This is a genomic window from Maridesulfovibrio salinus, assembly GCF_055394525.1.
Genome location: NZ_AP042461.1, coordinates 3,326,524 through 3,379,232, shown reverse-complemented (window position 1 = coordinate 3,379,232; position 52,709 = coordinate 3,326,524). Strand labels below are relative to the sequence as shown.

The window sequence follows — 52,709 nt, the reverse complement described above, 5'->3', positions numbered from 1 at the left end:
GAGATTGTTTTTTACGACATCACCGCATCTTCCGAAGGCCGCGGCATCTTTCTGGATGTAGTGGAGCGAGTGGCTTCCGAGATATTCATCCCTTTTTCCGTCGGCGGAGGAATCAACTCCGTCAAGGATATGCGTGATGTGCTGCTGGCCGGGGCCGAGAAGGTTTCCGTGAATTCCGGCGCGGTCAAGAATCCTGATATCATCAGCGAAGGAGCGGCTGCTTTCGGCTCCCAGTGTATTGTTCTCGGCATGGATGTAAAACGGGTGGACAAGTCCGAAGATATCCCTTCCGGATTCGAAATCGTCATCAATGGCGGCCGTAAATACATGGGTATCGATGCACTCGAATGGGCCAAGACAGGCGAAGCGCTTGGGGCCGGAGAAATCTGCCTCAACTCAATTGACGCTGACGGCGTTAAGAACGGCTACGACCTTGAACTTACCCGTCTTGTGGCAGAAAGTGTCGGTATTCCGGTAATTGCGTCCGGCGGAGCAGGCCACCCTCAGCACATGGTGGAAGCGGTAACGGAAGGACGCGCCACAGCGGCCCTTATAGCCTCCATTGTCCACTATGGCGAGTACACTATCCCCGAGCTTAAAGAATACATGTCCTCCAAGGGCGTTCGCATGAGAAACAGCTGGTAGGTATCTCCTTCAGCCGTTTACGCCTTTTACATGACAAGTAAAAAAGCCATGATATTTTTAAATATCATGGCTTTATATTTTTATAAGCCGTTAAGAAAAAACTGGGCGGACGAAACTTTAAATCGACCTGATGCCTTCCCGGCAGATTTTCTTTAACGGATGAGAGCGTAATTTATTTTACGTCAATATTGAGTCCGTTCTCTCTTTTGGTGATGACCGGAGCCGGGGTCTGGCCTTTGAGGTCCATGACCATCCTGATCTTGTCATCGTAGATGCCGATGCGGAATCTTGAGAATATTGGGTTCTCAGGCCGTAGAGTGGTCGGCCCGTAGTATTCCCAGTTGCCGTGGATATCAACGACAAGACGTTCTGGGTCGCGCAGAAAGAATGAAGTGTAGGAAAGAGGCGCGCCGCCGAGGTCCAGTTCTATTCTGGTCCTGCCGTCCACGGCCTTGAAGTAGATGGACTTAAGCTTTCCGCCCTGCAGTCCGTGGCTTTCCTCTTCTTCAAGAGACTCATCCTTTTTACTCGCGGCAGTCTCATTCGTGGCGTTGGTCAGCTCTGTGCCGTTGAAAGCCATGATTGTCTGGACTGTTCCGTTTACGGTGGTCCCGTTGGTTGCATTGCTGCCATTGACGGATTTCGCACCGATAATGGAGATAGTGCCGTTATCCACGATAAAAGAACTGTTGGTCGCGTTGGCTATGGCCATGCTGAGCAGCGGCATGTCTTCGTCCGCTTCATGCTCATCGGTTTTGTTTTCAACGGGCAGCTGAATGGATTCAGCAGTCTTGTCTTCCTTGAGAAGCCAGCTTTCCGGGAGCAGCAGTCCGGGATTGATGAACGCGAGGAGGGCAAGAAGGCTGAAGACGTGAATGAGAGCCTGTCTGCTGGTGAAGTAGTTGCCGTATTTCCTGAAGCTGCGGCTGCAAGAGCCGCAGGTGTAGGACCTGACAGGGGTCAGTAAAGATATAAGCACATCAGCAACCAGCCCCCGTCTGAAATAAAGACGGTTGCTGTCACAAAAAGGGCATTGAACTATATTTTTGCTCTTTACTCCCATTAACTCCACCTGTCAGGATACTAAGCAAAACCATCAATTTTGCCAAGTTAGAATATTTTTTGTTCTAATCGGCAATTGCTTCGGAAATAATGCACTCAAGTTCTTCGTCAGTCATTTCCGCAGGTGTGCAATCAAAAAGCTTGCCCATGGTGGTTCTGGCTATTTTAACCAGTTCGGGAACATCTTCTTCCTTGGCACCGTAATCTTTCAGTGATTCCTCATTGAAACCGGCACGTTCAAGCAGTGCCCGCAGTCCTTCAAGGAATACAGTCGCGCGCATGTTTTCGTCAAAGGCCTGTGTGTCGTATCCCATCGCCATTGCCAGATCCTCGAATCTTTCCGGAGCAGCGGGGATAAGGCGTTTGAAATAAGGAACCGCAAGCTTGGCAAGTCCCAGACCGTGGGGAAGCTCGGGGTATTTCGCGCTCAGTGCGTGCTCGAGGGAATGCTGGGAGATGCAGCGGGAAAGGGTTTCACACATTCCGGCGGCAGTGCTGGACCATGCCATGACGGTGCGCGCTTCAATGTTGTCCCCTTCAGCAATGGCCATGGGCAGGTAGTTGCTGATGAGATGCACGGCTTCAAGGGCGAGCATGTCGCTTACCGGCTGGTGCTCGGTGGAAATGAAAGTCTCCACAGCGTGAAAAAAAGCGTCGATTCCGGTGTAGGCTGTCATGCGGGGCGGCACGGTCAGCATCAGTTCCGGGTCCACGATAGAGATTGCGGGGAAAGTTGAGTCGTTGCCGAGGCTGATCTTTTCATCTCCGCCGGACTTGTTGATTACCGCCCACTGGTCGGCTTCTGTTCCTGTCCCGGCTGTGGTGGGGATGGCGATCAGCGGAGCCGCGGGATTCTCCGGCTTGACTCCGCCGCCGGAGCCGGACTGCATGTAATCCCAGCAGCGGCCAACGTTTGTGGTCAGCAGGGCGATGGCTTTGGCCGCGTCAATGGTGGATCCGCCACCGAGTGCTACGATAAAGTCGATTCCCTTTTCTCTGGCGGTCTTTGCAGCTTCATCAACCTGATCCGACTTGGGATTGGGTGAAATATTATCGAAAACAACAGTGGAAACATCCTGTCTGGCGAGTCCGGCCTGCACTTTTTCTAGGTAGCCGTTTTTAATCATGGCACCGGATTCACCGATGATGACCATGGCTTTTTTACCGGCAGGAAGTGGTGCGGTGGCGAGTTCTGAAATTTTACCCGGTCCGAAAATGATGCGGGTGGGAATGAATATCTGGAAGTTGAGCATGTGCTGCCTCTGGATTTTATAGTTATTATTTACTGGTTGTGATTGCTGAATCAGTAGATAACGGACTGCGGGGCTGCCGTAAAGGGGCTTAGCCGCTTAAATGGAAAAAGGACGGCACCCGGCCTTTTTTATATTTGCTAATTAAAGTAAGTAATAAGATTCAGGTAGACTCCTTGTCTGTCTCGGATGACACAGAAGCGCCCTACATTGGTTATATCCGTTGGTGCCAGCATTACCTTGCCCCCCAGTTCTTCAACTTTGGCAGCCGTTTCATCCACATCGTTTACCGTGATATACGGGTCCCAGCATGGTTTTACACTTTCCGGAACATCGTCAGGTTTTATCAGCATGCCGCCAACCATGGTGTCATCTTTAAGGGCTATAAGGTATGTTTCTCCATAAATTGTCTGGGTTTCGTTAAATGTCCATCCGAGAAGTTCTCCATAAAACTCTTTTGCGGAATCCAGATTGGTGGTCAGCAGTTCATTCCAGCTGAAGTGTCCATGTTGCGGCTTTTTATTCTGCATATCTTATCTAAAAGTCTGTTCCAGAGCATCATTCATCTGCCCTGTGGTGTAAAGGTCACGGATTACAGTAGGCGTTCCGGCCCCGTCACCCGGTTTGAAGATGGCGGCCAGAGGTATGGACCTGCTGCCCAGTGATCTCAGGAAATCGTCAGCCGTTTTGTTGGGCGAGGTAATATCCACTTTAATGAAGGTCAGACCGTATTTTTCCTGCCAGCGGTTCAGGTTGGAAGGGGTAAGGACTGTTTGTTCCAGCACCTTGCATGACGGACACCAGTCGGCAGTGAATTCGACCAGCATCGGTTCTTCCCCGAATCTTTCGGAAAAGTCCTGCCTGTCGAAGTTTATCCAGTGGGCGGAGTGCACAGGAGGAATCGCGGCCCAGTATCCTATGCCGAGGCACAGCACCAGAGCCGTTGCGCGGAGCAGGTACATGATTCCTTTGCCGTCTGCACTTCCGGCTAGTCCCCACATCCATGCGCCCACAGCCGTGAACCACATGAAGATCATGGCGGGTATGAACATGTTTTCCGGAAGAATGCTCAGCAGGTAGATGCAGGTTCCTGCAAGGAAAAATCCGGCGATCTTTTCAATCCAGATGGTCCATGCGCCGGGTCTGGGGAATCGTGTTCCGAGTGCGGGAAATACAGCCATCAGTATGTAAGGCATTGCCATCCCCGCTCCGACACTCAGGAAGACGGAACCGATAACATAATGTTTCTGGACCATGGCCCAGCCGAGGACTCCGCCAAGGAAGGGGCCGCTGCACGGAGTGGCCAGAAGGGTGGCCAGAATTCCCGTAAAAAGGGCCTGTTTGCGAGGGCTTCCGTCTTCGGTTTCTATCTTAAGGTCAACAACCGGAAGATTGAAAAGGCCGAATAGGCTCAGACTGAGCGCGAAGACAATGCCTGTAAGGGCTATGATAACCGGAGGTTTCTGGAATATCTGCCCCCAGGCCATTCCTGTTGCCCCCAGTATCGCGCTGAGTATGCCGAAGTAGAGCAGAATCCCGAGGGCGAAGAAAACATTGTGTTCCCGGAAGCTGCGTTTCTGTTCGGCGCTGCTGTCATGTTTTGCGCCAGCCATGAGCGTTGAAAGCTTGAGGCTTATCACCGGAAGCACGCAGGGCATGAAATTCAGCAGAAAACCGGCCAGCAGTCCGAAAAGGATAGCGGTTGTCAGGTCGGTTACTTCAAGGCCCGGAGTGAATGATTTCGGGGTCAGTTTTTCAAAGTCGAAACCATTTTCCATTCCCATCTCAGCCGCATCAGGTTCCGGCAGTATTTCAGCAGGGTCGGAAGGGACATCCGTCTTCTTTTTGATGAAAGGCTTCTCAATCGAAGGAATTTTGCTGTCGGCATCAACAGCAGGCTTTTCGACTATTTCTTTGAGCGAAATCCGGCCCTTATCTGCATTCTCCCTAGACTTGACGAAAGTCTTCCACCATTTCTGGTCCTTTGCCTGCGGGAGTTTGTCCAGCACTATGCCCATGCCCGCGAAATTGAGTTCTTCCTTGTACGGCAAGCAGGCCGTAGGCGAGCACATGAGCAGGGACAGCTCGGTCTTGATGGTAAAGCTCTTGGTCTGGGTGGGGATAGGTATGAGTATTGGAGTCGGGTCCGAGTAGGTATCAATCATGCTCCCTTTATTAAAGGGGTCGGCTTTTGGCTTGCCGGGCAGGTAAAGGGGGTTGAGAAATACATTGCCGGGCATGATTCTGGCTTTGAGCTTGGTGGGCTGCCCCATTTTGCCCGGATTATGGGAGTATGTGTACCAGCCGTTTTTAGTTTCAAGGATCAATGCGGCCAGAACGTCACTCTGAATGCTGACTTTTTCCTGATCATCAGGATTCAGGCGGAATAATTTCCAGCTCGTGGATAGGTTGGGGTTGCTGTTCTGCGCACTGAGGGCGGTCTGCGGCTGAATAAGGCCGATTACAAAAAGAAAACTCAATAAAACTAAGAAAACTGACTTCAAGCGCATCAAAGGCCCTTTTGTATAAAAAAATTAAAAATGTTATTGACATCCAAGTGGAAGATATCTAAACCCATCTTCACACGACACGGGTCACTGGCTCAATTGGTAGAGCAGCGGACTCTTAATCCGTTGGTTCAAGGTTCAAGTCCTTGGTGGCCTACCACAGTAAATACAGGGGTTTACGGCAGAAATAAAGCTTTTTTTAAAGCTGGCCGAAACCCCTTTTTACGTTTTTGCTCACCTTTTTGTTCACCTCTTGTTTTTTCACCGGCCTATCAAAAGCCCCTTCTAAATCCAAATCTGTTAGTCCAAGCGAGTGCAAATATCTTGCTGTTGTAGTCACAGATTGGTGTCTCAGTAGCTTCTGAATATTTGGTAATGAATATCCTTTATCAGCGAGTATAGATGCTGACAAGTGCCTTATTGCATGGAAGTTAAAAGGAATAATTCCAGCCTTTTCACACCACTTGTTCATCACCTTTGTTAAATGGCTGTATGGCTTTTTAGTCTTGGGGCTGATGAAGACAAATTCCTTGAATCCTGTTTCCAATCTTTGGTCTTGCAGGATTTCAATAAGGTCTGAAATCATCGGGATTGCATCCCTGTGCATTCCGCCTCCGCGCCTCTTTCTGGTCTGAAGCCAGATCACCTTTTTTTTGAAATCAACGTCTGTCCATCTCAAAGACAGGACTTCTGTTCGTCTTCCTCCTGTGAACAGGAAGGTCATAAGCAGTCTGGCTTCATGAGGTTGGACATTGTCAACCAAGGTCCAAAAGTCCTCTACTGGGGGGACGTATTTAGGATTTCTGTCTACCCGGTAAGTTTCTACTGCGAATGGGTTTTCTTTGGGGAGATTGAAAGGACGAATTCCCCAGTTCCAAGCAGCCACCAAAAATTTCCGGTGAACGTTGGCCCTGTGAGGTGATACCTTTTTTGCTACATAATTCAGTGCCTTCTGAACCAAGTCATAGCTGATCTCATTCAAAGGGGTGAGCGCAGTGCCTGTTAATTCCATGAATGTCAGGTAGGCTCGTTCCTTATCTTTGATATGCTTCTCAGTCTGTCCCCGATTCTCGCAACTCTCTAGATAGTCGTCCAGTAGCACATGAAGCTTTATGCCATCTTCGCGAGGTGAAGAGGTAGCGTCTCGCATCATGACTTCCCAAGCTTTCGCATCCTTCTTCGTTGGAAATTGTTTCTCTTTCCTCAAGCCGTTCAAGGAGACTCTTCCGTACCATTTTCCTTTCCTTTTTACTGGCATAATTCTCTCTCTCTATTGTCAAAGAACGCGCTTACGGATCATCATAAGCGCGTCCCTTGCCAAAGTCTAACTCTAGTTGCTTAAAGTTTAAGTGTGGGGTTAGCTGGGGGTTTGTCGAGCATTGAGTCTTTCTTGAGCGCATAGTCTGCGTATGTGTCGGGCGGAGATTCCCAGCCTCTTTGCAATCTCGGCGGTCTTGTCCCCCCTTGCTTTCATTCTGGTAATGGTAGTCAGCAGCAACTCTTTTTTGCCGATCCTGCTAAGAGAGATATCACCAAGTTCTGGGAACAGATTGTAGAGTTCAATTATTGCCTGTTCCGGTTCCTTCTCGGCCTGTTGGACGGCTTTAAGTTCACGCCTAATGACTGAATAGAAGTCTAGGTGCATGGCTTAATTGACCTCCCTGTTACCGCATTGAACGGGGCCAGTCTGTAGTCCCTAGTTCCGTTCGGAAGCGTGCCTTTAAGCTCTGAATAAAATCTCTAAGTTCCTTTATTGTTTTGAACTCAGCGTCAATGTGGTGAATCTGCCCACCATTGAGCTTTGTATAGACAAGGATCATATGAGGAGATTTAAAGTGCACATCCACGCCGACATGGGCCAAGTCGTGAAGGTCCTCAGTGAACTTTTCAAGGGCAGAAAGCCGTTTGCAGGTGTCCTCAAGATGCTGGCGCGTATCCGTAATCCGCTTGTCTAAGCTCTGGGTTTGACTGTTGAGTTTTGTGATTCCAAGCCAGTTCTGGAGCTTTTTTTGGACGAAGTTAAGCACTTCCGTAGCCCTCCTTTTTCAGCCACTCCCACACAGCTCCCGCCATGCCCCGGAACACCTCTTCACCGTCCTTGTAGACTGCATGAATATAGTTATGGCCTAGCGGTTTGTGAGTGAGGCCGTGCAGTTTGAGTGCTTCGGTCAATGACATTTCGCCGTGATGCAGTCTTTTGATAAGCCTTTTCCAGCAATCAGCAGCGGGGTGGGTGCCTGTCTCGCTTTCCGAGCAAATGGTTGCCGTGTCATTGCAAAGGGGGTGATCCGGAGATTCGCACAGGAGGCTTGCAGGGCAACCGGCGTGTTCTTCCAGAAGCTGGCAGGCCAGATCGAGCGGTGTTCTATTTCTCATTGTGGCCACCATTCAAGAAGGCTACACGCTTTGCGGCATCTTCAGCGTCTGTGTGGTCGCTTTCCGGTTCCCACTCCCCTTCAGGCCGATAAAAACCAACAGTGTAGAGAATGGGGTTCTTTTCAGAAATTATGTATACGTACATGTTTATTCTCCTCTCAGCGTAACCAGCTTTTTGCACTTAGGGCATTTAATCTGCACTTCAATCACCTTACCTTTCATGAGCAGGCGTTTGCAGCAGGGGCAGCGATGTTCTGTCATTTGTTGATCCTCTTAGCCCGTTCAAAGTTGGCTTCCTGTAGGTAACCGGACTGCCAATCCAAGGGGCTGAATCTCGCGTCTGGTGGGTCTGCGTCATACAATGTTTGGATGTGACCAAGGGCGTATGGGCAGAACTCAAAGTTGTCAGCGTTTTTAAACCGAGTCCGTTCCTCTCCCGGTTCGGGCCATTCCGTTTGGAATAGTTCTCGATAAACTTTCAGGAGGGCCATTTCGTTCGGTTCGCCTGTTTGCTTTTTTCTGAATATGGGCAACAGGTTGACACTCAGTTTGGGGGTATAAGCAACGTCAAGATTGTCCTTTCTGCGCAGCAATCCTGTTTCGGATATTTCTACTTTGGGGAACTGGGGGTGGGTTTTCCATACCTGCCCACCGGGAGCCTCTATAATTGCGCCCCAGTACCCGCTATTTGCTAACTCTTTACGTCTTGCTTTGACCCGATCAGCCCTAGCTTTATCGATGGCCTTTCGTACCAAAACGTTTTCTTGAGTTGCTAGAAACCACTCGTCGTCTGCTTTGAATTTCTCTTCGGGCCATGCGGACTGCATCACGGTGTTGACGGACTTGCCGCCAACGGGTGGATAAATAAAGGCTGATCCGCTTTTGCTCGGCTTAATGTAGTTGCCAGTCATAACGTTTCGCAGTCGGCCTTTCTGGTCGATTACAAAGCGGTATCCTTTGACTTGCCTAGCTTCCAGCATTGTTGCCCCAGCAAATGATTGCACCGTTGGGAAGCTTTACGGATTCGTCATATTCACGAATTGAAAATGTACGAGATTCGGATATGCCGTTGTTTTTCAGCTGAAACTTTGCCTCTTCCTCAGTCAGTGTGATGCCAGGGTGTCCCTCGCCTTTTAAAAGAAATGTCATTTGTAGTTCCCTTTTATTTCAGTACCTTATGTTTTTAAGTGGACAAAAAAGAGAGTGGCTAGTTCTCTGGCCTTAGTCGTGGGAATGCCTCCTTTAAATTTTGGGGCTATTTTACGTGCGCCCCATACACGGCCTTTCCGGGCCTTACCCGTTGGTCATTATGCCTGTTGATTCTCCCCCAAGTGACGAGGCCCGACTAGCTATGCCGAAGGCTTACGGTCATGAATAGGAGTAAGGGAGTTCCTGATCTTTTAATATAAACCCTGCGTTTGTCCTCGGTCCTGCGTTCACCTTTATCACTGCCTAGAGGGGTCCTTGCTTTGCTCGGCTCTCCGTCTCTTTATCTGGCAACTGGGCTAATAACCATTCCTGCCGACCGGCGGGGTAACTCGTACTAGCGGGGTAACAGTGACCTACTTGTCGGAAGCTGTATCCGGGCTTTTCGGTGTGCTTTTCCCTGACGTGTTGAGAAAAGGCTAGATCGATTAGGACTAGCTGTCAACGATAGAAGTAGATTTTCTTGGAAGCTTAAGATGAAAAGCGTGGAGGGTAAGTATGTATTAATGAAGGAGTAATTTTTTTTATAAATAAAGTTTACTTTAGATAAACTCAATGCTAGTTAGTTCAGAAAGCTTGATACGCCACATCATGCTTTATCTAGTTAATTAAAAAACTTAACGGTGTGAGGCTGGGGTTTTGTTTTTGTTAACATTTGATACGGAGTGGAGCCTTGCAGGTGAACTATAATGAGACTGATCCGGTAGATACCATTGCAACCTTGTCTGCTGCGGGTGAAGATATATGCAGCATCTTGCCCACAGCAAAGCATCCTGACGAACTTGCCGAGTTACTCGGGAGGTTACTTCAGGAGATTAGAGAAGCAGCGGAAAGTCTTGAGACTTAACGATTAATAGAAGTATCGTCTTTGGAGTAATGCCATCCGTTTTTAATTCTAATTTTAGCTTCTGAGTACAGCTCGATAAAGCTTAGCCCCAAGACTTCTGTCAGTGCGATTAAATCTCGTGTTGGTATTTTTCTTGGGGCTTCGTTTTTGGCTCCATTCCTAACTCTTCTCCATCCCGGCCCAGCACCCTTCCTGTCTGGAAAAGCCTGATCAGCAACAGTTACGTGTTTTAAACCCTTCTCGTTAATTGTTTCGGCAATGATGGTTACCATGCATCTTTCAAGGTTCTTGCTCTGGTCAGCAATTGGGGGCAATTCTTCTTTTTTCATCTCTTTCTCCTGTGGTCCAAAAAAATCTATTTTGAGTTTGACAGCTAGTCCGAACCGTTCTAGCGTTTTAAGCACGAAATCGACGCAGCCCACCTCCGGTAATGGAAACGGCCTACGTTCGATTTCATGTCAATTGGTTTCGGTAGGTCCATCCTTGTTTGGCGACTGTTTGGACCTACCACTTATCATCAACATCATAGTGTTGATGGTTGTCAACATCTTTTTCCTTTCAGGAGGGAAATGTGAACGAACTTTCAGTGTTCGAACACCCCAAGTTTGGGGAGCTTGGCACGGCAATTAGGGGGGAAACATAGTGTCAGAACTCCACGGCAAAATGGTTGCAATCCAGTCCAAGCTGAACTGCCCGAAGAATCAACACAACAAATTCGGCGGCTACCAGTACCGCTCTTGTGAGGATATTCTTGAAGGCGTGAAACCTCACCTTGCAGAGCATGGCGTTGTGCTTGTTGTGTCAGATGAAATCGAGGTCCTTGGGGATCGAGTTTACGTTAAAGCACGAGCTACCGTGACCCTTGGTAATGAGTCCATGTCAGCTGTTGGATGGGCAAGAGAACCCCTGAACAAAAAGGGGATGGACGAAAGCCAGATCACCGGCGCGGCAAGTTCATACGCCAGAAAGTATGCCCTGAATGGTTTGTTGTGCATCGACGACAACAAAGACGCTGATTCTCAGAAGCCACCCAAGAATGGTCAACAGGGGCAGCAGGGCAACCAGAACAGACGCCCTCAGAACCAGCCCCAAGGCGGACAGCGGCAACAGGGCAGGCCCCAAGGTCAGCCCCAGAACAGACAGGGCCAAGGGCCACCGCCGCAGGGTAACCAGCAGCGGCAACCCCAGAATCAGCAGGGACAGCAGAGTCAGGTGGTGAACAATGCGCAGAATGCTTTCCTCGGATCACAGGTGGAAGGGCATGAAAAGTTGGCTCAGGCCGGGCAGGTTCAGCGGGTGAATATCATCTGCACCAATGACCTTGGGCATAAGGATCGCGCGGTTAAACTGAAATACATCAACAACTGGCTAGCTGGGAAATTCCCGAATCACCCAGTGATCGAAACAACAAAACAACTGACCTTTGATGCCGCAAGCGCATTCATTCAGGCAGGAGGACGATAGAATATGCTGAACGTTTATATTGATATTGAAACTATCCCCGGGCCGAACATGCCGCCCATGTCCGAGGTCTCACCCCCCGGCAACATGAAGAAGGCGGAGACCATCAAAAAGTGGTTCGCTGAAAACGGCAAAGAGGCACAGGAAAAGTTGTGGCGCGGGCAGGCTCTGGAAAGCCTTAAAGGTCGCATCTTGTGTATCGGCTTTGCGGTTGAAGACGGGCCGGTTGAGGTTCTGTTCGGAGAAGAAGAAAAGCTTTTTCGTGCATTCTGGGAGCGGATCAAAGAACAGAACAAGTTCGGTGACAACATTTGTTGGATCGGCTTTAACCTCCGGTCTTTTGACCTGAACTGGATTTATCACCGGGCAGTCAAATACGGCATGAAAGACCTTGCTATTCAGATTCCCCGCAAACGTTATGCCGACAGCGTGGTTGACATCCGGGAAGTCTGGAACGGCGCGGACTATCAGGCCAAGGGCAAGCAGGACGAAATAGCCGCTTTTCTGGGAACTAAACGCAAAACAAAGGGCCTTGACGGCTCCAAGGTGTTTGACCTTTGGCGCAACGAAGGAAGGACTAAGATCAGCGCGTATTGCTGTGAGGACGTGGAAAGCATCCGTGACGAATACAGGAAACTGGAAGGTACTTTTTAATGATCATTCTTTTTTACGACACAGAAACAAGTGGACTGCCTTCAAAGTGCTTGGCTTCGGATCACCCCAGCCAGCCTGACATGGTTCAGTTCGGCGGACTGCTCTACGACACCGAAAAGGATGAGTTCATCCATAAGCTTGCGCTGATCGTGAAGCACGAGAATTGCGACATGTCCCCCAAGGCCCTTGAGGTTCATGGCATTGACCAGAGCCGTATGGACATTGGTTTGCCTGTTTCGGTTGTTGCCGGGATTATTCAGAACTTCATGGAAACAGCTGATTTGTGCATCGGCTTCAATGTTGGTTTTGACAAAAAGATTCTGAAAATCTTCATGGCTAAGGCCGGTTATGATTTCGATGTGGTGGAACACGGTGACATCATGATTCCGCTCACCGATGTTTGCCGCATTTCCGGCAGGCGCGGCGGGTTCAAGTGGCCCAAGCTGGAAGAAGCTTACAAAAAGCTGATTAACCCCGAAGGTTTCGACAATGCACACGATGCTTTTGCAGACATCATGGCAACCTATGAACTTTGGGAATACTGCAACAAAAACGGCATTGAAATGAGGTCTGTCTAATGGCTGGAAGCATGAACAAAGTAATTCTGATCGGCAGATTGGGGCAGGACCCGAAGCTTTCATACACCACATCCGGTCAGGCATTTGCCAATCTATCCGTTGCCACTGACGAGGGATACAAGGACCGCAATACTGGTCAGAAGGTGGAAAAAACCGAATGGCACCGGGTTGTTGCATGGCGTCAGACTGCGGAGTTTGCAGGGAAGTACCTGACTAAAGGCCGTCTGGTCATGGTTGAAGGCAAGCTGGAAACCCGCAAATGGCAGGACCAGCAGGGACAGGACCGCTACACCACCGAAATTGTGGCCTCAAACATTCAGGGCTTGGATTCCCAGCAGAGCGGTGGAGGCCAGCAGCAGGGCGGCGGACATGACCAGCAGGGCTACCAGCAGGACCAGTACCAGAACGGCGGCTATCAGGATCAGGGCCAGTATAACCAAGGATATTAGCGAATGCACATCGTAAAACTTGAATCACAGAACGTGAAAAGGTTGAAGGCAGTTTGCATCGAGCCTGACGGCAATGCCGTTGTTATCGGTGGCAACAATGCGCAGGGCAAAAGCTCTGTCCTTGATTCAATCTTTATGGCCCTTGGTGGCAAGGCTGCACAGGGGCAGAATCCGGTCAGGGATGGAGCGGATCAGGCCGTTATCAAATGCGACCTTGGCGAACTGCTGGTTACTCGCACCATCAACAGCGATGGAAACACAAAGGTAACAGTCAAGAATGCTGACGGGGCTAGTTTTTCCAGCCCTCAGGCAATGCTTGATGCCCTTTCATCCAAGCTGTCCTTTGATCCCTTGGCTTTTGCGCACGAAAAACCGCTTGTTCAGCTTTCCATGCTTAAGGAACTGGTGGGGCTGGATTTCAGTGACCTTGAATCAAAGAGAAGTGAAATCTACAGCGCACGAAAAGAAGTTAACCGCAAGGGCAAGGAACAGGCTGCAAGGTTCGCGGGCATGGCTTTTCATCCTGACGCACCAGCCGAAGCCGTTTCTGTTTCCACTTTGATGGACCTGCTTGAAGAAGCAGAGCTTCACAACCGCTCAGTTGCTGAAAAAGAATCTCTCAAACAGTCCAGACGTGAAAGGATGGAAGAGATCAGGAAACAGCTTGCGGCCTTGAATCAGGAATTGAATCAGCTTGAATCTGATCAGGCTAATGATTCCGGCCTTGAATCATACATGGATGTTGACGAGATTCGTCACAAAATATCACAGGCAGATGCCATCAATGCCACGGTCAGGGAAAACGAAGCCTACAAGGTCGCTGAAAAGGAAGTGAATGACCTTCGTGCACAGAGCCAGGAACTGACAGACAGCATAAAGCAGATTGATCAGTCCAAGGCTGAATTGATGGCCTCTGCAAAGTTTCCCGTAGCTGGTCTGAGCTTTGACGAATCCGGTGTCCTTTTCAACGGCGTTCCTTTCTCCAATTGCTCAAGTGCTGAGCGGCTGCTTGTTTCTCTGCACATGGGTATTGCGATGAATCCAAAGCTGAAAGTCCTGCTGATCCGTGACGGCTCATTGCTGGATGATCAGAGCCTTGCAACGGTCTTTGAAGTGGCCCAGCAGTCCAACGCTCAGGTCTGGATTGAAAGAGTCAGCAAAGGCGAAGAGTGCAGCGTCATAATTGAAGACGGCGAAGTCCTTAACCATCAATAACAAGCGAGGAAGCTTTGACTAAAAAGAACCCCAACATCAAGGAAAGCAAATACGTCGACACCCTGCAGTATAGCTTCACCGAGGAAGAATTGCAGGACAAAGCGCAGACCATGGCGGAAAACGCAAACCTCAAAGCTGAGCTTGAAGGCCAGAAAAAGACCACCATGTCAGACTTTAAAGCCCAGATCGACAAGTGCGAAGCGGATTTCAACCTTGCAGCCAAGCACTACCGGGACGGCTGGATGATGCGCACTGTGGATTGCATCAAGCGTCTTAATTACGACAGCGGCATGGTTGAGTTCATCCGCACCGACACAAATGAAATCTACAAGTCGCGGGAAATGAATGAAGACGAGCGTCATATCGCTTTGCCCTTGGACGAAACTGATCCGAAAGAACCCATTCAGTAAAGCACCAAATTAGGCCCGTGTTTGTCTTTATTTTCGGAAATAAGGACTTGTTGAGTGTGATATGGGGGAAAGTTTTGATTCATTTAAGGTGAATGCTTTTCTCCCGAAATAGGCCGCAAAATAGGGTTTTAAAGGACAAAACATTTATAGAATTCTGTGACATGCTCATGGAAATTTTAACGGCTGGGGCTGCTTCGGTGGCCCCGGCACGAGGTAAACATGCAGTACGAAGACATTAATAAAATTGCGGAACTGGAAACTGAAATCCGCGAACTGAAAGGTGAGCGCAATATTTATAAGCAGGGTTTGCAGCGCATTAAAATGGGTGATGATGTTGTTTCGTCTGAAATTGCCCACAACGCACTGGTCATGGGGGTAAGATAGTGAAGGCTGTAATTGGAATTGATCCCGGCACCAGCAAGACCAGCCCCGGGGCCATGGCCCTCGTTGCCGCAGATGGAACTATAGACGTTCTTGATTGGATTGACGGGCCGACCATGGCGTCCAAAATGCTGGAATGGAAACAGGAATACACCCTTAAACATGCCATTCTGGAGCGAGTCCACGCCATGCCCAAGCAGGGTGTGAGTTCTACATTCAAGCTGGGTGAAAATTTCGGATTCTGGCAGGGCCTTCTTTGTTCCTTCGGGATTCCCTTTGAAACCGTCCCGCCTCAAAAGTGGATGAAGACGTTTTCGCTCAAAAAGTCCGGCCCTACAGACAAGCCCGGATTGCCATGTGCACGGCAGTTATTTCCTGCGGCTGAGCTTCATTTGAAAAAGCATAGCGGCAGGGCTGACGGGCTCCTGATGGCGGAACACGGAAGGAGAACAACCAATGCTTTCCGTTCCTGAGTCTGAGGCAATGGTTTTGGGTGGTGTCCTGAGCGGAACCACCGACCTAGACGATGTGCTGGAGGTTGTGAACCCCGATGAGTTCACCCCCGGTGCATATAAAACGATCTTTGAAACAATTAAGGCTCTGTACGAAAAGGGCGTCCCCGTTGACCTTGTGACGATCAATGATAATGCGGTCAGGCGTTTTGATGTGACCGTGTTGGCTCAGCTTACCGAGAGTGCAGCCAGCAAGCAGAGTGCCTTGCATCATGCCCGTATGGTCAAGGATGCATCAATAAGGCGGGTTGTTGCCGAAGAGGGTGAAGGGCTGATCCGGGCTGCAAGGTCTGGTGTTGATCCTTCTATCTTAGTCGAGCAGGCCACAAGCGCGTTGAGCGGAATAGCTACTGCCTCCAGTGATGTCGGGTCCGGAGAAATTACAGACGTAATTCAAAGGCTCTGGAACAACACCACAAGCAGGGCAGAGAATCCCACTACCTGCGCGGGATTTTCCACCGGCTATCAGCAGCTGGATAGGTTACTGGGTGGGTGGATGCCGAAAAAGCTTTATCTGGTTGCAGGGCGTCCGGGTATGGGCAAGACAGCATTTGTCTTGAACTCCATTTACCGTGGCAGAAATGCCAGCCAGATATTCAGCATTGAAATGGACGATGAGGAACTTGTGGGTCGGATCGTTTGTTTTGACCAGCACATTAACACTCTGGCTGTTCGAGATGGACGGCTAACAGATGAGCAGTACGAGCGATTTGGCGAAGGTTGCCAAGCTGTGAATGAATCCGGGATCAGAATTGACGACTCACCCGTGATTACGGTGGAGGAAATCAAAGCACGATCAAGGATTGCAGTGAAAAAGCACGGCTGCAAAATCATAGCGGTTGACCATTGTGGACTTGTGAAGGCTACGGACAATAAGGCCAGCACCGCTGAAAAAATAGGCCATGTTAGCTGGCAGTTGAAAACCCTTGCCCGTGAACTAAAGGTTCCAGTGATTTTGCTTTCTCAGCTGAACCGTGGAGTTGAGCAGCGAACCGACAAAAGGCCCATCCTGTCCGACCTGCGAGACTCTGGAAGCCTTGAGCAAGATGCTGATGTTGTAATTATGCTCTACAACGCTAGCTATTACGCACAGGGAAAGAGCTACACAGCAGGTCAGAAAAGTATAACCGAGGTTATTACCCGCAAGCACAGAGGTGGACCAGTTGGCACAATCCCGCTGGACTTCTTGCCGGAGTTCACGGCTTTGGAGGAAATCAAGAATGGCTGAGCCGAATAGCAGAGCCTTTAAAGGGGTATGGATACCCAAAGAGATTTGGACAGACAAAAACCTCACCATTCAGGAGAAGCACTTTCTTTGTGAAATTGATTCTCTCGACAATGAACAGGGATGTTTTGCAACAAACGCCTACTTTGCAGAGTTCTTTGGTCTGTCCAAAAAAAGGGTGTCCGTGGTGATCAATGAGTTGATCAGGAAGAAGTACATAACCTCAAGGGTTGAGTACAAAGAAGGGACCAAAGAAATATCTAAAAGGGTATTGAAGGTTTCAGGGATACCCCTATCCCCGAAGTCGGGGTCCGACCTATCCCCGGAGTCGGGGGTACCTATCCCCGAAAACGGGGAAGATAACAATACAATTAACAATACAAAGAAGAACAATACAAAAGGCATCTCTCCTGAGATTGTGGAGTTCGTGAAAACCTTTCAGGAATACGTTTCTGAAACCCATGGGGTAAAAGCTCCAAAGGTCACTGATTCCCTTCTCAGGAATGGTCAGGACGTAGTTGATAAGCTGATTAGGTTGGATGGATTCACCCTTGAGCAGGTTAGAAACTCACTTCGTTGGGCAGTCAAGGACGACTTCTGGTCAAAGAACGTCCTTTCATTGGCATCGCTTCGGAAGAAGTCCAGAAACAACGATCTTACCAAGATGCAGAACATCTACGCATCATGGGAAAGGAACGCTGGGCAGGGCGCACCTTCTCAAGGCCCTGCATATATCACTGACCAGACAGACCTTTACGGCAATGGCAACTGATCTGGTGGAACACATGTTCCGAAATGGGGCAGAGTTTCACGAAATGGTTATGGCTGTAGCTAAAAATAAACCTATTACAAAACCTATGACAGCTGACTGTCAAACGGTCAAAGGTAAAAATGAAAAAGCTGACTCCACTCAAGGCGATCCGGGCTAAGTGCGTGGATTGCTGCGGAGATCAAAACCGAGAGGTTCAGCATTGTCCGGCAAGTGAATGCCCCTTGTGGATATTCCGGGCAGGCAAGAGGCCCAAGGAAGGCTACGATAAATCACCGCTCAAAACCATCCGGGCGTATTGCCTCCAGTGCGGAGAACTGAACAGCACCAACGATGTCCGATTGTGTGAGGTCAAGGATTGTCTGCTTTATCCTCACAGGTTCGGCAAAACGGGGCGAAAGCTCTCAGAATCGGAAAAGAAAAAGCGTGTGGCTCATTTGAAGGTGGCACGCAAGGCCAAGCAATAGCGTTTTACTCAACAACAACGCAGAGAACCCCACAGAAAAGACACCAGTGCATCAAATCCGACTCAGTGGTCGGGTTGCGGGTGTTTGATCTTAAAGTGTGGGGTTAGCTGGGAGGAAATAGAAATGAAAGAAGTTGTGCTCAGGCTCGACAACATCCAAGGGAATTGTGCCGATGTGGTTGAACCCAATGGAACGATCATTGTTAGGCAGTGGTGCTTTGCTTCCATGCCTCCTGAGGTGGAAGAAAAACCGACAAAGGCTGAGGGCGGAGTTCCCTTGAATAAGCTTCTCCAGCTGAAAGAGGCCGGTTTCACCGCTGATGAAATTCTGTCCTTGAACAGGGAAGGGGCTTTGTAAATGGCAAGGACGGTCATTTGCCCCTACTGCGCACAGCAGGCCGAACTTGTGACAGGGGAAACGCTTTACCCGCACAGGCCTGACCTTGCTAAGCGCAGATTTTGGTTGTGCCTTCCGTGCAATGCATATGTCGGGGTTCACCCAAACAGCAAGGATGCACCGCTTGGAACTCTCGCGAATGCAGAACTTAGGGCCAGAAGAAGCGCGGCTCATGCTGCTTTTGATCCGCTTTGGAGACAGGGCAAGCGCACAAGAAAGGGTGCATATGCATGGCTGGCGCACAGGTTGGGGATTCCGGTTAAGGATTGCCACATTGGTATGTTTGATTTGGAAACCTGCAATCTGGTGATTGAACACGCAAAAGGAGTTGTTTGAAAATGAACGCTAAACAGCAGCAGCTTAAAAAGGCGATTGAGTCTGCCATTGATGTTGTCCGGGACAAGGAAGATATGACCGACGACATGGTTGAGGCGGTTTTGACCTCGGTTATGCAGGATATGGACGGGCATGAGGGGGAAGGGTGAAGGCGGATCGCCGTCAAATAAATCTCTTCTCTGTTGAACATATGGTTGCTGAGGCCATTGCTTTTCTGAAAAAACACGAACCCCCAGAGGGGTATTATTTAGGCTTTTCAGGAGGAAAGGACAGCATTGTCATCAAGGCCTTAGCGATAATGGCTAAAGTAAAGTTCACAGCCTACTACTCGGCTGTAGGAATAGACCCGCCTGAGTTGGTAAAGTATATTAGGCGTTATCATCCAGACGTAGTTTTTCTTCGCCCTAAGATGACAATGTGGGAGGGCATCCGCAAAAAAAAACCCCCCCTGAGAATGCAACGATGGTGTTGTGATGTATTGAAAAAAGAACCCGGAAAAAAGATTCCTCTTAAGCATCGAATCATGGGGCAAAGAATAGAAGAGTCTAGCCGCAGGGCTTCCCGACCAAGAGTAGACGAGTTCGGTGGCGGAGTAACTTACAAACCAATTTTCGCTTGGACTTCGTGGCATATCTGGGCGTTCATTGAAAAGTACAATTTGCCATATTGTGAGCTTTACGACAGAGGATTTGACCGAATTGGGTGCGTTGTTTGTCCTTTTATTTTAGGCAGGCGTCCGGGAGCAATCGCACAGAGAGAGCTTTCAATGTCTCTCTGGCCCGGAATGTGGAAAGCCTACGAACATGCATGCAAGGTCTGGTTTGAACGGAGGATAGAGAAAGCGGAAAATGACGGACGGCAGAAGCACACCAATTTTCCCGACTATTGGGAAGCATATTTAAATGGGTTTGAGTAGAAACCACGGAGAATTAAATGATCATAGAAATCGACGGCGCAAAAGTTGAGTTTGAGGCAAAGGACACCCCGCAGGACGGGCAGAGGTTGATTAATCTGCTCTCTGAATACGCAAAAAACATTCGGGTTATGGACAAGGCTGAGAAAGCGGCAAGAACCTTGACCCTGATTGCAAACACCAACGGGGTTGGGCTGGGCTTTAAAGTCGACAGAGCCGGCGGACATTCATTCGCCCTTGCAAGGGCTGTGGCCTCAGGCGTTGAACAGGCAAACCTAATGTCTTCCGCTCATAGGTCTTTTTGCGACTATGCATGATGAAGACGAAGAAAGCCCGGACCTGATCCGAGAAGCAGAGGAAGAGCTTTGTATCACCCTGAACCGAAAGAGGTTGAGACGATGGCAAGCCCCAGAAGAGTGAACAGCACAGACGTATCCAGCCGCCAAGCATAAACACGTCTGAGCTATTCAGGGAACGTATAACCTCCCCGGTACCAGCCGGGGAGCAATCAAGTAAAGGTAAAAATGAAAGAACCGATTATTGAAGCTTGCAAGAGCGTATACGGCAACCGATTCAACAGACGTCAGTACGAGAAATACGCTGCGCACGTTGAGGAAAACCCCGACTACATCGAGGACGGCGGGAACATGATGGATTTTGTTGCTGGGGGTGGGGATGAGTAACTATCCTTGGATGTGCAAGGACAAGAACGGCGCAGCGATATGCGCAGAAAAGCCGGTCCTTAATGGCGGTGTTTGGGAGATCAAAGGCGAAAGCAAGCAGCTTAATGCTCAGCCTCGGTGGATATTCAAAACGACATTGTGGAAGTTGAGCAACAAAGCAACTCCATATTTGTGGGGCGGTGTGTACTGGACGGTTGAGCCGAACATTTCCCCGGCTCCGTCTGCCTCCATCCTTGATATGGCTAACCGCGAATTCGGACCCAACCGAACCATCGTAAAAGCATCCGAAGAAGCCGCCGAGCTTGCAGCAGCTTGCGCGAAATTGGCAACCACTGACGGGCGGTGTGAAACTGAATGGGCGGACGTGATTGACGAAACCGCAGACGTTGAAATCACCAATGAACGCCTTGCACTGCTTTACCCTGATGGACAGGAAGCATTTGAACAGGCCGTGCACGAACGCAAGGCGTATAAGCTTAAGCGGCTGGAGGGCCTGATTGATGAGCAGGCAAACAAAAATGCTTAAGAGCATGGGCTTTAATCCGCCACCGAAGCCTGAAACACAATATGATCGGTGCGTTAAGTGCGAACACGGCCTTGTTGAGCCGGACATTGCTTATTGCACTTCTCAGGATTTAGCCCTTGAGGTCGAGGACGGCGAAATGATCATGGCAAACGGAGGTTTTCCCATTGAGTGCGAAGGAAAAGAATGGAAGCACAAAAGTGCATAAGCTGGAACTGATCCGCGTTGAGCAGACAGGTAAAGTTACAATCGGGGTGCTGAAAATCAACGGTGAGTCTGTTTGTTGGACCCTTGAGGAACCTTGGCGCGATAATCAGGAAAACGTTTCCTGCATTCCTGTGGGCCGTTACCCCTTGGCCCTTGAGTATTCGCCATCCAAAAAACGCAAGTTGTGGACGATTAAGGGCGTTCCCCACAGGACTTATGTACGAATCCACAAGGGCAACACGGTTAATGACACAGAAGGTTGCCCACTGGTTGGGACCAAGCCCGGATTCCTTGAAGGGAAACGAGCGGTTCTTAACAGTCGCATAGCTTTCAACGAGCTTATGGAGGCCACAAAATCATGGAACGGTCCAGCGGAGATTGTGGTCAGGGCAATGTAGAGTTTGAGGACTTAAGGCTTGTTGTAGGAGAAAAAAAAGCCCGTGAAATCTGCCGGGAGCATGAAGGTAAAACGTTGCCAACGCCCCCACCAGACATGAGGGTTGAACGCAACAAGCGAATTAAGAAGCTCTATTTTAAGGATGGATTAACGCAAGAAACAATAGCTAAAAGAGTTGGACTATCAAGGGTGTGGGTGAACCGCATCATAAACCGTGAGCATTAAATATGCCCCGCTTTCTCGTGCAGAAGGCGGGGCTTTTTCGTGCTTAGTTGTCCATTTCAAGTTCCCTATATTCGCCTGAATCATAGTCGTAAACTTCAATAACAGTCGATCCTCCATAATCATAAATAGATTGGACCTCAACGTCTTTGTATTCGCCAGCTCCATAATCATAAATTTCTATGTCGTTACCACTTCTAACCAAGTTGCCGCTGTCTATTTCAATATTGCTTCCTGATTCATAGTCATACCCGTCCCATGCCAGAGCCGGGGAGCAGGACAAAAGCACCAGCATCATGATTGGTACTAGTATATTTCTCATAACACCTCCTTGTTTTGCTTAGTTATCGCATGGATTAAGTTTCCTCAAGGTCAATCTATGTTTGTTTAGTTTTGCCCTGAAATCCAAAATGTAAACTTGTAAAGGCCAAGAGCTTACAGAATTAACAGGTTTTTCCCTATAAACGCCCCATGACGAACGACGAAACCAAAACAGTCTGCGAGGCCATCGAGGGCGGGTTCAATTCCGAAGCTTTCCGCGAGTGGGAAGAGATTCAGGAATCATACGAACTCGATCACGACGAAATGGACGGGATGCACTATGAAACCAACCCTTAAAGACCGCCTGCGCCATCACCTGAACCCGCTGCATGTCAAATGCCGGTTGAGGGAAGCTGTAGACCGTTTCTGTCTGTTCTATGAAAGTATTTACGTGAAGATTTTTTGAAAAGGTAACCGACAACCAACTGGAGATGATCAACATGGAAGTAGGTCAGATCATTCAAATCGGCCTTGCTGTATCTGGGGCTTGTGCGTGGGCTTCTGCTTTTACCAAAACCCCCAAGGACGATGCATTCTTTAAGTCTCTGTACAAGCTGCTAGACGCAATCGGCGGCAACATCATGAATGCTCAAAATAAAGACCCCCACAAGGAGCCTAAATAATGCGAAAAGCTAATCTCTGTTTTCTTTGTCTGCTGCTGGCGTTTGCCATGATTCCCGGCTGTGCTTTTAAGAGGCTTTCCAACCTTCCCGCAGAAGATCAGGCCGTCGAGTACAGCAACATGATGCTCAGTGCCTACAACGCAACTCACTTTGCGTATCTGGAAGCCGTGCCGAATTTCAACGCAACCCATAGAAAGAAAGCCGTGCCGTTTGTGCAGGCCATGAACATTGCCAAGCCGTCTGTTGTGCTGCTGGCAAAGTCGGCAGAAGCGTGGAAGACCGCAGCCGACAGCCAGAACGCGACACTGACCGAAGACGCACGAATTGTATACCGGGATCAGAAGGCGATTTTCGCTGAAATCTGGGCCAAGGCTCTTGACCTCTGGGCCAAAATTAAAAGGCAGGAATAAATGAACTTTGAGGACTTCGAAATTTCAGACGAAACAGCACAGGCATACGGTGATGCAGCTGGCGTGATTTACGGACTGATTACAACCGGAACCCCTGCAATGGCCCTTGCGCCTATCGTGGATGTGATTGTGACCGGTGGCCTTAAGCTCACCAACGCGGGCTATAAAGTTCAAGGCCTCGGCGCACTCCAGAAGAAAGCAGCCGCAATTGAACGCCTGCCGGACCTTAAAGCATAAGGGGGCAGGGTGGCGGATGAAAAACAAACGGACTCTCACGACCTACTGATTCGCATTGATGAGCGGGTCAAGTCCATCCAAGAAGACATTAAAGGCATTAACGAAGACAGGAAATGCCACACCCATGCCGAGAAGCTGAAAAACCTAGAGCGTGCCGTCTGGGGAACAGCGGCTGTAGTGCTGGGGCTGCTTGTCCGCGTGGCCTATGACGTATTCAAATAACCCTCCTGTTGTGGGGGCTGCGGGCTTTCTTGTTCGTGGCTCCCGCGTTTGAAGGATTTAGACATGATTAAAGAGTCAAAGAGAAAAAAAACGGTTGAGGTAGAGGTTTTTGTGACCACTGTTACCTGTGATGCTGGGTGTGGAGCAAAAGACGAATACGGTTCTCAGTACGGAACCCCCGGATTGCTTCCAGAGCTTAAGGGGTGGGCAGAGGTGAGGCCCGACAAACACAAGGGAAACCCTTATTATATTTGTCCCAAATGCCTCAGCAAACTAATCCCCAAAGAAACTACAATCTCATAAATGCAATCAATCTGGATGTAAGGCTCAAAGCTCCACACAAGGCTCTTTTACATGCCCTTGTCTCATTCAGAAATGACAAGACGGGGCTATGCAACCCTTCAGTGGAATCAATTGCTGAACGGGCTGGGATGTCAAGGCGAACAGCATTTCGAACCCTAGCAGAACTCAAGGAAGCACAGTTCCTTTCATACTCAGGAAAGCCAAACGTTAGCACTCAATATGAACTTTACCCGCTTCCATCGGATTTCATAGATGGTGTCATATTGGCACCTGAACCAATAAGAGGGAACCGCAATAGCTCGGCAAAGTGGACCGGCGACCTAATCAAGGCGATTTGGAACGTGCTGAACTACCGCCCTCGTAAACACCATTTCAAGGACGGACCTGAAAGACGGGACCTTGACCACGATAACTGGAACTCGATTCTCAAAACTATCAGCTACGACAGGATTAAAAGGGCAGAACATGGCGAAAATAGGCAGGCCTCTAGCTTACGAGAACGCAGAGCAGATGCAGGAAGCGATAGACCACTATTTTGACGAGTGCAAAGTGGAGAAGGTGACGCCTACGGTGACAGAGCTAGCACTTGCCCTTGGATTCTCTAGCAGACAGGGATTGTTGAATTATGAGCGAGGAGAGAGGGGGGACTGTGAACAGGTTCGACAGGAATTTGTGTACGCCGTCAAAAGAGCTAAGGCACGGATCGAGGCGCACATTGAACGAGGCCTAATTGACGGTACTGGTAACCCTGTAGGCAAGATATTCCACTTAAAGAACAACTGCGGCTGGATCGACAGGCAGGAAATAGACAACAAAAACAGCGGCGTAACTGTGAACATTGCCGCATTCGGACAACCTGAACAGGTGCAGCAAATAGCGGCTCAAACACAACCAGTGGATTCTGTATCCAGTGGACAAGCCATTGAAACTGTAACGGTTCAAGGCGCTTACGAGGTTGAAGAGTAGGCGCGTTCACCTTTCTGCTCACCCCTTACCCTGAATTGATGGGGGCAACATAGGAAGGGTTGATAGTGGCAAGGCTTGGAAACAAGGGGCTGAGCAAGGCTTGATGGATTCTGTGGTGAATGCCGAGGGATGCCGGGGCATGGAAGGGCTGGGGCTGGCTGCAGGTCGACTACCCGCTCAGGGTCCCATACCCCGTCGAGTTTATCTACACCTACCACACACTAACCATACGCACACAAAAGGGGCCCATATGGCTCAGACAGAAGCTGAAAAATTTTAGAGCGGATAAAAAGGGACGGCTTGCCCAAGCCCCAAAAGTACCAGCTTGCAATGATGGATATGGCAACGGAAAGCGATAGAAGTGTGGTCGTGTTCCGCCAAAGAACAGGAAAGACGTGTTTACATGAAGTTTTCAGATTATTTTTATTTCCCATTAACTGACCTGCTGGCCCTCGTAGCTGTTGCTATGCTGGTGGCGTGGCTAGGGTAGGAAGCTAAGGAGTTGTTTTGAATAGAATCGAAATCCAAGGCGGAGTGGATGAGGAAGAATATTTTGCAGCCCTCAACGAGCAAAAAGAACGGCTAATCAAAGAAGGTTACGCCCATTGGGACCTTGAGTCGCGTGGCACAGGGCGAACGAACAGGGTTCTCCTGAAAGCTGCTTTAGAGATATCCAAGCATCCCGGAAGATCTGTTGTGTTGGAGGCTCAAAGCGTCTTGATGGCGAAAGAAATGGCAAGACGTCTACTTTCTGTGCTGGATGTATTGCGGATTCCAAAGCCTAAGGCTTTCTACCTTTCCGGTGGGGCTTTGCTTCATGAACAAACACAATTTTTGGTTTTTGAAGATCATCCAGTTTAAGCCGGAATAGCTCAATGGGAGAGCAGCCGCCTTGTAAGCGGTTTGTTGCAGGTTCAAGTCCTGTTTCCGGCTCCATATGGTGGCAGTGGCGAAGTGGTTAACGCGCATGGTTGTGGCCCATGCATCAGGGGGTCAATTCCCCTCTGTCACACCAATTGGAAGGTAACGTGCATAGGTGCACAAGCGGTTTTGAAAGCCGTGTCACGGTAGAGCCGTGAGGGTTCGGCTCCTTTACTTTCCGCCAAATTTCTACGGGTATGGCCTAGTGGGAAGGCTCTGGTTTTGGGAACCAGAAATCGACAGTTCGAATCTGTCTGCCCGTACCAAGTGAGAGAGTAGTCAAGCGGTAAGGCGTCGGGTTTTGGCCCCGATATGCGCAGGTTCGAATCCTGCCTCTCTTGCCAAATTTTCCTGCTGTGTACCTCAATAGGCAGAGAATCCGGCTCATAACCGGAAAGTTCTGGGTTCAAGTCCCAGCACAGCGACCATGCTCTTGTAGCTCAGTAGGTCAGAGCGCACGCCTGATAAGCGTGAGGCCCTTGGTTCAAGTCCAAGCAAGAGCACCAATTTTAAACCATAATCACAGGCGGGACAGTACGTCCCTAATGCATAGGATTTGCAGCCTTGGCAAAGAAGCAAGAGATAACCATACCTTATGGTTTCATTCCTCGTGCTTACCAGATTCCAAAGTGGAATTACATTGCAAACGGCGGGAAACGTGCGGTTTCGGTGTGGCACAGGCGTGCCGGTAAGGACCTGACCGAATGGAACCTGTTGATTTGCGAAGCCTTCAAACGTGTTGGCTCTTATTATTACTTCTTCCCCTACTATAAGCAGGGCAAAAAAGTCATTTGGAACGGGATTGACGGCAACGGTAGGCCGTTTCTTTCATACATTCCGAAAGCGTTGATCGACGGGAAGCCGAACAGCACCGACATGTATATCAAGTTGGTCAACGGCTCTTTGCTCCAGATCATCGGCACGGACGACATTGACGCAGTAGTCGGTACCAACCCTGTAGGGTGCATCTTTTCAGAGTACAGCCTACAGGACCCGCAAGCATGGGACTATGTGTCCCCGATCCTGCGGGAGAACAACGGCTGGGCGGCTTTCAACTTTACCCCTCGTGGAATGAACCACGGCTGGGATTTGTACCAATCGGCATTGAAAAACCCGAACTGGTATTGTGAGCGGCTGGCTGCTTGTTATCACCCTGAATTTAACCCTCAAGGCGAAAGCGGGCTTAACGTTACCGGCGTTTTGACCCCTGAACAGATTGACGAAGAGCTTGCAAGTGGACGTTCCCCGGCTCTGGTCAAACAGGAATACTTTGTCGATTTTCAGGCCAGTTCTGACGACATTCTTATTCCCCTGACCTTGATTGACTTAGCCATTGATAGGCCGATTGCTTACCGGAAAGCCCCGGCGGTTGCAGGGCTTGACGTGGGTTTGTCCCTTACCGGTGACCCCACCGCTTTGTTGATCCGAAAAGGTGGAAAGATTGTCGCAATCGAAGAAGTCAGACTTGACGACTACGACAAGATTGCAGGCTGGGCCTACAAGCACATGATGAAGCACCAGTGCTACACGGTCATGGTTGACGGAATCGGTTGGGGGCAGGGTGCGTTTCAGTCTCTGCGAAGGCTGTTCCCGAATCTAACGGTTCAGAGTGTCAACGTAGCTGAAAAGGCCAGTGCTGACGAAAGGTTTGCAAGGCTTCGTGATGAAATATGGTGGAAGGTCCGCGAATGGTTTGAAGAGAAGCAAAACAGCATCCCTTCTGACTTGATGCTGACCGACAAGCTCAAAGCAGAGTTATCCAACGTTAAATACGATTTTACCCCGTCCAGCAAAATCAAGGTGATGGGGAAAAGAGAAATGAAAAAGGTCGAGAATGGCGGGAAATCCCCGAACTTGGCAGACGCTCTTGGCTTGTCTCTTCATGGCGGGGCGGCAGCAATGAAGCAGACCTTTGAACAGATCAAGAAAACTCCGAGAGTGTGCGCGTAATGGCTAAAGATATTAAAATAAAAGATTCCGAAGTGATCAGGCTTATCGGGCCTTTGCAGACCTCGGCGGAGCGTTGGCAAGAGCAGCTTTCAGAGCAGCGCAAGAAGTGTTCAGACCTCTATCACATGGAAAAGCTGGGCAACGAGCAGGCCGGATGGTCACACGCCGTTGCTTCGGTTGTCTGGGATGCAGTGGAGTGGATGAAGCCGGGGCTGTCCTCGATCTTTGCTCACCCTGATTTTGCTGAGATTAAAATGGACGACCATGAACGGGCCAAGCGAATCAAAAAGGCGGTCCGTTTCCAGATATTCCGGAAGAACAAAGGCAAGCGTGAAATCCGGTCTTGGTTGCATGACACGCTGCTGTATCACCTTGGCGTTTTCAAGGTTTATCACAAGACAGATTTCGACCTTGAAACTCTGCGCTATGACCGGCTGAGTCTTGATGAAATGGAGCAGCTGGTTAACAGGCCGGACATTCAGCTGACCAAGTATAAGGAAGTTGAAACCGAAGTGCCGGTTGATCCCATGTTTTGGATGATGAACGGCGGGCCTCAGACCAGCGTTGAAATCCATTACGAGGGAGTCAAGGCAGTTCGCAGGGCGATCAAGTACGCAGGGCCTTGCGTTGAGTGCGTCCCGGCTACCGAATTTTACTATGTGCCGGGGCATAAAGACCTCGACACCAACCCCTTTGTTGCTCACCGGAAAAAGAAAACCTTGCACGAAATCAGGCGCGGGGAACTGACCGGACGCTATGCCAAAGGTAGCCACCGGAAGGTGCAAAAGCATCTGCAAGAAGGTCAGGAGAACAACGAAGTTTATGAGGAAGTCCACGCCATGTACGAGGTGGACGACCTGACCATTGATGATGCCGGGGACCTTGCAATCGGGACTGCCGAGGAAGACAAGCCGATCAGCCCCAACTCTGAGGTCTATGTCTGGGAATGTTACCTGCGCATGGACATTGACGCTGACGGCCTGCTGGAGCCGGTGATTGCGACCATTTGCGGTGATGTGGTCTTGCAGCTTGAGGAAAACCCCTACAAGCGACCACCTTTCAGGGTGGGCAGACTCTACGAAATTGCGCACCGCTTTGAAGCTAAGCCCATGCCGTTGGTCCTTCGGGACGACCAGATGGAGCTTACAAACCTGCAACGTATCCTTGTGGATGCAGCAGCTGACAGCGCGTATGGCAACATCATTACCAGTGACCCGGAGTTCGCGAAACAATGGGCAGGCCGACAAATCGGTGACGTGATCCTTTCGCAGGCTTTCGACAAGTTCAAGGAAGTCAGGCCGAAGCAGCCGGGGGGTATCCTTCTGGAGGCGAAAGAGGCCGTGCGTCTCGGATCAGAGCGCAAGACCGGCGTGTCTTCGTTGAATCAGGGCATTGACGACAACTCATACGGCAAGACCGCAACCGGGGTTATGGCTCTTCAAGGGGCTGGACAGCAACGGCAGAAATTTAACGCGGACGTTCTGGCGGACACCATGGAAGAGGTCTACAGGGACTGCGTTGAAATCAACAAGCTATTTCCTCCTGAGAATCTGATTCAGCCCGGAGCTAAACCGGAAGATCAGATACAGCCGGGAGATTTCGACATCAACGATGATTACGACATCAAGGTTAACATCGGAGTAGGTCCACAGGATCGACAGAATCAGGCCGCAATTCTGGAACGTCATTTCCAGAAGGTTGCACAGTTCTTTATTCCAATGGGCCTTGCAAAGCCGGAACACTTGCTTGCCATTGAGGAAGCAATCGGGCGTTTGCTCGACACTCCGGTTGACGGGCTCCAGTGCAGCCTTGATGAATTTAACGAACTTTCACAACTCAGACAGCAGTGTCAGCAACTTGCAGGAGAATTACAGAATGCACGACAACAGCTTGCAGCAAGCCAGCCCCCAGCCGTCCCCGGACGCCCTGCGCCAGCAAATGGAGGTGGGAGAGCAGGCCCAAACCCTGCTGGGCAACCCGTACTTTCAGGACCTCTTGGACCGAATGGACAAGGCCCTACAGGGGGAAATCCTATCCCTAGCGGCGGACCGCCGGGACCAGTTCAGTTACCGGCAGGCACAGCGTGATTTGCTTGAGGATATAAAGGCCACGATTGGCCTTGACGCTCACCAAGGAGAAGCGGCGCAAAAGCAGCTTGCAGGGGAACCAGTTAAAGCGGCAGGGAGGGTTGCCGGATGATGATTTCCACTTTGAAAAAGAAACTCTCAAAAGCTGAGTACGAGCGTGGAGTTTATCGCCAGCAGCTTGAAGCGGCAAATGTCCGCATTACAGAGCTTGAGAAAGAAATTCACACCGAGTTCAAAGAGGCTGGAGAGGTTGAAACAGTTACCGTTTCAGTTCCGGCCTGTGAGTGTGAGAACCTGAAAGAGAAGGTTACAGCCCTTGAGAAGGAAAACCACAGTTTGAAAACTCAGGTCGGCTTGCTCAAGGCAAAAAAGAAACCAAAACCTAAGGCTAAGAAAGCCCCGGCTAAGAAATAACCAAGGAAGGTATGTTTTATGGAATACGATCAGAATGGAAACCCTATGGGGACCGGACAGGCTGAAAGCACTCCTGCTCCTGAAATGACTGCACCTCAGCAGCCGGTACAGCAGGAAGCAGCACCAGAAACAGCACCACAGGAACAGCCTGTAGACGAGCTTGATATCGGTGCGCTTTTTGACCGTGCTGACGAGCTTGCAGGAGAATCAACCTCCGGACAGGCTCCGGAGACTGAACAGCCAGTACCGCAGCAGTCCGAACAGCAGGGGATTCCACAGACTGATCCGCAGCAGGTTGTACTTACCCCCATACAGCAGCCAGCCGAACAGCCGGGACAGCCTCAGCAGACCTACAAGGTGGTTGTAGCAGGTCAGGAACAGACGCTTACTCAGGAGCAGCTGAACCAGATTGTTGAACAGAATCACAATTACAGCAGCAGGGTGCAGCAGCTGGAAGCTATTGCAGGCCAGATGCAGGTTGATTCTGTGCAGCCCTTTGCGAATGGTTGGGGTGGAAATCCGGCCTATCCTCAGCAGGCGGGATTTAATCCGCAGGTTCCGCAGCAGCAATTCCAGCAGCCACAGTACCCCGGACAGATGCCCGGACATGGTTATGATCAGGTGCCGGGACAGTACCCCAATCAGATGCAGCAGGAACCGCCGCTGCCTGACGATCCGGTTGAGGCGATTGTTGAACAGGCAACCCGCAATGCAGTTAATGCAATGCAGCACCAGCAGCAGGAACAGGCGCGAGTCCAGCAGAGTCAGACTTACGCCGCAAAGGTCAGCAACGCCCAGCGAATGGTTGCCGCTGACGACATGCGCGGTGAGGTTATGGCGGAACTCAGCAAGATTGCCCCTGTAGGCTCTGCATTGAGAGCACAGTTTAACAGTGATCCGTCTGTGTTCTTTCCAACTTACGCCCAAACTCGCGCAAGGTTGGCAGCAGCTCGACAGACACAGCAGCCCCGGACGCCACAGGCTCAGGTTCCGGCGGGAGGGGGGCAGCAAGGTGCCAAGCAGGGCCAGGACATGCCACAAACCCGATCTGTCACCGCTGTAGCTCCCGTACTTGAGGGGGGAGGCGGAGAAGTTCCGCTCCAGCAGGCGGATATGAAAGCAAGAGCAGCCGCAGTGCGTGAGAAAGCTTACGGTGGCGACCTGCACGCAGCCGGACAGCTGTTTGATTTTCAGGAAGGTTAATTTTCAACCTCTGCACAGGAAGTGCGGAGCATTTACAGGATGTAACACATGGCAGACGTAAGAACCGTTACCTATTCCACCAACTACGATAAATCTATTGTTGATGAGGTGGACGAGCTTATTACCAACTTGGCCCCGGACAAGACCCCTTTTATCTCTTCCATCGGCAAGGGTAGCTGTGAAACCACCACCCCTGACTGGCTGGAAGATGATCTTGCAGACGCTGGTGAAAACGCACACGTTGAAGGCGCGGATACCGATGCAGAAGAGTGCACCCCGCCTGAGCGTCTGAGCAATACCACCCAGATTCTGAAAAAGGCCCTGTTCATTTCCGGCACCTTGAAAAACTCCAAGCTTCATGGTCGCAAAAAGGAGCTTGAATATCAGTCCGGCAAAAAAACCAAAGAAATCGCCAAAGACACCGAGTATGCAGCCCTGAACAACGCGACCAAGGTTGCCGGTGATGCTGCTACTGCCCGTAAGATGCTTGGTGCCTTCGGCCATGTCGAGCAGGGTACCGGCAACTTCTACAACTTCGACGGCAATCCCGCAGCTACCAACCACATTACTGAGGACATTCTTACCGATGTTCTTCAATCCATGTGGGAGCAAGGCGCAGACCCGACCACCATTCTCGCGCCGCCTGCGCAGAAACGCAAAATCAGCGCATTCACTGACGGCGGACGCCTGACCTTTAACGCTAACGCAGACCGCAAAAAGGTTGTCATGACTGTCCGTCTGATTGAAACCGACTTCGGTGTTGTGGCTGTTATTCCGACCCGTACCATCGCAGCCAAGGACGTCACCGGGACCATGTACGATCGTGTGCTGATCTATGACAAGGCTCTTTTTAAGCTGCTGACTCTCAAAGGTCGTGGCCTCAAGCGTGAAGCTCTGGCAAAGACCGGTGACGGTGACAAGTACCAGCTGGTAACCGAAAAAACGCTCCAGTGCCGCAGCAAAAAGGCCGTTGGCTCCATTGAAAACCTGACCCGCGTAAAAGTAGCGGCATAATCTTACTTCCTGAACATGCCGGGGCTGCTTCGGTGGCCCCGTTTTGAGGTAATAATGATCAAAAATGACATTCACATTGACGAGAAGACCCGCACCCTTACCCGAATAACTTCATATGATGCTGTGCCGGTGATGGATCAGGCCCGATTTGAAAGGCTTTCCGGCTGCAATGGATTTTCTGACGGACGCAATCAAAGGGTTATTGGTGAGATTCCTCTTGCTGAGTTCTTCGAGATGCAGCGCATTGCGGACGAACGAGAGGAACCGCTTACCGGAACAGAGCTTAAGGCGTTCCTTGCTGAGAACCCCGAATACAGAACCGTAAATAACATCGACACCGGACACACCGGTAAAATCATCGTGAAATAGCATGGCAACAGTAGCAGCAGTAATCACAAATATCCGGCAGGAGCTTTCAGACGAGTTCGATACTCGCTGGAATGATTCGCAGTTGATCCGGTTCATCGGGCAGGCCGTCAACAGGGCGCAGCACGTGGGCGTGCGCAATGACTTGCAGTTTCTCAAGGACAAAGCTGAGCTTGTTTTTGATTCTGGGGAAAGTTCCAAGCCATTGCCGGACGGATTCCTAACTGACATCGGGCTTTGGAATGCTGGCACTAAGGCCAAGATAACCAAGGTCAGTGAAACAGAATGGGAATCGGCGGCAAGTCCTCAGGAGGCCAGCCAATACATGCTGGAAGGCGTTAACCTCGTAATTCAGGGCGTACCCACGGCAGAAACCACGCTCAGGCTTCGCTATTTCAAGGGCTGCGATCTTGAAACCCTGAAAGCCGATGCAGCGGAGATGCCTTGGAACGGCGTTCTTGATGAATTGATTATGGAATATGCCGCACTCAGGGCCAGAAAGATTGACCGGGATGAAAGCGCGGCTGACCTTGAATTGCTCAAGGACCTTGAGAACAATATTTTGAATACTTACGGCTCACAGTCAGTGACAGTCGTGAAGTCCAGAGGGTGGTTGCCGTAGATGGGATTTTTTGAAGATTTGATGCAGGGAGCGCAGGCCGGATACCAAGGTGTTGAGGGTGGCGCACCAATGACAGCCGGGGGCATGGCCGGAGCAACTGCAGGCGTGATGGGGCGTTATGCCGTGTCACCCCTTGAGAGTCTGCAGACCCTCGGCAACTCTATGCAATCGGCCTATGAGGGCAACGGCTACAATCCTGACGAAGTGACCGCAGCACTGATGGACGTGGGCATGATGTCCACCCCGTTCAATACTGGTGGTATGTTGGGCAGCTTTGGCGGCAAACGTGCACCTGTGCAGGAGTTCGGACCGCTGGAATACTGGTTACCCATGGCTCACCCTGAACGAATGGCGAATTTTGAAAAGTGGGCGCGTGATTCGGTCTTGCTCGATGAAACGGGCAGGCCTGCGACATTTGGACACGGCACCAACGGCAACCTTTTTGATGCTTTTGACGTGAGCAAGGCGGGTTCAAACACCGATGCTGACGATGCTCTTGGATGGGCGGCTTGGCTGACTGACGAAATGCGGATTGCTTCTGATTATGCCAGAGGTGAACACCCAAAGCACATGTTCAGGCAGATTGTAAACGTAGATCAGTTTTCCCCGGATTATATGGCAAGGATTATTCCTGGTCATGTCAGGGCAGAAAATCCATTTATTTACGATGCAAGATTCCAGAGATACACACCGCAGCTTTTTGACGAACTGGCGGCAGAGGCAAGAAAACCGGAATATGACGCGATGCTGATCAATAACGTCAGGGATGGCATTTTTGATGAATCCCCCGGCAACGTCATTGCGGTCAAGGACCCGAATCAGTTCAAATCTCTGTGGAATAGCGGGGAGTACGGACCAACTGACAACTTCATGAGGTCAACTGTTCCATACGTCCCGCAAGGCAATCAGGAAGGGCTTATTTCTGAGGAAGAGTTTCAGGAATTATATCAGCTAGGAAGAGCTTTTTAATCTGGGATTCACTCATCCGCTTTTGGATTTTATTTAAAAAATGCTCAGCCTGTTCTTTTGAACTGCAAGGATGGTTTGCACCGAAGTGCACAAAGATGGGCTGGTCTGAATGATCAAGGCCCACATAAATCACGGTGGTCCAGAAATCAAAATCAGCCTCATGACGTTTTATCTCAGCCATTTCACCGACTGAATAGAAAACATCTCCGGGCCTAAAGTGTTTCACAAGTACGCGTTCCGGTCTTTCCGAAAGTTCTTTGATTGGCAGCGATTGCATTTTTGTTCTCCGTTGTTGACTAAATCATATCACAGCAAAAACCGAATTCAAGGCAAAAAACATGGCAGTTCAGCTTTCCTTAGCTCCAACCATGGGTGTGGACAAATCCGCAAGTGCGGCGAACATCCCAGATGCAGCCCTTAGCCGCGGCTACAACGTTTATTATGACCCCGGCACAAGCAAGCTGTCGACCCGACCTGGCTTTAAATGCGCTACAGCCTCAGCCCTTCCGAGTTCAATTGATTCATTGCACCGTTTTGGGGGCATGGCAGGGGCAACCCCTTTTAAGTTCGTAATGTGCGTGTCTGCTGGTAAATTGTACAAGCTGAACGGCAACGCATGGGATGAGGTGGCTACGCTGGAAAGCTCTTCCCCTCAAATGGTCACCTTCAATTCAAAGCTGATCATTGCAGATGGCGGTGCAGGCCTGAAAGCGTATGACGGAACCAGCGTAACCGTGCTTGCCGGATCACCCAGCAAGCCCACTGCGGTGAAAGAGGTCAACAACCGGCTTGTAGCCAACTCCGAGGACATGCCGGATTATTATTTCCTGTCCGCAGCTGAGCAGCACGATAAGTGGGACGCAGCAGACGGGGGCTTTAAAATCCCTGCCGGTTACGGTGACGGCCTCAAGGTGAATGGTTTTGCGACCCTTCACAACAAGCTGGTCGTGTCCAAGGCCAGCAGCGACGAAAAGCGGCTGTACGGTGTGACCATGGCGGGTGATGTCTCGGCGTGGTCGTCAATTCCGCTTTCGGCCGAAAATGCCGCAGTTGGTCCCCATGCAATAACCAGCCTCGGCAATGCGGTTTACTATGTGGATACTGACGGCTTTGCCCGCTTGGTTCCTACCGATGTTTACGGCGATGTTGCAGTTGATGAGACAGGGGCGGTGATGGCCTCAGAGTTTCGCAGGTTCTGCCGTAATGCTGAAACGGTGTCGCTAACGTGGGTGCCGTCACTTGGTGCACTGGCCTGCATATTCAAAGGTGGTGGCCTCAAAGAATTTCACCTGTTCAACCCCCGGCATGGATTCACTGAATGGGAGGCTGCAGACTTTCAGGGAATCAACTGCGTTTGTGAGTCAGACGGGAAAATCTACCTCGGTGGAGAATCCGGCTACCTGTACGAAATGCACACCGCAGGCACTGACGAAGTTGCCCCCGGTGATGCGCGTGAACTTTGGGGTGTGGTCCGGTTCAAGCTTTTTGAATCTGCCAGAGGCAAGGACTTGTTCCTTGAGCCCGGAGCCAAAGTAAACGTCGATTACATCACATCTGGATTCTACAATCTGGAAGTCTACGCGGGGAATGCTGAGAATAAGGTTCTGTTGCAGACTTTCAAGACTGTGAGCGGATCAGCACAGCAGGAACTTTATGACGCTGACACCAGCGTTGTTGATGCAACGTATGGCCTCGATTCCTCAACAACGGGGCAGGATGTGTGCCGCAGCAAGTTTCGCGGTAAAGGTTTAATGTTTCAGATCAGAACGCACAGCGGGTGCAGGGTGGCTATCAACTCGCTGAACGCCAGCGCAAGAGAGGTGTAAAATGGGATTTGGAAATAGCAGCTACGGCGGGGCAGGCAGTCAGGGCCTTGATTCAATCGGCACTGGTGCCAATGCTCATAACAGCAAGCACGGCAAGAACAATGTCGGCAAGATGGACGCCCATGAAGCGGGTGTGCGCGGAGGCTGGAAAAACGCGGCAGGGACTCCCAGCAACTACGATTCCGGGCAGGGTGAAGGACATTACGCATCACAAACCACATGGAACCCGTTTGATGGATGGCATGAGGTTAGTACTAGGCCGGGAAAGGAAAACGATTTTGGCGGGTACATGGCTACCCCTTTCGGTTTTCGGAATCCGCAGGCGTATGCGAGGGAAAAGACAGCCTTCAATGTGGCGCAGAGAAACGACAGGCTGAATCGTGAGTATCAGGCTCGACAGGGCTTCATGGATGCTAATTTGCCTGAGGTGAACCCCTTGGACGTTGGAACAGTTCGGGGAATCAGGCAGGGAATTGCTGACGCAGTTAACTACGGCGACCTTGAAACCCTGCGTGACAAGTATGAATTTGACACCACAAGCCTTGCTACTGCCCATGAGCCAGCAGGTTTTATGGACAGCCTTTTGGGGTTATTTGGCGGGGAGCCAGACAAAGTGGAAACACAGCCCGGACTAATGAGAGAATATTCTCAGAAAGGCTTGGTTGAATATGACGACTATGGAAACCCGCAGCTAACCAATAAAGGCAAGTTCGTTGGCGTGTCTGGGCCACTATCAAATTTTGCACCGGGAGTGGGTGGTCTTGTCGCTGGACTCGGTGGTCAGATTCTGGGACAAGTCGCAACTGGAGGCCTACAGGTAGCAGCTGCTCAAAATCCAAACAATTACGGAGTGAAAGGTGCGGGTGCTCTCAAGAAAGGAGCAATGCTTGCTCAGGACCCACAAGCTTACACAATGGCAGCTGGATTCAGTCCCGTAGGCGGAATGGTTGATACCTATCAGTATGCAAGGGACCTTGAAAGGATTGGGCTTGCCCCCGGTGGACAGTCGCTTTTTGACATGGCTTTTGATGGCAAAGTCAATGGACTGAATGAAGACGTATACACATCAATGTTGGGAAGGGCTGAACAGCTGGCAACCCCTAGTGATTATTCAGAGTACGCACAGGGAAACATGATCTCTGCAAACCCTACTTATTGGCAGGACCCACAAGCATATTTATTCCCGCAATATCAGCCTGAACTGACATGGGAGCAATGGCGTAGCTCATTTTAGTTCGCAAGTATCGTGTAAATGATAGTGTCCAATCCTTCATTAACCTGCTGGCGGCTTTTGAGCTTTGCTTGTTTTTTCTCTTCGGCTGTCTGTGAGTGTTTGGTAATGTTGATCGTTCCGTTGTGTTCGATAGGTTGCTTTTGGGCGGTTCCTTCTGGTTGTCTGATGTCAAAAACAACTGGCTGCGTACGAATTTTCCTTAATTCTTCCTGAGACAGTTTAGGCTTCTTGCTGGCGCACCCTGACAATACGATCAGCACTACGAGGATGGTTAGTTTTTTCATTGCAACCTCTTATTAAAACATTTTTGAAAGCAAAATAATGATGCAAATGGAGACAGCACTGTAAGCGATAACAGAGGCCAGCGACTTAATGTCTTGTCGCAAAAGTCCTAATTCTTCTTTCATGCTGTGTTCTGAATCGTCAATCTTTTCTTTTAATTGAGTCGATTCTTTCTCAAGTTCATCGGCAACTATTTGCCTGATTATTTCTTTTTCGGTCTTGTTAATATTAATGGGAGGTTCCATTGTGATGGCTCCTTTATTTAAAAGATAATAATCAATAAACGCCTAGCAAGGCAATTTAAAAATATATCTGCAACCGCACAGGACGTGCAAACCTCACAGGATGTGAACCATGGCAGACAATACCTATACTCCTTACGGGAGCAACAACACCACTGCGCAAAATGTGGTGAACTCCGCGCTGAACAAGGCCCAAAGCACCTTGAACGGTATGAGTACCCCCGCGTACCCCACCTACACCGGAAATCAGAAAACCGGTCCAACCCAGATGAATTATTACCAGAACGTGCAGGCCCCGCAGTATCAGACTACGGGTGCGCTCATGGATGGTGATTATGACAAGCTGCAACAGGCATATGAGCAACCGGCGTATCAGGCCTACAACACCGCTACCGTGAACACTCAGAACGTTTACGGAAACAACGGCATGTACGGATCAGTTGGTAATGGCCTTATGTCTGACGCCATGGGCTACAACCAGCGTCAGCTGAATAACGGGCTGTCTACAGCAGTGGGCCAGCGATACCAGATGCAACAAACCGACATGGACCGCATGAGGCAGGAGAACGAAAACGTTGCAAAGTTCGGCTTTATGGATGCAGCGCAGCAGAACGAATACAACAAAAATAAAATGGCTTGGGATTACGCACAGGCCGAGAATCTGCGTAACTGGAACAACGGGCAGATTGACGAAAAATCGGCCTATGACCTCGCCAAGATCAACTACGAGCAGGCAGGGCAGCAGCGCATTTTTGACAATGCCGCAAACCTTGCAGCCGGTGCCGGATCAACTGCTAACGGACAGATGCAGGCAGCTTCAAACAAATACGCCACTGACAAGAACTATTCGGCTCAGCAGCAGCAAAACCAGACTAATAGCACTAATGGTTGGCTCGGTGCAGCTGGTGGCATTGGTGGGGCAATTGCTGGTTCTGATTGGTTCGGTGACATGATTAGCGGCTGGTTCTAAGGGGGTAGCTATGAACGGACAGGGCGCAAATGCATTCGTGGACAACTTTTTGAGGTCCTTTAACACCACTCAGGATCGTAATCTAAGGCGCGACAGATTCGAAACAATGCGAAAGGAGCAGGCCGACAACAGAGCCTTTCGTCAAGAGCAGTTTGATTTTCAGAGGGATCAGGCCCAACGGCAGAACGACATTGCAAATTACACCAGACAGGCAAACGGTCTGGCCTTCTCCGGTCAGTTGCAGGGTGATGCCGGTGTGTATGGCAGGGACAGCAGGGAGATGGAATCTAAATATGGATTCAATCCTTTGGGCTACGTTTCTCCTCAGGCCATGAGCTACGAAACACCTGATCAGCAGAGAAAAAACAAGCTGAACACAGCAGCGGCGATTGCAGCGATTAACGCCAAGTATTCAGCCCTTGGCAAGGCTCCCAAGTATGATGTGATCGAGAACGGCAACGGTGAACAAAAGTACATCGTCAAGGGAAATATCATCCCAGAAGGGTGGAAGGTTTCCAAGCCAGCGGCGGTCAATATTAATCAGGGTGGCGGGGTGATCGTCGGCCCCGGAGGTGTGAAGCTTTCAGCTACCGAGGTGCGGGACAACCGTAACGCACTGACAGCGGTAGCCGGGGTTTCCAACTCCCTCAACAGGCTGGAGGAACTGGTGGGGCAACATGGCTGGGAACCTTCCATGGGGTTCAATGCTGAAACCGTGGCTCAGCTTGAAGCGGCCCACCGTGGCGTCCAGATGGAAATGAAAGAGCTTCTGAACCTTGGCGTTTTGAATGGTCCTGACCTTGAGTTGATGGACCAGATGCTTTTGAACCCGACTGAGATTCCGACAAACCCCTTGAAGTGGGGCAACAGGCAGGCAGCTTTGCAGGCTTCATATAAAGAAGTTCGTCAGTTGCTGGAGCGCAAGAAGGCCCAATTTCAGAAGAACCTCGGGATTAAGGACCAGCCGGGACAATCAGAAACACCTCAGCCTAAAAGCGACCCACTGGGGATTAGATAATGGACATCAAAACTATTCGTGAAAAGTATCCTGAATATCAGGACGTGAATGACCTTGAACTTGCGCAGGGGCTGCACAAAAAGTTCTATTCCGACATGCCTTTCAATGATTTTGCGCAAAAGATCGGGGTAACCCCTGATCCGGTCAGCGCAAGGGATGAAGGGACTGATTGGGGACGTGCTGGAGCGCAGTTAGTAGGCGGCGCAATCGGGGGGACTCTTGGCTTTGGTTCCCCTGTCCCCGGTGGTGCTTTGATTGGTGCTGGGCTTGGTGATTCAATCGGCGGTCAGGTCTGGGACTTGGGGAAAGAATATCTCTTTGGCGCACCTCCTAAGCCCTTTCAGGAACGCATGACAGGGGCGGCAGTGGACGCGACCATGGGGGCGGTTGTTCCCAAGGCGTTTGATACTGCAGTTGATATTGCTAGGCCTGTTGTTAAGGGCATGATGGGACCGATTAAAAACCATCTTGCTGGTGCCGGGGCAAAGCAGCTTGCACAGGATTATGCAGACCTTGGAGTCAGACCCTCAGCCGGTGCGATTTCAGGCAACAATGCAATTCAAGCGACTGAGCAGGCCTTTTCTCAGCTTCCGGCCTCTGCCCGGATCATGCAGGAATCAGCCGCAACGACCTTGGACGACACCACCAGAGCGGCGAACTCTCTTGCAAATGAATATGGCCCTGTAATGACTCCACAGGGAGCAGGGGAGCATATCAAGGCGGCAGCGCAGGGAGCGGTTAACCGGTTCAAGAACAGATCAAACGTTTTGTATGATGCTGTAGACCAGTACTTTCCAAAAGGTGAGGGCGTCCCGATAGATAATACTCAGGGTTATTTGGAAGCGACTCTGCAAAGTTTTGCTGATGCCCCTGAGCTTGGCGCACGATTCACCAGAGGGTTGCAAGATATTTCCAGCAGAGTTGCCAAGGATGCCCCGGACGGCATTCTGGATTTTCAAACCCTCAAGAGATTGAGAACAGAGGTCGGCAACGCCCTTGGTGACAAATTCAACGCCGTGGATGATGTGAATAGAGCGCAGCTAAAACGGCTTTATGAAGCTCTTACCAATGACCTTGAAGCAGCAGCCATGGCGAAGGGTGGAAACGCTCAAAAGGCTTATCAGCTGGCGAATCGTTATTACAGACAGCAAATGACGCACAACATACCCACCCTTGAAAAAGTGTTGCAGACAAAAACGGATGAAGCGGCATTCAATCTGGCGGTATCTGGCGCAAAGGACGGCGGAACCCGCCTTGCTATTCTGCGCAGAAACTTTCAGCCGGAAGAGTGGGATACGGTAGCCGGTACAGTTCTCGGAAGAATGGGCAGAGCAACCCCCGGTAAACAGGATGTAGCCGGGGAAGCTTTCAGCGTTAACACCTTCCTGACCAACTGGAACAGGCTTGCACCAGAATCCAAGCAGGCCCTTTTCCATGGCTCCAGATATAAAAATCTGCATGGCGAACTTGATAAACTGGTGCGGGTGATTGGCTCCCAGAAAGACGTTGTTGCCATGGCGAACACTTCCCGTACAGGGCAGGCCGTGGGGACAATGGCAACCTACATGATGCCCTTGACCGGCTTTGCTTCTGGAGGGGTGGGCGGTGCATTTTCCGGTGCTGCTGTCTCGATGTCTCCATATGCAGGGGCTAAGCTGATCACTAACCCCGCTTTTGTGAAGTGGCTCACGGATGGAGCCAAGCTTTCAAAGGTTATTCCGGGCAGCATGAAAAGCCAGCTTGTGAAGCTTCCGGTCATTGCCAAGCTGAACCCCGAAATTGAAAACGAAATTAACGAATATTTGAATCTACTGAAATAAAGCACAGGACGTGCACAACTTCACCTAAGGTGAACTGCTTCACAGGATGTGAATTATGGCAGAACTCAATTACAGCTACGATGCAGGAAGCATCGACACTACCCCCGGTGGTGACTCTGTAAAAAGCTCGATCTTGGAGAAAAACCAAGCCAGAGTTGAGCAGGCTTTGACCCATCTGAATGCGCATAAAAACCGTGCAGATTCGCATGGCACCACCTCGGCTATTGTCGGGGTAGACGATGCCCAGACCCTTAATAATAAAACTTTGATTGATCCGGTTGTTACCTATGCGGCTGAACCAGCGCAGAACGCCCCAGTTACCCGCGAATGGGTAGAGGGCCAGAGCGATTTGGCTGTGACTCAGGCTGGAACCGCACGTGATGAGGCGGTGACCGCTAAAGACGAAGCCGTAGCAGCCCGTGACGTTGCAGTTGATGCAGCCGCAAACCTCAAGATTACCCCTACGCCTGTTTTGTCTGGTAACAGCCCAGCCAACGAGGGGGAAGAGACTGTTATCACGATTACCAATCATGTTGAAGGCAACGTTTATGATGTGGCTGTAACTGGCGGCTCTGCTGTGGTTTCAGGCGGTCAAATTACATGGACCCTGCCCAGCGTTGATATTGACACTGATTTCACCATGACTGTTTATGCTGCAAAGTTCGGCTTTCAGCAATCAGTAGCAGCCACCCACACTGTTACCGTTAAAGACGTCCCAATTCAGGACGGCCCTACTATGACCTTTGCGGATACTGTTGAGGGCTACCCCGGTGCGACTGTTGACGCTGACGGCGTTCATACTCCTGCGCATTCCGTTGGTTGTGACAATATTAATCAGATTATTTCGGCGAAGGGTGAAGTTGAGATCACAAGTGGTGAACTGGATAATATTACCAACGTTTCCGTTGGTGGTTTTGATACCACTACCCCGCTTGAGGTCGGGGACGAGATAGAGGCGGACACCGGGTCCTCATCAGTAGACAGTGTATCGGGCGGGGGCACTACTACCGTGGAGACATCTCAGGCTGGAGCTAGTAACAGTTTTGGTTCTACTTTTATGAATAACAATTATCCCCTCCCTAATGGCGAAAGGATAGATGCACTAGGGTTGAAAAGTTCATCCGCCCAGACTGGATACTTATTTATCTATAGACAGGACTCGGCAACGGAATACACATGTGTTGCCCGAGTGGAACTAACCCATTCTGGCTCCGGCCTTTTGGAATACGCTGAGTTAGACACCCCATATGACGTGCCCTCTACAGGGGTTTTCTATGTTGCAGGAGCTAATTTTAATACTGCAGGCGCTTATATGTATGACACTTCAGCTCTACGGGCCAATCCTGTTGACGCTGTTGTAGGGGAAACTCTTACTTTTGCTGCAACCACGGTAGCTCCTGTAACAGGGTATCAATACGGGAGTATGTATGCCGTTACAGTAAATCCGCCTTTTTCTGTAGCTCCAACAAAAGTTTTTAAAAAGCCAACTGGTCTTGCTCTTAAGTTAGGAGCGGGAGTTGTTGGCGAGTATATGGGGCCGGAAATCCCCTTGGCTTGGGGAACTGGTTCAAACACTTCTGACCTCGTATTCGAATCCTCTGAGTCCTTAGCCGAAAAGATGGTCAAGCCGAACGGTCCGCCAGTTGGTGGGATGGGGGCAGAGTTGATCCCCTCGTTTGCGGGGGTAACGTATGACACCGAGTCCGGTTCCTCTACTGTAGATGGGTGGGTAATCAGCGAATCCCATAAAGTTAATGACAGCTATGCAGCGTACATGCTGCGCAGGAATGACGGGGCGACCTCAGTGCCAGGATATACACCGTCATGGGCAATTACCGGGACTCCCGGATTCGCATACATAACTGCGCCGAATCCTGTGAAGCTTGGCGCAATTGTGCTCGGAGGTGGAATCCCCGGCGGGCTTACTCAAACCCCGCCTGAAAATGTTACAGTTGAGGGTTTTGACGGCACTGATTGGATTTCGATTGCCACCATCAATGAAACGAGATGGACAGAAAATTGGCAGGAATTTGAGTATGCCGTTGGTGATGTTCCTGCTTACACTGAGTTCAGAATCGGCATGCCTGCTTACAGCGTACTGCATAAAATTCAGTTGAAAGAAGCATCGAACCTGACTTACACAGCTGACCAGAATGCACTCCACAATGATATTGAGATTGACGGAGCTAAGCATAAAGTGTCGCAGGTTGTTGAAAAGTCAACAGCTAGAACCGAAGAAGCCACACCTGCACAGAGCTTTTATTCCTATGGGTATGTTAGTAAATACTATGTCAACAACAGGGTAAAAGTCCCGAATGGAAAAACCATAAGCGAGCTTGGCATATGGACAGATAGCGAAAACACTGTTCCTTATCGTTTGTGCATATTTAAAAAGCTGAGTGGAGATAACCTTGAGATTGTTGCAAGAACAGCGTCTCATGTTTTCTCTACTGGTGAAGAGTGGCAGTCTCTTGAATCTCCTTTCTCTGTTCCTGAAACGGGGGACTACTATGTAGGTGCAGGAGTTCCCAGTGGTGCTAGTGAAGGTCGTATAACATGGCCAGAAGCAACGGACCCGTTCAGTGGATGGTTGTGTGAAGACTTTGCATCTGATGCATTAGGGTCGACAGGGGCGTTTACCCTTTATCAATATACCTCAAATGTCGGGTATCGGTTTGCAGGAAGTTTATACACCACAACCGCAACCCTCGTAACTCCCCTTGCTCAGGCTCCAGACGGGACTGAAGCTGTGAAGATACCAGATCGCTGTAACCTGACTCCTGCAGCTCTGACCGCGCAGGTCGTGTCCGGACAGTTTAAAATAACGTCCGACATGATTAGCTTGGTTGACGATCCGAATATTAAAAGGCTGGCAATAGCTGTAGCAGGAACGGAGCCCATGACATTCAGGTCTGGAAAAATCTATATCAAGGAGAAACTATAATGCCAAACGTAAAGCATATAGTTGAGACTCAGTCGGGGTGTACTGTGCACCGTGAGGTAGCATCTAAAAGGACATCTCAGGATTTTGATGTGATGCAGATTAGTGAGGTAACTAGAGATTCTTTCAAGCGTATTTGTGGGGTGTCTGCCGAGCCTGCAACGCCGAAAGATTGGCAGCATGCGCTTGAATCAATTCTTGGCAAACAGGTTGTTACGGAGATTTTAAAATAGGAAAGTTGATAGAGAACTAAGCGCGTTCTTTGACGTGTTTTTATCCCCTGTCCGGGCTTGTTTCGGGTGGGGGATTTTTGGTTGAGTTAAGTGGTGGGTGTGTTCACCCTCCGTTCACCTTTTTACCTTTCAGGAAGGTGTGTTTCTATCTTTTTATGTTGTTATTTTAGGTGGTTGTAATTTAGGGTTATAGACTCTTAATCCGTTGGTTCAAGGTTCAAGTCCTTGGTGGCCTACCAGAAAATTCAAGGCGTTATGGCGATTCTGCAAAGAATACCATGCGCCTTTTTCTGTTTCTAGTCCCTTACTGGTCCCTCGTTTTGCAGGACCACTTTTCATTTTGTTTGTGTTCAACAAACATTCTCCATGCTTCGTTTATTTCTTTCGAGTTAAAGAAATCCTTTATCATTCTCGCGTTGCGCCGTCTACTGAGCAGGGTGTGGATTGCTTGAAATGAAATGCTAAACTTCCCCCATGCCAACCTGCCACCCACCCCACACAATAACCCCACTAATCGTAAATCTGATAGCCCAGATAAGCGAGGAAGTAGGGCGTTTGACCGTTTTAACCGATAGCCCAAAGGAGTTAAAGCTAAGACGCATCAACCGTGTTCGCACTATTGGCGGATGTCCCGGTGGAAAGTCTGGTTTTCTAACACCAAGAAGAATTTTATGACGCTCTTCAACATAGCACGAATAAGGCGGACTCGGCACCGTTCATAGAGTTTATGCTCAGAATGATTCTGAATGCCGTTTCATCTGTAGCTGCGCGCGATAATTCGCCCCCTCAGGCGATATAATTAACCTTAGTTTTCAGTTTCACTATATGAAACACCTTTTCATTTCTAGTAGAAATTTTCCAGCGGTCCGGTTGATCCGGGCCGCTGATCTTTTATCACATATTTCATTTTCAAAGATCAAATCTGCCGTTTCAGGCTCCTTGTTTGCATTCCAGGGTTTAGGTCGGATTTTATTTTTTAAACGCTGATACGGCGTTTTCAAATATTCCCTTTCCCTTCATTATATATATGAACCTCGCGTGGCCACTTCGGTTTAGCTATCTTCAGCGCGAAGCCTCGCACTCAGTCTTCGTACATGCCTGGATGAAACCCCAATCCGTTCCGCTATTTGTTTTGTATTGAGCCCTTGTTCCTTCAGCTTGATAATGAGTTCTTCCTTGCGCTCCTTTCTCTTTTGTCTAATTGAACGAAACACCTGCTCAAGCTTTGGGTAACGGTCATATAAGTAGCAGACGACTTCTTCAGGCATTCTTTGCCCATCTTTGACCAAATTCATCTGAAGAATAAGATCTTCTTCAAGGCTATTTGCAGTAATCACAACTACCTCCAGCCTCCACCTCGCTTAATGTTCTCCAAGGGCAGCAAAGATTCCTGTCCGTATTCCTTTTTAAGTCTGCGCTGGGTGCGCTTGATGGTTCCGGGGCTGATCATTTCCCGGATGTGGTAGCCGACCATATAGTCAAAGGCGGCGCGGGTGTACCAAAGGTTCAGATATGGGGTGTTATTCAAGGCTTCCCGGATCAGGCCGTCCCGGCCTTTAGTCGCTTCGCCTGTGTAAAGCTGATTTATGGAAACGCCTATGCTGCTGGCCGTTGAGACTGCGGGACCTGCGATAGTTCCAAGGAATCCGCCACCGAAACGGTTAACCTTACCCAGCAGGAAATCCCCGTAAATCCCGGCTCCACCGGACTGAAGCAGTGCCGCGCTTACGGTTCCCATGTTGATATTGCCGTCCTTATCCACCAGCTCACGGGGAGTTCGTCCTTTGGAAAGGTCTTTGGCGGTCATGGCCAGGTAGCCCATTATAAATGAAGTGGCCACGTAATGGCTGACCCCCATCAGGTCCAGACCGTCAACATCGGCACGCTTCCAGCGTTTACCGGCCATGGTGCGCTGAATGTAGGCAATGGGGAAACTCTTGAACTGGGTAACAAACCTGGCGACTTCGCCCCAGCCTGAACCGGGACGAGTTCCGCGCACCATGGCGGCCCGTGTCTTTTCGTCAGGTTCAATGATGGCGTACATGGTTTCGTCTGCGTAGTAGCCCATCAGGTCTGTTTCCAGCTCCCGGCGCATGTCGGTGCGCAGACGTTCCTGAAATGCTTCGCGCTGCTCGTCATCACCACGGAAATTCTCAAGCCGGTGCTCAATGAGTGGATCAATATCCGCATCGTCCAGATCCCAGACTTTTTCAGGTAGAAGATGGGTGTTGCCGTCCGCTTCCTTGGATGCGGCGTAGCGCAGGACTTCCCATTTTTCCATGCTGATGCCCTGCCAATCCAGTATGCGCCGGGTAGCTTCAGGCAGATCTTCCCAGATCAACCCACTAACGTTTCCCAGCTCCGTGGAAAGCATATGCACGTAACCGGACTTATTGGCCTCGGTCCATGCGGTAAGGCCCGACCATTTAAAGAAGCGGTTAAGGTGTGAGCTGGTGCTGCCCAGATGAGAATCCTGAGCCTCAAACCTTGCGGCCAGATCACCGAGGGTGCCGTCAATCATGGTTCCCAGTGAGCGATAGATCCTGCGCTGCTCTTCAGAACTCAGTCCCTCAAAACGCATATCGAAAGCGGTTTTCCATGAATCAAGCAGACTTCTGCCATGATGCCTGGCATTGATGGCCTTGACGAACACGTCAGCCACAGCGGAAAGAGTTGCCCCGCCCAGCTTGCCCATACTCATTACTGCACGGGTAACAGATGCGATCTTCGCAGCCGTGGGCCGCACAGCTCCGAAGGTTTCGCCGTTCAGTTCGGCATACCAGTGAGCCAGCTTACCGGAAACAACCCGTCCCTGGCTCCAGGCATTGTTCAGACGCTGCTCGGCATGCGCCTTGATCTGCGGCTCGGTCATTTCCTGGCGCATGTTGCGCAGCTTCTCAAAATTCACATAGCTTCGCGCGGCATCAACATCATTGCGAACCCTTAACTTTTCTGCCTCGATAAGGGATTCCAGCATCACTTCCGGGTTAGGTCCGAAGGTATCCATCAGGGCCAGCTTGCGGGAAGACATATCCAGATGGCCAAGCACGTTATCCAGAACATTCCCGCGCCCATAAACCTCATGGTATTGCAGAAAATCATCAGCACTCTTGAAGTGCAGCACTCTGTGCTTGGTCATGGAGCGGGCCAGGTTGGCAGGCCCAACGTGTTCACCCTTAGCCTTCGCGTTAGTCTTAAGGTCTTTGCCGCTGGAGATGGTATCGAACACGGATTCAAGAGCTTCCCGAACATCGTCTTCTTCCATATCAGGAAAGGATCTTTCAGCGTCCAGATGTTCCATTACGAAATCAACCCAGCCGCTGCGGCCCCCAAGTGTTTTTGAAAGCAGCTTAGATTGGTCATGAGACTGTGGAATCCAGCCTTCAAGCTTGCCGATGTTGGCTCCGGCGCGGTTCATGCGGACTCTTGCATCCTCGCAATACTTGCCCAGCACTTCCGCCGCCTGTCCGGCCAGCTTGCCCTTGAAGTTCTCCGGCTCCATCATGGCCTTGGCCACATCGTTCTGAAAATCCTTATCCTTCAGCAGAAGCTTTCGCACCGGGCCGTCCAGTTCTTCCAGCTCGGAAAGGATTCCACCCTGCCAACGGCGTTGAATACTACGCATCTTGCGGCTTACGCTGTTCCTAGCTCCGCTGAAACGCTTGGAGCTGCCGACCATCATGGCTTCCATAGCATCAAGGAAATGAAAGCCTTCCCCTTCAACCTGAGAGATAAAACTATCCACGTTCTTGCGCTTCAGGATAGTCAGGGCAACCTGCTTACGGTTAAGCGCAGCCGCAATGGCCGCTTCCTCGGACTCCTTGGCAAGCAGATCAACCAGCTCTTCAGTGGCCCGGTTCAGCCCGCCTTCAGCACTCAGCTGCTTCTTGCGCTCAATCATCTTGTCAACAACGGCCACGGCATCCTTGCGATCAAGTCCGCCGTCAATCACTGCCTGTACACAATCCGCTTTACTCGGCATCCGGCACCCCCAATACACATTCAACTACGCCCAGTCCGGCTTCTTCCATGTCGGCCACCTTGGCTTCGAGATCTTTGGCAGAGTCCAGTTCAAGCATATCTTCTTCGCTGACCCTGCCTTCAGCTATAAGCCTATCCAGTTCAATTTCTTCCTGAGACTTGCCGCTCCTGGCATCAATGCCCATGGTTTCAAAGGCATCAGCTTTGTAGTCCGGGGCTTCCAGCGGCTTGATGGGGTCAACAGTTTCCGTTTTCAGATTGACTTTGTGGGAATCGGTAGTTATTTCTTTATTAAGAACTGAACGTTCTGAAGCTGAAGCTTCCCGCCCCTGATCGGAGATGAACTTTAAAGTCCCATCAGGTGTATCCCCATCGGGTGTTTGACGACCTTTACGGTAAGCCATCATATGGGAGACGCGCGAAGCTTCTCTTTTTTTGGATGGAGTTCTGCTTTTGGTGCCATCAATGAATGCTGTTACCAAGGTTTTGTCTTTTTGCCCCTTGCGGTGCTTGGCAACAAAAACAAAATCAGTTCCATCCCCTCTGGGAATAACCCAGTTTAACTGTTTGCCGTTCTTTTCAATGGTCGGCTCGAACTCCCTGACCACATGCGGAAGGCTCAAGATATCTTCCTTCCTGACCCTGAGTTCAGGGTGCTTGCCGCTTTCCTCCCCATGCCTCCAGATGATTTTGACCAGGCCCCAGCCACGGGATTTATATTCACGGGCAAATTTCTTGTGCTTAACTACAAGGTTGCCGTCCTCGTTGAACATTGACGGCCCACGTTCAACCAGAATCTTTTCCAAGTCTTCAGGCTCTAAAGTGGCCAGTATCTCGTCAGCTTCACCAACGGGATCTGCGAGCACACGGTCATAGCCGCGGCCCAGATCTTCCACTTCCTTCAGGATGTTTGAGACATCCACAGGGCGGTCATTGTTCAGGTCATCAATGGATTTATATGCAGCTTCGGCAATTTTCTGGCGGGTCAGCGCATCTGACTGACGGCGCAGTTTTGTCACCTGGGCATCGTGCAGCTTGGCACCGCCGTAGCCGAACAAACCGCCAACGGCAGCACCAAAGAAAACATCAGAGATATAGTCTGCCAGTTCGTAATCCTTGCCGTACTTGGCCCGGTTGGGCATGACCACCGCATTGGCCAGCGCGGTACCGGCCGCGCCTTCAAAGACGGCCGCGCCCACACGGGCCATGGTGGAACCACCGCGAACAGCTCCGCCGAAAGGAATGAAGTTGATCGGGTCAGGCAGACTGCCGATGATCCCGGCCCCGAAGCCGAGGACAGACCGCGCACCGCCGCCACCTCGTTCCATGATGGATTCACGCTGCCTGCGCTTGTCGAATTCTTCGGCATAGATCCCGGCCCGGACAGGGGTCATGGTCTCTTCCCACTTGATGCCTTTCCGGTAGTGCTCAGACTTCTGCCAGTCTGCTTCAGACATGTACGGGAGTTGCTTCCGGGTACTGCGATGCTGCTTCCACTGACTCTGCTGAGTGACAGGATCGTAAGGGTTCGGCCCCCAAAACGAGCTGGAGCTTGCGCCATAGGCATCACGCTCGGCATTGGCGATACGGGTTTCGTCTATGGCCATGCCCAGCGTGGTGTCTTCAAAAGCTTCGGTCATGGATGCGCCGAGGTAACGGCCCAGCTCAGGACGGTTGTCCATTACCCGGTTGCGTTCGTCTTCAGGAGTGGAAAGTTCAATACTTACCATATCTCATACCACCGTTTGGCAGGCCCAATCTCTGAAAAATTAATCCCCACAGCCTTGCCGTCTTCGCCTGTGACCAACTTCTGCGTGGCGGGATCAAGCAGCATGAACCGTTCATTCATGGTTATCCAGACCCCGTTTTCAGTTATGTGCTCAATATATTCCTTTGCTCCCGCATCGCCGAGGCTGGCAGATTTGAAAGCAAGCTCCTCATCAAGCTTGTCCAGCCTGTCCTCAAGCTTATCTTCCACAGCTCCCGCATCCAAATCCTTGGGAAAAAACACGGCGAGCTGGTCATCATTTATAACCTGATAGTATTTATCCAGAATGGTTGCGCCGGTTGATGACCCGGTCAGCTTGGCCCCGTTCCTGGTCATATCCTCCAGTCCGGCAACTCTGCGCTGCATGGATTCATTGGCCGGAACCAGCGTTCCCACCCGTTGCATGAGGCCAAGGAACTTGGAAGCTGCAACCGCGTCATTAAGTTCAGTTCCCTTCAGGTTGCCAGGAATGTCTGCAGTGGCAGTTGTTGAAGCGGCAACCAGTGTGCGCAGGTCCTCATCCATGGCCGTGGGCAACAGCTCCTGAACAAGATCAACACCTTCCGGAAGTTCCATTTCATCTATGACTCTGCCGGAGTAACTGCCCCAGCTACCTTCAAGCTGACGCAAGAAATCAAGCTTGCCGGCTGTATCCGCGCTGCTGAATTCTGCTTTCAGGTTCTGCTTGACCTGTTCCGGCAGAACTACACCTGGTCGGCCTGTTAGTTGTTCCTGCATCTGTAAGGATGTTTCCACGGTCAAGCGCAGCCGTTCTTCCTCAGTAATATCCAAGCCGTTTGCCGCAGCTTCAACGTTCCGTCCGGCGCGATCCCATACGGAACCAGCCGGGTCTTTCTCAAAAGCCTTCAGCCTCTTGCTCAGGGCATCACGGGCGATCTCATATTTCTGAAGCTGCTCGGACGCGCCTTCAACCTGTTCGGGACGCAGGCTTTCAACCCGCGCCCATTGTTCACTGATGGGAGTCAGGTTGCCGGACTCGTCCACGCTGCCTTCCTGAAGGAAGAAGGCCATCTCCCGGCGGCTTTCCATCTCTTTGACCAGCTTTTCCCCCTGCCGGGCATAGCTGCCGCCGAGTTTCATGTACTGCGCCAACAAGTCGGAGTATCCTTCAGGCTCCGAACCGGTGGCCACTGCGTAGGCATGGGCATCGGCAAGCTTACCCTGAAGCACCAAAGCCCGTTCCTCCTGAGCCTTGGCTGCTTCCCGTTCCCGGACCAACTGTTCGGCCCGTTCCTGCCTTTCAAGCAGCCGGATATCCGTATCAATTTTGTTGGAAATCTTCAGATGTTGATCAGCAGAAAGTAGAGAGCTGCCTTCCCTGTCCAGTAATCCTTCCAGACTCTGCTTAGCCTGACGCGGATCTTTCAGACTCTGGGCCGAAAGCATGGAAACCAGTGTCTGATCCTGAACAGTGCGCATCAGCTTTACGGCCTGTTCCGGTGTGTACGAAGCCTGAATATCCTCATTCAATTCGCCCAGCTTTTCAAAGATGCCCACCGCGTCTTCAGGATTGGAAGCAGCAAAGTTGAGCAGGTTGGCCCCGGCATTCTGGAAAGATAATGCCTTTTGCTCCTGACGTTGCTTGGCCACATAAGTCATGGCCATGCTGTTGCCGCGCGCTTCCATGCCGGCCAGTTTATCCAGGGCCGCGTTTTTGGCCTCGGTATGCCAGCCGAAAGTTTTTTCAATATCCTTGCGTTTCTTCTGATAATATTTCTGCGACTCATCGCCAACGCTGAAACGGTCCTCGCCGGTACGTTCCTGCCAGCCGTTCTGAAGCTCCAGTTCCTCGGATTCCATGGAAGTGAAATAATCGCGCAGCTGGGTACGGGCCTGATCTTCCATCTGCCCCTGACCATCCGCAAACATCTGGTTGCCGATCCGGGCCATTGTTTCGGCTCCCCTGGACGTAGCCCAGGGATTAACTCCATTCCCGGCATTTCCGGCCTGAACCCGGCCCAGCTGTAAAGGAATTCCGCTATCAGCCATACGCCTTGCTCCCTTTGGAAAGCAGCGTTCCTGCCGCTCCCCAGTAACCGGCATTACTGGTCTGC

The 52,709-nt window shown here is 50.5% G+C and carries 68 protein-coding genes, 7 tRNA genes and 1 pseudogene (2 of these 76 only partly in view); 54 read left to right on the top strand and 22 right to left on the bottom strand.

Annotated features, from left to right (window positions below):
• Positions 1–645, top strand: partial view of an imidazole glycerol phosphate synthase subunit HisF gene (hisF, locus tag ACZ5PW_RS15525; protein ID WP_464555349.1) — the 3' portion only. 135 nt of this gene lie to the left of the window's left edge; only the last 645 of its 780 coding nucleotides appear in the window; its start codon lies beyond the left edge, outside the window; it ends in the stop codon at positions 643–645.
• 172 nt (positions 646–817) lie between these two features.
• On the opposite strand, the gene ACZ5PW_RS15520 is transcribed toward hisF, so the two are convergent.
• From ACZ5PW_RS15520 to ACZ5PW_RS15505, 4 genes are all read right to left on the bottom strand, one after another.
• A complete protein-coding gene (locus ACZ5PW_RS15520; protein WP_464555348.1) occupies positions 818–1,708 on the bottom strand; it encodes an AMIN domain-containing protein in 891 nt (296 codons plus the stop codon).
• 64 nt (positions 1,709–1,772) lie between these two features.
• Positions 1,773–2,960: an iron-containing alcohol dehydrogenase gene (locus ACZ5PW_RS15515; RefSeq protein WP_464555346.1), complete on the bottom strand. Its 1,188-nt coding sequence runs from the start codon at positions 2,958–2,960 to the stop codon at positions 1,773–1,775.
• A gap of 137 nt (positions 2,961–3,097) precedes the next feature.
• A complete protein-coding gene (locus ACZ5PW_RS15510; protein ID WP_464555344.1) occupies positions 3,098–3,487 on the bottom strand; it encodes a VOC family protein in 390 nt (129 codons plus the stop codon).
• A gap of 3 nt (positions 3,488–3,490) precedes the next feature.
• Entirely contained in the window at positions 3,491–5,437 is a 1,947-nt protein-coding gene (locus tag ACZ5PW_RS15505; RefSeq protein WP_464555342.1) for a protein-disulfide reductase DsbD family protein, read from the bottom strand.
• Between the two features lie 111 nt (positions 5,438–5,548).
• Here ACZ5PW_RS15505 and ACZ5PW_RS15500 point away from each other — a divergent pair.
• Positions 5,549–5,624 (top strand) — tRNA-Lys (locus ACZ5PW_RS15500).
• A gap of 39 nt (positions 5,625–5,663) precedes the next feature.
• Here the strand turns inward: ACZ5PW_RS15500 and ACZ5PW_RS15495 are convergent.
• The 8 genes from ACZ5PW_RS15495 to ACZ5PW_RS15460 form a co-directional block, all read right to left on the bottom strand.
• Positions 5,664–6,722: a tyrosine-type recombinase/integrase gene (locus ACZ5PW_RS15495; RefSeq protein WP_464555341.1), complete on the bottom strand. Its 1,059-nt coding sequence runs from the start codon at positions 6,720–6,722 to the stop codon at positions 5,664–5,666.
• A 99-nt stretch (positions 6,723–6,821) separates the two neighbouring features.
• Positions 6,822–7,109 (bottom strand): hypothetical protein, encoded by a 288-nt coding sequence (locus ACZ5PW_RS15490; RefSeq protein ID WP_464555339.1) that lies wholly within the window; start codon positions 7,107–7,109, stop codon positions 6,822–6,824.
• 19 nt (positions 7,110–7,128) lie between these two features.
• The gene (locus ACZ5PW_RS15485; protein ID WP_464555337.1) at positions 7,129–7,491 is read right to left on the bottom strand and encodes a hypothetical protein; all 363 of its coding nucleotides are present in this window, start codon (positions 7,489–7,491) and stop codon (positions 7,129–7,131) included.
• Positions 7,484–7,840, bottom strand: a complete 357-nt coding sequence (locus ACZ5PW_RS15480; protein ID WP_464555335.1) for a hypothetical protein — start codon at positions 7,838–7,840, stop codon at positions 7,484–7,486. Before ACZ5PW_RS15480 ends, ACZ5PW_RS15485 begins: the two co-directional genes overlap by 8 nt.
• Complete coding sequence (locus ACZ5PW_RS15475) at positions 7,830–7,985, bottom strand: hypothetical protein (protein ID WP_464555334.1); 156 nt, start codon at positions 7,983–7,985, stop codon at positions 7,830–7,832. The genes ACZ5PW_RS15480 and ACZ5PW_RS15475 overlap by 11 nt, the downstream gene beginning before the upstream one ends.
• Before the next feature lie 2 nt (positions 7,986–7,987).
• Positions 7,988–8,101: a Com family DNA-binding transcriptional regulator gene (locus ACZ5PW_RS15470; RefSeq protein ID WP_464555333.1), complete on the bottom strand. Its 114-nt coding sequence runs from the start codon at positions 8,099–8,101 to the stop codon at positions 7,988–7,990.
• Complete coding sequence (locus tag ACZ5PW_RS15465) at positions 8,098–8,820, bottom strand: hypothetical protein (RefSeq protein ID WP_464555332.1); 723 nt, start codon at positions 8,818–8,820, stop codon at positions 8,098–8,100. The genes ACZ5PW_RS15470 and ACZ5PW_RS15465 overlap by 4 nt, the downstream gene beginning before the upstream one ends.
• Positions 8,807–8,989: a hypothetical protein gene (locus tag ACZ5PW_RS15460; RefSeq protein WP_464555330.1), complete on the bottom strand. Its 183-nt coding sequence runs from the start codon at positions 8,987–8,989 to the stop codon at positions 8,807–8,809. The genes ACZ5PW_RS15465 and ACZ5PW_RS15460 overlap by 14 nt, the downstream gene beginning before the upstream one ends.
• Before the next feature lie 730 nt (positions 8,990–9,719).
• Here ACZ5PW_RS15460 and ACZ5PW_RS15455 point away from each other — a divergent pair.
• Positions 9,720–9,893 carry a hypothetical protein gene (locus ACZ5PW_RS15455; protein WP_464555329.1) on the top strand — a complete coding sequence of 58 codons (174 nt, stop codon included), beginning with the start codon at positions 9,720–9,722 and terminating at the stop codon, positions 9,891–9,893.
• Here ACZ5PW_RS15455 and ACZ5PW_RS15450 read toward each other — a convergent pair.
• Positions 9,890–10,222, bottom strand: a complete 333-nt coding sequence (locus ACZ5PW_RS15450) for a hypothetical protein (protein WP_464555327.1) — start codon at positions 10,220–10,222, stop codon at positions 9,890–9,892. The genes ACZ5PW_RS15455 and ACZ5PW_RS15450 overlap by 4 nt on opposite strands.
• A gap of 313 nt (positions 10,223–10,535) precedes the next feature.
• Between ACZ5PW_RS15450 and ACZ5PW_RS15445 the strand changes: the two genes are divergently transcribed.
• From ACZ5PW_RS15445 to ACZ5PW_RS15345, 21 genes are all read left to right on the top strand, one after another.
• Positions 10,536–11,357 (top strand): ERF family protein, encoded by an 822-nt coding sequence (locus ACZ5PW_RS15445; protein WP_464555326.1) that lies wholly within the window; start codon positions 10,536–10,538, stop codon positions 11,355–11,357.
• 3 nt (positions 11,358–11,360) lie between these two features.
• Entirely contained in the window at positions 11,361–12,008 is a 648-nt protein-coding gene (locus tag ACZ5PW_RS15440) for a ribonuclease H-like domain-containing protein (protein ID WP_464555325.1), read from the top strand.
• A complete protein-coding gene (locus ACZ5PW_RS15435; protein WP_464555324.1) occupies positions 12,008–12,586 on the top strand; it encodes a 3'-5' exonuclease in 579 nt (192 codons plus the stop codon). Before ACZ5PW_RS15440 ends, ACZ5PW_RS15435 begins: the two co-directional genes overlap by 1 nt.
• Complete coding sequence (locus ACZ5PW_RS15430; RefSeq protein WP_464555322.1) at positions 12,586–13,035, top strand: single-stranded DNA-binding protein; 450 nt, start codon at positions 12,586–12,588, stop codon at positions 13,033–13,035. The genes ACZ5PW_RS15435 and ACZ5PW_RS15430 overlap by 1 nt, the downstream gene beginning before the upstream one ends.
• A gap of 3 nt (positions 13,036–13,038) precedes the next feature.
• Positions 13,039–14,250: an ATP-binding protein gene (locus tag ACZ5PW_RS15425; protein WP_464555320.1), complete on the top strand. Its 1,212-nt coding sequence runs from the start codon at positions 13,039–13,041 to the stop codon at positions 14,248–14,250.
• A 14-nt stretch (positions 14,251–14,264) separates the two neighbouring features.
• Positions 14,265–14,660 (top strand): hypothetical protein, encoded by a 396-nt coding sequence (locus tag ACZ5PW_RS15420; protein WP_464555319.1) that lies wholly within the window; start codon positions 14,265–14,267, stop codon positions 14,658–14,660.
• A 219-nt stretch (positions 14,661–14,879) separates the two neighbouring features.
• On the top strand, positions 14,880–15,044 hold the full coding sequence (locus ACZ5PW_RS15415; RefSeq protein ID WP_464555317.1) for a hypothetical protein: 165 nt from the start codon (positions 14,880–14,882) through the stop codon (positions 15,042–15,044).
• Positions 15,044–15,514 (top strand): hypothetical protein, encoded by a 471-nt coding sequence (locus tag ACZ5PW_RS15410; RefSeq protein WP_464555316.1) that lies wholly within the window; start codon positions 15,044–15,046, stop codon positions 15,512–15,514. The genes ACZ5PW_RS15415 and ACZ5PW_RS15410 overlap by 1 nt, the downstream gene beginning before the upstream one ends.
• On the top strand, positions 15,498–16,781 hold the full coding sequence (locus ACZ5PW_RS15405; RefSeq protein ID WP_464555314.1) for a replicative DNA helicase: 1,284 nt from the start codon (positions 15,498–15,500) through the stop codon (positions 16,779–16,781). Before ACZ5PW_RS15410 ends, ACZ5PW_RS15405 begins: the two co-directional genes overlap by 17 nt.
• Complete coding sequence (locus ACZ5PW_RS15400; protein WP_464555312.1) at positions 16,774–17,550, top strand: helix-turn-helix domain-containing protein; 777 nt, start codon at positions 16,774–16,776, stop codon at positions 17,548–17,550. Before ACZ5PW_RS15405 ends, ACZ5PW_RS15400 begins: the two co-directional genes overlap by 8 nt.
• 119 nt (positions 17,551–17,669) lie before the next feature.
• Positions 17,670–18,014: a hypothetical protein gene (locus ACZ5PW_RS15395; protein WP_464555311.1), complete on the top strand. Its 345-nt coding sequence runs from the start codon at positions 17,670–17,672 to the stop codon at positions 18,012–18,014.
• 123 nt (positions 18,015–18,137) lie between these two features.
• Positions 18,138–18,371, top strand: coding sequence for a hypothetical protein (locus tag ACZ5PW_RS15390; RefSeq protein WP_464555310.1), 234 nt, complete (start codon positions 18,138–18,140; stop codon positions 18,369–18,371).
• Positions 18,372–18,746 (top strand): zinc-finger-containing protein, encoded by a 375-nt coding sequence (locus ACZ5PW_RS15385; protein WP_464555308.1) that lies wholly within the window; start codon positions 18,372–18,374, stop codon positions 18,744–18,746.
• A gap of 2 nt (positions 18,747–18,748) precedes the next feature.
• On the top strand, positions 18,749–18,895 hold the full coding sequence (locus tag ACZ5PW_RS15380) for a hypothetical protein (protein WP_464555307.1): 147 nt from the start codon (positions 18,749–18,751) through the stop codon (positions 18,893–18,895).
• Positions 18,892–19,662: a phosphoadenosine phosphosulfate reductase family protein gene (locus tag ACZ5PW_RS15375; RefSeq protein WP_464555305.1), complete on the top strand. Its 771-nt coding sequence runs from the start codon at positions 18,892–18,894 to the stop codon at positions 19,660–19,662. The genes ACZ5PW_RS15380 and ACZ5PW_RS15375 overlap by 4 nt, the downstream gene beginning before the upstream one ends.
• A gap of 17 nt (positions 19,663–19,679) precedes the next feature.
• Entirely contained in the window at positions 19,680–19,976 is a 297-nt protein-coding gene (locus ACZ5PW_RS15370; RefSeq protein WP_464555302.1) for a hypothetical protein, read from the top strand.
• Positions 19,977–20,183: 207 nt separating this feature from the next.
• Positions 20,184–20,342, top strand: coding sequence for a hypothetical protein (locus ACZ5PW_RS15365; RefSeq protein ID WP_464555298.1), 159 nt, complete (start codon positions 20,184–20,186; stop codon positions 20,340–20,342).
• A complete protein-coding gene (locus ACZ5PW_RS15360) occupies positions 20,335–20,868 on the top strand; it encodes a hypothetical protein (protein ID WP_464555293.1) in 534 nt (177 codons plus the stop codon). Before ACZ5PW_RS15365 ends, ACZ5PW_RS15360 begins: the two co-directional genes overlap by 8 nt.
• The gene (locus tag ACZ5PW_RS15355; protein ID WP_464555291.1) at positions 20,843–21,073 is read left to right on the top strand and encodes a hypothetical protein; all 231 of its coding nucleotides are present in this window, start codon (positions 20,843–20,845) and stop codon (positions 21,071–21,073) included. The genes ACZ5PW_RS15360 and ACZ5PW_RS15355 overlap by 26 nt, the downstream gene beginning before the upstream one ends.
• Positions 21,033–21,470 carry a DUF5675 family protein gene (locus ACZ5PW_RS15350; protein WP_464555286.1) on the top strand — a complete coding sequence of 146 codons (438 nt, stop codon included), beginning with the start codon at positions 21,033–21,035 and terminating at the stop codon, positions 21,468–21,470. Before ACZ5PW_RS15355 ends, ACZ5PW_RS15350 begins: the two co-directional genes overlap by 41 nt.
• Entirely contained in the window at positions 21,431–21,694 is a 264-nt protein-coding gene (locus ACZ5PW_RS15345; protein WP_464555283.1) for a hypothetical protein, read from the top strand. Before ACZ5PW_RS15350 ends, ACZ5PW_RS15345 begins: the two co-directional genes overlap by 40 nt.
• Before the next feature lie 43 nt (positions 21,695–21,737).
• Here ACZ5PW_RS15345 and ACZ5PW_RS15340 read toward each other — a convergent pair whose 3' ends face one another.
• Positions 21,738–22,013, bottom strand: a complete 276-nt coding sequence (locus ACZ5PW_RS15340) for a DUF5334 family protein (protein WP_464555279.1) — start codon at positions 22,011–22,013, stop codon at positions 21,738–21,740.
• A 149-nt stretch (positions 22,014–22,162) separates the two neighbouring features.
• On the opposite strand from ACZ5PW_RS15340, the gene ACZ5PW_RS15335 reads away from it, so the two are divergent.
• From ACZ5PW_RS15335 to ACZ5PW_RS15225, 23 genes and pseudogenes are all read left to right on the top strand, one after another.
• On the top strand, positions 22,163–22,309 hold the full coding sequence (locus ACZ5PW_RS15335; RefSeq protein ID WP_464555277.1) for a hypothetical protein: 147 nt from the start codon (positions 22,163–22,165) through the stop codon (positions 22,307–22,309).
• A gap of 143 nt (positions 22,310–22,452) precedes the next feature.
• A complete protein-coding gene (locus ACZ5PW_RS15330; RefSeq protein WP_464555275.1) occupies positions 22,453–22,635 on the top strand; it encodes a hypothetical protein in 183 nt (60 codons plus the stop codon).
• Positions 22,635–23,045, top strand: a complete 411-nt coding sequence (locus tag ACZ5PW_RS15325; RefSeq protein ID WP_464555273.1) for a hypothetical protein — start codon at positions 22,635–22,637, stop codon at positions 23,043–23,045. Before ACZ5PW_RS15330 ends, ACZ5PW_RS15325 begins: the two co-directional genes overlap by 1 nt.
• Entirely contained in the window at positions 23,046–23,282 is a 237-nt protein-coding gene (locus ACZ5PW_RS15320; RefSeq protein WP_464555270.1) for a hypothetical protein, read from the top strand.
• A gap of 9 nt (positions 23,283–23,291) precedes the next feature.
• Positions 23,292–23,504, top strand: a complete 213-nt coding sequence (locus ACZ5PW_RS15315) for a hypothetical protein (RefSeq protein WP_464555266.1) — start codon at positions 23,292–23,294, stop codon at positions 23,502–23,504.
• Positions 23,505–23,567: 63 nt separating this feature from the next.
• Positions 23,568–23,807, top strand: a complete 240-nt coding sequence (locus ACZ5PW_RS15310) for a hypothetical protein (protein WP_464555263.1) — start codon at positions 23,568–23,570, stop codon at positions 23,805–23,807.
• A pseudogene (locus tag ACZ5PW_RS15305) lies at positions 23,765–23,929 on the top strand (helix-turn-helix domain-containing protein); the annotation flags it as partial. The gene ACZ5PW_RS15310 and the pseudogene ACZ5PW_RS15305, both read left to right, overlap by 43 nt.
• A gap of 277 nt (positions 23,930–24,206) precedes the next feature.
• On the top strand, positions 24,207–24,773 hold the full coding sequence (locus ACZ5PW_RS15300) for a terminase small subunit (protein WP_464555261.1): 567 nt from the start codon (positions 24,207–24,209) through the stop codon (positions 24,771–24,773).
• Between the two features lie 507 nt (positions 24,774–25,280).
• Positions 25,281–25,634 carry a hypothetical protein gene (locus ACZ5PW_RS15295; RefSeq protein ID WP_464555258.1) on the top strand — a complete coding sequence of 118 codons (354 nt, stop codon included), beginning with the start codon at positions 25,281–25,283 and terminating at the stop codon, positions 25,632–25,634.
• Positions 25,635–25,709: transfer RNA gene (locus ACZ5PW_RS15290), tRNA-Thr, on the top strand.
• Between the two features lie 4 nt (positions 25,710–25,713).
• A tRNA-His gene (locus ACZ5PW_RS15285) sits at positions 25,714–25,788 on the top strand.
• Between the two features lie 97 nt (positions 25,789–25,885).
• Positions 25,886–25,960: transfer RNA gene (locus ACZ5PW_RS15280), tRNA-Pro, on the top strand.
• Between the two features lie 3 nt (positions 25,961–25,963).
• Positions 25,964–26,038: transfer RNA gene (locus ACZ5PW_RS15275), tRNA-Gln, on the top strand.
• Between the two features lie 8 nt (positions 26,039–26,046).
• A tRNA-Ile gene (locus tag ACZ5PW_RS15270) sits at positions 26,047–26,122 on the top strand.
• Position 26,123: 1 nt separating this feature from the next.
• Positions 26,124–26,200 (top strand) — tRNA-Ile (locus ACZ5PW_RS15265).
• A 58-nt stretch (positions 26,201–26,258) separates the two neighbouring features.
• Positions 26,259–27,644 carry a hypothetical protein gene (locus tag ACZ5PW_RS15260; protein ID WP_464555256.1) on the top strand — a complete coding sequence of 462 codons (1,386 nt, stop codon included), beginning with the start codon at positions 26,259–26,261 and terminating at the stop codon, positions 27,642–27,644.
• Positions 27,644–29,731, top strand: coding sequence for a portal protein (locus ACZ5PW_RS15255; protein WP_464555254.1), 2,088 nt, complete (start codon positions 27,644–27,646; stop codon positions 29,729–29,731). The genes ACZ5PW_RS15260 and ACZ5PW_RS15255 overlap by 1 nt, the downstream gene beginning before the upstream one ends.
• A gap of 108 nt (positions 29,732–29,839) precedes the next feature.
• Positions 29,840–30,145, top strand: a complete 306-nt coding sequence (locus ACZ5PW_RS15250; RefSeq protein WP_464555252.1) for a hypothetical protein — start codon at positions 29,840–29,842, stop codon at positions 30,143–30,145.
• An 18-nt stretch (positions 30,146–30,163) separates the two neighbouring features.
• Positions 30,164–31,348: a hypothetical protein gene (locus tag ACZ5PW_RS15245; RefSeq protein WP_464555248.1), complete on the top strand. Its 1,185-nt coding sequence runs from the start codon at positions 30,164–30,166 to the stop codon at positions 31,346–31,348.
• A gap of 48 nt (positions 31,349–31,396) precedes the next feature.
• Positions 31,397–32,362 (top strand): SU10 major capsid protein, encoded by a 966-nt coding sequence (locus ACZ5PW_RS15240; protein ID WP_464555246.1) that lies wholly within the window; start codon positions 31,397–31,399, stop codon positions 32,360–32,362.
• Positions 32,363–32,416: 54 nt separating this feature from the next.
• Positions 32,417–32,731, top strand: a complete 315-nt coding sequence (locus tag ACZ5PW_RS15235) for a hypothetical protein (protein ID WP_464555245.1) — start codon at positions 32,417–32,419, stop codon at positions 32,729–32,731.
• Between the two features lies 1 nt (position 32,732).
• Positions 32,733–33,350: a phage adaptor protein gene (locus ACZ5PW_RS15230; protein ID WP_464555244.1), complete on the top strand. Its 618-nt coding sequence runs from the start codon at positions 32,733–32,735 to the stop codon at positions 33,348–33,350.
• Positions 33,351–34,319 carry an ADP-ribosyltransferase-containing protein gene (locus ACZ5PW_RS15225; RefSeq protein WP_464555242.1) on the top strand — a complete coding sequence of 323 codons (969 nt, stop codon included), beginning with the start codon at positions 33,351–33,353 and terminating at the stop codon, positions 34,317–34,319.
• Here ACZ5PW_RS15225 and ACZ5PW_RS15220 read toward each other — a convergent pair.
• Entirely contained in the window at positions 34,267–34,596 is a 330-nt protein-coding gene (locus ACZ5PW_RS15220) for a hypothetical protein (protein ID WP_464555240.1), read from the bottom strand. The two genes, ACZ5PW_RS15225 and ACZ5PW_RS15220, sit on opposite strands and share 53 nt — an antisense overlap.
• A 61-nt stretch (positions 34,597–34,657) precedes the next feature.
• On the opposite strand from ACZ5PW_RS15220, the gene ACZ5PW_RS15215 reads away from it, so the two are divergent.
• Together ACZ5PW_RS15215 and ACZ5PW_RS15210 are read left to right on the top strand one after the other, a co-directional pair.
• Positions 34,658–36,145, top strand: a complete 1,488-nt coding sequence (locus tag ACZ5PW_RS15215; RefSeq protein ID WP_464555238.1) for a hypothetical protein — start codon at positions 34,658–34,660, stop codon at positions 36,143–36,145.
• 1 nt (position 36,146) lies between these two features.
• A complete protein-coding gene (locus ACZ5PW_RS15210) occupies positions 36,147–37,379 on the top strand; it encodes a hypothetical protein (protein ID WP_464555236.1) in 1,233 nt (410 codons plus the stop codon).
• Here ACZ5PW_RS15210 and ACZ5PW_RS15205 read toward each other — a convergent pair.
• Together ACZ5PW_RS15205 and ACZ5PW_RS15200 are read right to left on the bottom strand one after the other, a co-directional pair.
• Positions 37,376–37,663, bottom strand: coding sequence for a hypothetical protein (locus tag ACZ5PW_RS15205; protein WP_464555235.1), 288 nt, complete (start codon positions 37,661–37,663; stop codon positions 37,376–37,378). The two genes, ACZ5PW_RS15210 and ACZ5PW_RS15205, sit on opposite strands and share 4 nt — an antisense overlap.
• Positions 37,664–37,675: 12 nt before the next feature.
• Complete coding sequence (locus ACZ5PW_RS15200; protein WP_464555234.1) at positions 37,676–37,906, bottom strand: hypothetical protein; 231 nt, start codon at positions 37,904–37,906, stop codon at positions 37,676–37,678.
• Between the two features lie 109 nt (positions 37,907–38,015).
• Between ACZ5PW_RS15200 and ACZ5PW_RS15195 the strand changes: the two genes are divergently transcribed.
• From ACZ5PW_RS15195 to ACZ5PW_RS15175, 5 genes are read left to right on the top strand one after another with little or no spacing between them, the layout of a single operon-like run.
• Positions 38,016–38,873 carry a hypothetical protein gene (locus tag ACZ5PW_RS15195; protein WP_464555233.1) on the top strand — a complete coding sequence of 286 codons (858 nt, stop codon included), beginning with the start codon at positions 38,016–38,018 and terminating at the stop codon, positions 38,871–38,873.
• A 10-nt stretch (positions 38,874–38,883) separates the two neighbouring features.
• Entirely contained in the window at positions 38,884–39,891 is a 1,008-nt protein-coding gene (locus ACZ5PW_RS15190; protein ID WP_464555231.1) for a hypothetical protein, read from the top strand.
• On the top strand, positions 39,891–41,711 hold the full coding sequence (locus tag ACZ5PW_RS15185) for a hypothetical protein (protein WP_464555229.1): 1,821 nt from the start codon (positions 39,891–39,893) through the stop codon (positions 41,709–41,711). The genes ACZ5PW_RS15190 and ACZ5PW_RS15185 overlap by 1 nt, the downstream gene beginning before the upstream one ends.
• A 55-nt stretch (positions 41,712–41,766) precedes the next feature.
• Complete coding sequence (locus ACZ5PW_RS15180) at positions 41,767–44,655, top strand: hypothetical protein (RefSeq protein ID WP_464555228.1); 2,889 nt, start codon at positions 41,767–41,769, stop codon at positions 44,653–44,655.
• On the top strand, positions 44,655–44,885 hold the full coding sequence (locus ACZ5PW_RS15175; protein ID WP_464555227.1) for a hypothetical protein: 231 nt from the start codon (positions 44,655–44,657) through the stop codon (positions 44,883–44,885). Before ACZ5PW_RS15180 ends, ACZ5PW_RS15175 begins: the two co-directional genes overlap by 1 nt.
• A 1,052-nt stretch (positions 44,886–45,937) precedes the next feature.
• Here the strand turns inward: ACZ5PW_RS15175 and ACZ5PW_RS15170 are convergent.
• The 5 genes in view from ACZ5PW_RS15170 to ACZ5PW_RS15150 are tightly spaced (at most 2 nt apart) and all read right to left on the bottom strand, a layout consistent with a single transcriptional unit that may run on beyond the window.
• Positions 45,938–46,222, bottom strand: a complete 285-nt coding sequence (locus tag ACZ5PW_RS15170; protein WP_464555224.1) for a helix-turn-helix domain-containing protein — start codon at positions 46,220–46,222, stop codon at positions 45,938–45,940.
• A 2-nt stretch (positions 46,223–46,224) separates the two neighbouring features.
• Positions 46,225–48,867, bottom strand: a complete 2,643-nt coding sequence (locus ACZ5PW_RS15165; RefSeq protein WP_464555222.1) for a hypothetical protein — start codon at positions 48,865–48,867, stop codon at positions 46,225–46,227.
• Positions 48,857–50,596 carry a hypothetical protein gene (locus ACZ5PW_RS15160; protein ID WP_464555220.1) on the bottom strand — a complete coding sequence of 580 codons (1,740 nt, stop codon included), beginning with the start codon at positions 50,594–50,596 and terminating at the stop codon, positions 48,857–48,859. The genes ACZ5PW_RS15165 and ACZ5PW_RS15160 overlap by 11 nt, the downstream gene beginning before the upstream one ends.
• The gene (locus ACZ5PW_RS15155; RefSeq protein ID WP_464555217.1) at positions 50,590–52,644 is read right to left on the bottom strand and encodes a hypothetical protein; all 2,055 of its coding nucleotides are present in this window, start codon (positions 52,642–52,644) and stop codon (positions 50,590–50,592) included. The genes ACZ5PW_RS15160 and ACZ5PW_RS15155 overlap by 7 nt, the downstream gene beginning before the upstream one ends.
• Positions 52,637–52,709 carry the end of a hypothetical protein gene (locus tag ACZ5PW_RS15150; protein ID WP_464555216.1) on the bottom strand. Its footprint extends 500 nt past the window's final position, so the window shows 73 of its 573 coding nt (coding positions 501–573); its start codon lies beyond the right edge, outside the window; the stop codon is at positions 52,637–52,639. Before ACZ5PW_RS15150 ends, ACZ5PW_RS15155 begins: the two co-directional genes overlap by 8 nt.

What these genes read in the sequence shown, in the direction of transcription:
- ACZ5PW_RS15520 (WP_464555348.1), bottom strand. Translation starts at nt 1,708, where the DNA reads ATGGGAGTAAAGAGCAAAAATATAGTTCAATGCCCTTTTTGTGACAGC.
- ACZ5PW_RS15515 (WP_464555346.1), bottom strand. Translation starts at nt 2,960, where the DNA reads ATGCTCAACTTCCAGATATTCATTCCCACCCGCATCATTTTCGGACCG.
- ACZ5PW_RS15510 (WP_464555344.1), bottom strand. Translation starts at nt 3,487, where the DNA reads ATGCAGAATAAAAAGCCGCAACATGGACACTTCAGCTGGAATGAACTG.
- ACZ5PW_RS15495 (WP_464555341.1), bottom strand. Translation starts at nt 6,722, where the DNA reads ATGCCAGTAAAAAGGAAAGGAAAATGGTACGGAAGAGTCTCCTTGAAC.
- ACZ5PW_RS15490 (WP_464555339.1), bottom strand. Translation starts at nt 7,109, where the DNA reads ATGCACCTAGACTTCTATTCAGTCATTAGGCGTGAACTTAAAGCCGTC.
- ACZ5PW_RS15480 (WP_464555335.1), bottom strand. Translation starts at nt 7,840, where the DNA reads ATGAGAAATAGAACACCGCTCGATCTGGCCTGCCAGCTTCTGGAAGAA.
- ACZ5PW_RS15475 (WP_464555334.1), bottom strand. Translation starts at nt 7,985, where the DNA reads ATGTACGTATACATAATTTCTGAAAAGAACCCCATTCTCTACACTGTT.
- ACZ5PW_RS15470 (WP_464555333.1), bottom strand. Translation starts at nt 8,101, where the DNA reads ATGACAGAACATCGCTGCCCCTGCTGCAAACGCCTGCTCATGAAAGGT.
- ACZ5PW_RS15465 (WP_464555332.1), bottom strand. Translation starts at nt 8,820, where the DNA reads ATGCTGGAAGCTAGGCAAGTCAAAGGATACCGCTTTGTAATCGACCAG.
- ACZ5PW_RS15460 (WP_464555330.1), bottom strand. Translation starts at nt 8,989, where the DNA reads ATGACATTTCTTTTAAAAGGCGAGGGACACCCTGGCATCACACTGACT.
- ACZ5PW_RS15450 (WP_464555327.1), bottom strand. Translation starts at nt 10,222, where the DNA reads ATGAAAAAAGAAGAATTGCCCCCAATTGCTGACCAGAGCAAGAACCTT.
- ACZ5PW_RS15440 (WP_464555325.1), top strand. Translation starts at nt 11,361, where the DNA reads ATGCTGAACGTTTATATTGATATTGAAACTATCCCCGGGCCGAACATG.
- ACZ5PW_RS15435 (WP_464555324.1), top strand. Translation starts at nt 12,008, where the DNA reads ATGATCATTCTTTTTTACGACACAGAAACAAGTGGACTGCCTTCAAAG.
- ACZ5PW_RS15430 (WP_464555322.1), top strand. Translation starts at nt 12,586, where the DNA reads ATGGCTGGAAGCATGAACAAAGTAATTCTGATCGGCAGATTGGGGCAG.
- ACZ5PW_RS15425 (WP_464555320.1), top strand. Translation starts at nt 13,039, where the DNA reads ATGCACATCGTAAAACTTGAATCACAGAACGTGAAAAGGTTGAAGGCA.
- ACZ5PW_RS15415 (WP_464555317.1), top strand. Translation starts at nt 14,880, where the DNA reads ATGCAGTACGAAGACATTAATAAAATTGCGGAACTGGAAACTGAAATC.
- ACZ5PW_RS15405 (WP_464555314.1), top strand. Translation starts at nt 15,498, where the DNA reads ATGCTTTCCGTTCCTGAGTCTGAGGCAATGGTTTTGGGTGGTGTCCTG.
- ACZ5PW_RS15400 (WP_464555312.1), top strand. Translation starts at nt 16,774, where the DNA reads ATGGCTGAGCCGAATAGCAGAGCCTTTAAAGGGGTATGGATACCCAAA.
- ACZ5PW_RS15395 (WP_464555311.1), top strand. Translation starts at nt 17,670, where the DNA reads ATGAAAAAGCTGACTCCACTCAAGGCGATCCGGGCTAAGTGCGTGGAT.
- ACZ5PW_RS15390 (WP_464555310.1), top strand. Translation starts at nt 18,138, where the DNA reads ATGAAAGAAGTTGTGCTCAGGCTCGACAACATCCAAGGGAATTGTGCC.
- ACZ5PW_RS15385 (WP_464555308.1), top strand. Translation starts at nt 18,372, where the DNA reads ATGGCAAGGACGGTCATTTGCCCCTACTGCGCACAGCAGGCCGAACTT.
- ACZ5PW_RS15380 (WP_464555307.1), top strand. Translation starts at nt 18,749, where the DNA reads ATGAACGCTAAACAGCAGCAGCTTAAAAAGGCGATTGAGTCTGCCATT.
- ACZ5PW_RS15370 (WP_464555302.1), top strand. Translation starts at nt 19,680, where the DNA reads ATGATCATAGAAATCGACGGCGCAAAAGTTGAGTTTGAGGCAAAGGAC.
- ACZ5PW_RS15365 (WP_464555298.1), top strand. Translation starts at nt 20,184, where the DNA reads ATGAAAGAACCGATTATTGAAGCTTGCAAGAGCGTATACGGCAACCGA.
- ACZ5PW_RS15360 (WP_464555293.1), top strand. Translation starts at nt 20,335, where the DNA reads ATGAGTAACTATCCTTGGATGTGCAAGGACAAGAACGGCGCAGCGATA.
- ACZ5PW_RS15355 (WP_464555291.1), top strand. Translation starts at nt 20,843, where the DNA reads ATGAGCAGGCAAACAAAAATGCTTAAGAGCATGGGCTTTAATCCGCCA.
- ACZ5PW_RS15345 (WP_464555283.1), top strand. Translation starts at nt 21,431, where the DNA reads ATGGAACGGTCCAGCGGAGATTGTGGTCAGGGCAATGTAGAGTTTGAG.
- ACZ5PW_RS15340 (WP_464555279.1), bottom strand. Translation starts at nt 22,013, where the DNA reads ATGAGAAATATACTAGTACCAATCATGATGCTGGTGCTTTTGTCCTGC.
- ACZ5PW_RS15335 (WP_464555277.1), top strand. Translation starts at nt 22,163, where the DNA reads ATGACGAACGACGAAACCAAAACAGTCTGCGAGGCCATCGAGGGCGGG.
- ACZ5PW_RS15330 (WP_464555275.1), top strand. Translation starts at nt 22,453, where the DNA reads ATGGAAGTAGGTCAGATCATTCAAATCGGCCTTGCTGTATCTGGGGCT.
- ACZ5PW_RS15325 (WP_464555273.1), top strand. Translation starts at nt 22,635, where the DNA reads ATGCGAAAAGCTAATCTCTGTTTTCTTTGTCTGCTGCTGGCGTTTGCC.
- ACZ5PW_RS15320 (WP_464555270.1), top strand. Translation starts at nt 23,046, where the DNA reads ATGAACTTTGAGGACTTCGAAATTTCAGACGAAACAGCACAGGCATAC.
- ACZ5PW_RS15310 (WP_464555263.1), top strand. Translation starts at nt 23,568, where the DNA reads ATGATTAAAGAGTCAAAGAGAAAAAAAACGGTTGAGGTAGAGGTTTTT.
- ACZ5PW_RS15255 (WP_464555254.1), top strand. Translation starts at nt 27,644, where the DNA reads ATGGCTAAAGATATTAAAATAAAAGATTCCGAAGTGATCAGGCTTATC.
- ACZ5PW_RS15250 (WP_464555252.1), top strand. Translation starts at nt 29,840, where the DNA reads ATGATGATTTCCACTTTGAAAAAGAAACTCTCAAAAGCTGAGTACGAG.
- ACZ5PW_RS15245 (WP_464555248.1), top strand. Translation starts at nt 30,164, where the DNA reads ATGGAATACGATCAGAATGGAAACCCTATGGGGACCGGACAGGCTGAA.
- ACZ5PW_RS15240 (WP_464555246.1), top strand. Translation starts at nt 31,397, where the DNA reads ATGGCAGACGTAAGAACCGTTACCTATTCCACCAACTACGATAAATCT.
- ACZ5PW_RS15235 (WP_464555245.1), top strand. Translation starts at nt 32,417, where the DNA reads ATGATCAAAAATGACATTCACATTGACGAGAAGACCCGCACCCTTACC.
- ACZ5PW_RS15230 (WP_464555244.1), top strand. Translation starts at nt 32,733, where the DNA reads ATGGCAACAGTAGCAGCAGTAATCACAAATATCCGGCAGGAGCTTTCA.
- ACZ5PW_RS15225 (WP_464555242.1), top strand. Translation starts at nt 33,351, where the DNA reads ATGGGATTTTTTGAAGATTTGATGCAGGGAGCGCAGGCCGGATACCAA.
- ACZ5PW_RS15220 (WP_464555240.1), bottom strand. Translation starts at nt 34,596, where the DNA reads ATGCAATCGCTGCCAATCAAAGAACTTTCGGAAAGACCGGAACGCGTA.
- ACZ5PW_RS15215 (WP_464555238.1), top strand. Translation starts at nt 34,658, where the DNA reads ATGGCAGTTCAGCTTTCCTTAGCTCCAACCATGGGTGTGGACAAATCC.
- ACZ5PW_RS15210 (WP_464555236.1), top strand. Translation starts at nt 36,147, where the DNA reads ATGGGATTTGGAAATAGCAGCTACGGCGGGGCAGGCAGTCAGGGCCTT.
- ACZ5PW_RS15205 (WP_464555235.1), bottom strand. Translation starts at nt 37,663, where the DNA reads ATGAAAAAACTAACCATCCTCGTAGTGCTGATCGTATTGTCAGGGTGC.
- ACZ5PW_RS15200 (WP_464555234.1), bottom strand. Translation starts at nt 37,906, where the DNA reads ATGGAACCTCCCATTAATATTAACAAGACCGAAAAAGAAATAATCAGG.
- ACZ5PW_RS15195 (WP_464555233.1), top strand. Translation starts at nt 38,016, where the DNA reads ATGGCAGACAATACCTATACTCCTTACGGGAGCAACAACACCACTGCG.
- ACZ5PW_RS15190 (WP_464555231.1), top strand. Translation starts at nt 38,884, where the DNA reads ATGAACGGACAGGGCGCAAATGCATTCGTGGACAACTTTTTGAGGTCC.
- ACZ5PW_RS15185 (WP_464555229.1), top strand. Translation starts at nt 39,891, where the DNA reads ATGGACATCAAAACTATTCGTGAAAAGTATCCTGAATATCAGGACGTG.
- ACZ5PW_RS15180 (WP_464555228.1), top strand. Translation starts at nt 41,767, where the DNA reads ATGGCAGAACTCAATTACAGCTACGATGCAGGAAGCATCGACACTACC.
- ACZ5PW_RS15175 (WP_464555227.1), top strand. Translation starts at nt 44,655, where the DNA reads ATGCCAAACGTAAAGCATATAGTTGAGACTCAGTCGGGGTGTACTGTG.
- ACZ5PW_RS15165 (WP_464555222.1), bottom strand. Translation starts at nt 48,867, where the DNA reads ATGCCGAGTAAAGCGGATTGTGTACAGGCAGTGATTGACGGCGGACTT.
- ACZ5PW_RS15160 (WP_464555220.1), bottom strand. Translation starts at nt 50,596, where the DNA reads ATGGTAAGTATTGAACTTTCCACTCCTGAAGACGAACGCAACCGGGTA.
- ACZ5PW_RS15155 (WP_464555217.1), bottom strand. Translation starts at nt 52,644, where the DNA reads ATGGCTGATAGCGGAATTCCTTTACAGCTGGGCCGGGTTCAGGCCGGA.